The organism is Spirosoma flavus (assembly GCF_054778555.1).
In genome coordinates, this window is sequence record NZ_BAAGZL010000007.1 from 288,358 (window position 1) to 342,949 (window position 54,592).

The 54,592-nt window shown below is 47.2% G+C and carries 49 protein-coding genes and 1 pseudogene (1 of these 50 cut by a window edge); 30 read left to right on the plus strand and 20 right to left on the minus strand.

The window, feature by feature from the left end; genetic code table 11:
• Together ACYVF1_RS28270 and ACYVF1_RS28275 are read left to right on the plus strand one after the other, a co-directional pair.
• A protein-coding gene (locus ACYVF1_RS28270) for a DUF2264 domain-containing protein (protein WP_461085327.1) crosses the window boundary here: on the plus strand, positions 1-412 show its 3' portion. The gene continues 827 nt to the left of window position 1, outside the view; 412 of the gene's 1,239 nt are visible here — the last part of the coding sequence; its start codon lies off the left edge, out of view; it ends in the stop codon at positions 410-412.
• A 73-nt stretch (positions 413-485) separates the two neighbouring features.
• Positions 486-944, plus strand: a complete 459-nt coding sequence (locus ACYVF1_RS28275) for a hypothetical protein (RefSeq protein ID WP_461085329.1) — start codon at positions 486-488, stop codon at positions 942-944.
• Positions 945-980: 36 nt separating this feature from the next.
• Here ACYVF1_RS28275 and metG read toward each other — a convergent pair whose 3' ends face one another.
• Complete coding sequence (gene metG / locus ACYVF1_RS28280; RefSeq protein WP_461085435.1) at positions 981-3,044, minus strand: methionine--tRNA ligase; 2,064 nt, start codon at positions 3,042-3,044, stop codon at positions 981-983.
• Between the two features lie 49 nt (positions 3,045-3,093).
• On the opposite strand from metG, the gene ACYVF1_RS28285 reads away from it, so the two are divergent.
• The 4 genes from ACYVF1_RS28285 (at position 3,094) to ACYVF1_RS28300 (ending at position 7,244) form a co-directional block, all read left to right on the plus strand.
• The gene (locus ACYVF1_RS28285) at positions 3,094-4,230 is read left to right on the plus strand and encodes an AAA family ATPase (protein ID WP_461085330.1); all 1,137 of its coding nucleotides are present in this window, start codon (positions 3,094-3,096) and stop codon (positions 4,228-4,230) included.
• Positions 4,223-4,723, plus strand: a complete 501-nt coding sequence (locus ACYVF1_RS28290; RefSeq protein ID WP_461085332.1) for a hypothetical protein — start codon at positions 4,223-4,225, stop codon at positions 4,721-4,723. The genes ACYVF1_RS28285 and ACYVF1_RS28290 overlap by 8 nt, the downstream gene beginning before the upstream one ends.
• On the plus strand, positions 4,704-5,723 hold the full coding sequence (locus tag ACYVF1_RS28295; RefSeq protein WP_461085334.1) for an NAD-dependent epimerase/dehydratase family protein: 1,020 nt from the start codon (positions 4,704-4,706) through the stop codon (positions 5,721-5,723). Before ACYVF1_RS28290 ends, ACYVF1_RS28295 begins: the two co-directional genes overlap by 20 nt.
• Positions 5,724-5,837: 114 nt before the next feature.
• On the plus strand, positions 5,838-7,244 hold the full coding sequence (locus tag ACYVF1_RS28300; RefSeq protein WP_461085336.1) for a tetratricopeptide repeat protein: 1,407 nt from the start codon (positions 5,838-5,840) through the stop codon (positions 7,242-7,244).
• Between the two features lie 66 nt (positions 7,245-7,310).
• On the opposite strand, the gene ACYVF1_RS28305 is transcribed toward ACYVF1_RS28300, so the two are convergent.
• A complete protein-coding gene (locus tag ACYVF1_RS28305; RefSeq protein WP_461085338.1) occupies positions 7,311-7,907 on the minus strand; it encodes a hypothetical protein in 597 nt (198 codons plus the stop codon).
• Between the two features lie 104 nt (positions 7,908-8,011).
• Positions 8,012-9,340, minus strand: a complete 1,329-nt coding sequence (gene mtaB / locus ACYVF1_RS28310; RefSeq protein WP_461085340.1) for a tRNA (N(6)-L-threonylcarbamoyladenosine(37)-C(2))-methylthiotransferase MtaB — start codon at positions 9,338-9,340, stop codon at positions 8,012-8,014.
• A gap of 567 nt (positions 9,341-9,907) precedes the next feature.
• Here mtaB and ACYVF1_RS28315 point away from each other — a divergent pair.
• Together ACYVF1_RS28315 and ACYVF1_RS28320 are read left to right on the plus strand one after the other, a co-directional pair.
• Positions 9,908-10,942: a glutamine synthetase beta-grasp domain-containing protein gene (locus ACYVF1_RS28315; protein ID WP_461085342.1), complete on the plus strand. Its 1,035-nt coding sequence runs from the start codon at positions 9,908-9,910 to the stop codon at positions 10,940-10,942.
• 155 nt (positions 10,943-11,097) lie between these two features.
• Positions 11,098-11,418 carry a hypothetical protein gene (locus ACYVF1_RS28320; protein WP_461085344.1) on the plus strand — a complete coding sequence of 107 codons (321 nt, stop codon included), beginning with the start codon at positions 11,098-11,100 and terminating at the stop codon, positions 11,416-11,418.
• 4 nt (positions 11,419-11,422) lie between these two features.
• On the opposite strand, the gene ACYVF1_RS28325 is transcribed toward ACYVF1_RS28320, so the two are convergent.
• Positions 11,423-12,430, minus strand: a complete 1,008-nt coding sequence (locus ACYVF1_RS28325) for a hypothetical protein (protein WP_461085346.1) — start codon at positions 12,428-12,430, stop codon at positions 11,423-11,425.
• Between the two features lie 380 nt (positions 12,431-12,810).
• Between ACYVF1_RS28325 and ACYVF1_RS28330 the strand changes: the two genes are divergently transcribed.
• From ACYVF1_RS28330 to ACYVF1_RS28355, 6 genes are all read left to right on the plus strand, one after another.
• Positions 12,811-15,000, plus strand: coding sequence for a glutamine synthetase III family protein (locus tag ACYVF1_RS28330; RefSeq protein WP_461085349.1), 2,190 nt, complete (start codon positions 12,811-12,813; stop codon positions 14,998-15,000).
• 175 nt (positions 15,001-15,175) lie between these two features.
• A complete protein-coding gene (locus ACYVF1_RS28335; protein WP_461085351.1) occupies positions 15,176-15,736 on the plus strand; it encodes a hypothetical protein in 561 nt (186 codons plus the stop codon).
• A gap of 89 nt (positions 15,737-15,825) precedes the next feature.
• Positions 15,826-16,299: a pyrophosphohydrolase domain-containing protein gene (locus ACYVF1_RS28340; RefSeq protein WP_461085353.1), complete on the plus strand. Its 474-nt coding sequence runs from the start codon at positions 15,826-15,828 to the stop codon at positions 16,297-16,299.
• A 6-nt stretch (positions 16,300-16,305) separates the two neighbouring features.
• Positions 16,306-16,758, plus strand: coding sequence for a GNAT family N-acetyltransferase (locus tag ACYVF1_RS28345; RefSeq protein ID WP_461085355.1), 453 nt, complete (start codon positions 16,306-16,308; stop codon positions 16,756-16,758).
• A gap of 6 nt (positions 16,759-16,764) precedes the next feature.
• A complete protein-coding gene (pepT, locus tag ACYVF1_RS28350; protein ID WP_461085357.1) occupies positions 16,765-18,012 on the plus strand; it encodes a peptidase T in 1,248 nt (415 codons plus the stop codon).
• 77 nt (positions 18,013-18,089) lie between these two features.
• Positions 18,090-19,058 carry an MBL fold metallo-hydrolase gene (locus ACYVF1_RS28355; RefSeq protein ID WP_461085359.1) on the plus strand — a complete coding sequence of 323 codons (969 nt, stop codon included), beginning with the start codon at positions 18,090-18,092 and terminating at the stop codon, positions 19,056-19,058.
• Between the two features lie 8 nt (positions 19,059-19,066).
• On the opposite strand, the gene ACYVF1_RS28360 is transcribed toward ACYVF1_RS28355, so the two are convergent.
• Positions 19,067-19,579 (minus strand): hypothetical protein, encoded by a 513-nt coding sequence (locus ACYVF1_RS28360; RefSeq protein ID WP_461085361.1) that lies wholly within the window; start codon positions 19,577-19,579, stop codon positions 19,067-19,069.
• A 161-nt stretch (positions 19,580-19,740) separates the two neighbouring features.
• Here ACYVF1_RS28360 and ACYVF1_RS28365 point away from each other — a divergent pair, with 161 nt between their 5' ends.
• From ACYVF1_RS28365 to bioB, 10 genes are all read left to right on the plus strand, one after another.
• Positions 19,741-20,379 carry a ribonuclease H1 domain-containing protein gene (locus tag ACYVF1_RS28365; RefSeq protein WP_461085363.1) on the plus strand — a complete coding sequence of 213 codons (639 nt, stop codon included), beginning with the start codon at positions 19,741-19,743 and terminating at the stop codon, positions 20,377-20,379.
• Between the two features lie 126 nt (positions 20,380-20,505).
• Positions 20,506-21,222, plus strand: a complete 717-nt coding sequence (locus ACYVF1_RS28370; protein WP_461085437.1) for a tRNA1(Val) (adenine(37)-N6)-methyltransferase — start codon at positions 20,506-20,508, stop codon at positions 21,220-21,222.
• A 52-nt stretch (positions 21,223-21,274) separates the two neighbouring features.
• Positions 21,275-22,270 carry a glycosyltransferase family 2 protein gene (locus ACYVF1_RS28375; RefSeq protein WP_461085365.1) on the plus strand — a complete coding sequence of 332 codons (996 nt, stop codon included), beginning with the start codon at positions 21,275-21,277 and terminating at the stop codon, positions 22,268-22,270.
• A 104-nt stretch (positions 22,271-22,374) separates the two neighbouring features.
• A complete protein-coding gene (locus ACYVF1_RS28380) occupies positions 22,375-22,977 on the plus strand; it encodes an inorganic pyrophosphatase (protein ID WP_461085367.1) in 603 nt (200 codons plus the stop codon).
• A gap of 172 nt (positions 22,978-23,149) precedes the next feature.
• Complete coding sequence (locus ACYVF1_RS28385; RefSeq protein WP_461085369.1) at positions 23,150-24,439, plus strand: alpha/beta hydrolase family protein; 1,290 nt, start codon at positions 23,150-23,152, stop codon at positions 24,437-24,439.
• Positions 24,440-24,745: 306 nt separating this feature from the next.
• Complete coding sequence (sppA, locus tag ACYVF1_RS28390) at positions 24,746-26,515, plus strand: signal peptide peptidase SppA (RefSeq protein ID WP_461085371.1); 1,770 nt, start codon at positions 24,746-24,748, stop codon at positions 26,513-26,515.
• A 97-nt stretch (positions 26,516-26,612) separates the two neighbouring features.
• A complete protein-coding gene (locus ACYVF1_RS28395) occupies positions 26,613-27,818 on the plus strand; it encodes a helix-turn-helix domain-containing protein (protein WP_461085373.1) in 1,206 nt (401 codons plus the stop codon).
• 108 nt (positions 27,819-27,926) lie between these two features.
• The gene (locus tag ACYVF1_RS28400) at positions 27,927-29,918 is read left to right on the plus strand and encodes a pyrroloquinoline quinone-dependent dehydrogenase (protein WP_461085375.1); all 1,992 of its coding nucleotides are present in this window, start codon (positions 27,927-27,929) and stop codon (positions 29,916-29,918) included.
• A 30-nt stretch (positions 29,919-29,948) separates the two neighbouring features.
• Positions 29,949-31,139: an acyltransferase family protein gene (locus ACYVF1_RS28405; RefSeq protein ID WP_461085377.1), complete on the plus strand. Its 1,191-nt coding sequence runs from the start codon at positions 29,949-29,951 to the stop codon at positions 31,137-31,139.
• A 90-nt stretch (positions 31,140-31,229) separates the two neighbouring features.
• Entirely contained in the window at positions 31,230-32,222 is a 993-nt protein-coding gene (gene bioB, locus ACYVF1_RS28410; RefSeq protein WP_461085379.1) for a biotin synthase BioB, read from the plus strand.
• Between the two features lie 79 nt (positions 32,223-32,301).
• On the opposite strand, the gene ACYVF1_RS28415 is transcribed toward bioB, so the two are convergent.
• Together ACYVF1_RS28415 and ACYVF1_RS28420 are read right to left on the minus strand one after the other, a co-directional pair.
• Positions 32,302-33,063 carry a hypothetical protein gene (locus ACYVF1_RS28415; RefSeq protein ID WP_461085381.1) on the minus strand — a complete coding sequence of 254 codons (762 nt, stop codon included), beginning with the start codon at positions 33,061-33,063 and terminating at the stop codon, positions 32,302-32,304.
• Positions 33,064-33,138: 75 nt separating this feature from the next.
• Positions 33,139-34,524: an OmpA family protein gene (locus tag ACYVF1_RS28420; RefSeq protein WP_461085383.1), complete on the minus strand. Its 1,386-nt coding sequence runs from the start codon at positions 34,522-34,524 to the stop codon at positions 33,139-33,141.
• 215 nt (positions 34,525-34,739) lie between these two features.
• On the opposite strand from ACYVF1_RS28420, the gene ACYVF1_RS28425 reads away from it, so the two are divergent.
• Entirely contained in the window at positions 34,740-35,513 is a 774-nt protein-coding gene (locus ACYVF1_RS28425; RefSeq protein WP_461085385.1) for a UDP-2,3-diacylglucosamine diphosphatase, read from the plus strand.
• Positions 35,514-35,622: 109 nt separating this feature from the next.
• On the opposite strand, the gene ACYVF1_RS28430 is transcribed toward ACYVF1_RS28425, so the two are convergent.
• Positions 35,623-37,476: a beta strand repeat-containing protein gene (locus ACYVF1_RS28430; RefSeq protein WP_461085387.1), complete on the minus strand. Its 1,854-nt coding sequence runs from the start codon at positions 37,474-37,476 to the stop codon at positions 35,623-35,625.
• 415 nt (positions 37,477-37,891) lie between these two features.
• Between ACYVF1_RS28430 and ACYVF1_RS28435 the strand changes: the two genes are divergently transcribed.
• Complete coding sequence (locus ACYVF1_RS28435) at positions 37,892-38,698, plus strand: response regulator transcription factor (RefSeq protein WP_461085389.1); 807 nt, start codon at positions 37,892-37,894, stop codon at positions 38,696-38,698.
• A 64-nt stretch (positions 38,699-38,762) separates the two neighbouring features.
• Positions 38,763-39,593, plus strand: a complete 831-nt coding sequence (locus ACYVF1_RS28440) for an alpha/beta hydrolase (RefSeq protein WP_461085391.1) — start codon at positions 38,763-38,765, stop codon at positions 39,591-39,593.
• Between the two features lie 56 nt (positions 39,594-39,649).
• Here ACYVF1_RS28440 and ACYVF1_RS28445 read toward each other — a convergent pair whose 3' ends face one another.
• The 4 genes from ACYVF1_RS28445 to ACYVF1_RS28460 all read right to left on the minus strand — a co-directional run bounded on the left by ACYVF1_RS28445 (position 39,650) and on the right by ACYVF1_RS28460 (position 42,589).
• Positions 39,650-40,378 (minus strand): carboxypeptidase-like regulatory domain-containing protein, encoded by a 729-nt coding sequence (locus tag ACYVF1_RS28445; RefSeq protein ID WP_461085393.1) that lies wholly within the window; start codon positions 40,376-40,378, stop codon positions 39,650-39,652.
• 123 nt (positions 40,379-40,501) lie between these two features.
• Positions 40,502-41,335: a phosphatidate cytidylyltransferase gene (locus ACYVF1_RS28450; protein ID WP_461085395.1), complete on the minus strand. Its 834-nt coding sequence runs from the start codon at positions 41,333-41,335 to the stop codon at positions 40,502-40,504.
• Complete coding sequence (locus tag ACYVF1_RS28455) at positions 41,316-41,534, minus strand: putative signal transducing protein (RefSeq protein WP_461085397.1); 219 nt, start codon at positions 41,532-41,534, stop codon at positions 41,316-41,318. Before ACYVF1_RS28455 ends, ACYVF1_RS28450 begins: the two co-directional genes overlap by 20 nt.
• Positions 41,535-41,641: 107 nt before the next feature.
• Positions 41,642-42,589: a lysostaphin resistance A-like protein gene (locus ACYVF1_RS28460; RefSeq protein WP_461085399.1), complete on the minus strand. Its 948-nt coding sequence runs from the start codon at positions 42,587-42,589 to the stop codon at positions 41,642-41,644.
• 154 nt (positions 42,590-42,743) lie between these two features.
• Between ACYVF1_RS28460 and dusB the strand changes: the two genes are divergently transcribed.
• Positions 42,744-43,742 (plus strand): tRNA dihydrouridine synthase DusB, encoded by a 999-nt coding sequence (gene dusB / locus ACYVF1_RS28465; protein WP_461085401.1) that lies wholly within the window; start codon positions 42,744-42,746, stop codon positions 43,740-43,742.
• Between the two features lie 315 nt (positions 43,743-44,057).
• Here the strand turns inward: dusB and ACYVF1_RS28470 are convergent, their stop codons facing one another.
• Positions 44,058-45,404: a sensor histidine kinase gene (locus tag ACYVF1_RS28470; protein ID WP_461085403.1), complete on the minus strand. Its 1,347-nt coding sequence runs from the start codon at positions 45,402-45,404 to the stop codon at positions 44,058-44,060.
• A 226-nt stretch (positions 45,405-45,630) separates the two neighbouring features.
• On the opposite strand from ACYVF1_RS28470, the gene ACYVF1_RS28475 reads away from it, so the two are divergent.
• A complete protein-coding gene (locus tag ACYVF1_RS28475; RefSeq protein WP_461085405.1) occupies positions 45,631-46,539 on the plus strand; it encodes a DMT family transporter in 909 nt (302 codons plus the stop codon).
• Between the two features lie 46 nt (positions 46,540-46,585).
• A complete protein-coding gene (locus ACYVF1_RS28480) occupies positions 46,586-48,094 on the plus strand; it encodes a glycoside hydrolase family 32 protein (protein ID WP_461085407.1) in 1,509 nt (502 codons plus the stop codon).
• A 195-nt stretch (positions 48,095-48,289) separates the two neighbouring features.
• On the opposite strand, the pseudogene ACYVF1_RS28485 reads toward ACYVF1_RS28480, so the two are convergent.
• The 7 genes and pseudogenes from ACYVF1_RS28485 to ACYVF1_RS28515 all read right to left on the minus strand — a co-directional run.
• Positions 48,290-48,594 (minus strand): annotated as a pseudogene (locus ACYVF1_RS28485) (transposase); the annotation flags it as partial.
• A gap of 105 nt (positions 48,595-48,699) precedes the next feature.
• Positions 48,700-49,212, minus strand: a complete 513-nt coding sequence (locus ACYVF1_RS28490) for a hypothetical protein (protein WP_461085409.1) — start codon at positions 49,210-49,212, stop codon at positions 48,700-48,702.
• Entirely contained in the window at positions 49,213-49,932 is a 720-nt protein-coding gene (locus ACYVF1_RS28495; protein ID WP_461085411.1) for an immunity 49 family protein, read from the minus strand.
• 269 nt (positions 49,933-50,201) lie between these two features.
• On the minus strand, positions 50,202-51,518 hold the full coding sequence (locus ACYVF1_RS28500; protein ID WP_461085413.1) for a hypothetical protein: 1,317 nt from the start codon (positions 51,516-51,518) through the stop codon (positions 50,202-50,204).
• 18 nt (positions 51,519-51,536) lie between these two features.
• The gene (locus tag ACYVF1_RS28505) at positions 51,537-52,187 is read right to left on the minus strand and encodes a hypothetical protein (protein ID WP_461085415.1); all 651 of its coding nucleotides are present in this window, start codon (positions 52,185-52,187) and stop codon (positions 51,537-51,539) included.
• Between the two features lie 63 nt (positions 52,188-52,250).
• Positions 52,251-53,333 (minus strand): hypothetical protein, encoded by a 1,083-nt coding sequence (locus tag ACYVF1_RS28510; RefSeq protein WP_461085417.1) that lies wholly within the window; start codon positions 53,331-53,333, stop codon positions 52,251-52,253.
• A gap of 6 nt (positions 53,334-53,339) precedes the next feature.
• On the minus strand, positions 53,340-54,592 hold a 1,253-nt coding region (locus ACYVF1_RS28515; protein ID WP_461085419.1), incomplete at its 5' end, for a hypothetical protein.

The following is a 54,592-nucleotide window of genomic DNA, read 5'->3' on the forward strand; positions in this document are numbered from 1 at the left end:
TCAAGAGCGATTGATTGGCCCCGACGGTACGTTTGCCGCCTTCGGGCGCTCGCTGGCGTATCGATGCGGTGCGTTTCAGTTGCTGGCTCAGATGTCTTTGCAACGTAGTTTACCTTCCGAGTTATCGCCTGCACAGGCTCGGTCGGCGCTGACAGCCGTGATACGTCGCACAATGGACGCCCCCGGTACGTTCGACGGAAAAGGCTGGCTGCAAATCGGTTTATGTGGACACCAACCTGCCATTGGCGAAACCTATATTTCGACAGGGAGTTTGTACCTGTGTTCGGTAGCGTTTCTGCCGCTGGGACTGCCTGAAAGTGATCCATTCTGGTCTTCGCCAGCAACAGATTGGACGGCGAAAAAAATATGGTCAGGTCAGAACGTTCCAACCGACCACGCAATAAAAGGATGAGAGTGAAAATGTGAATGAGTTAGTGTAACTTTAAGTAAATAGATTCTGCTGTTTTACATTTATTTGATTGGTTATGAAAAAGTTAATTTTCTTATCTCTCGTTATTCTGGCCGGCTGTTCGCCAAAAATGGGTTCGAGATTTACGGCCCAACCGAACCGGGTTTTGTACAGCAGTAGCGAAATCGATCAGGTTAGTGCATCCGATTCGATTACACGAATAAGACCCGGTAGTTTTTTGGGAAATAATTTGAGAATCACCTTACGTAACGGCGAGCGCAAATCAATTCCGAAAAAAACAGTTTGGGGGTATTCGGATGAAAAAGGAAGAGTTTGGCGCCGTTTTAAAAGCACGTATTACCAAATACTCCGAGTTAGCGACGTAGTGGAATATGAAATCATAGAGCAGCGGGCAGCAGGACCAAACATGGTGGTTAATGAGCCCGTCAGAATGTACAGTAAAACGCTGGATAGCAGAATCGTTGGTAGCCGGAAAAGAGCGTTACGTATCGGAGATGAACCTAAGGTATATTAAAAAGTAAAGCCAGCTCGCGAGCTGGCTTTACTTTTTCTAGGAAACCGTTCCCCCGTTCCAGACGGATTCGCCGGGGGTAATAAGTGAGAGCTTACCGTCGCGGTCTTCGGCCATCAGAATCATGCCCTGAGACTCCAGACCCATCATTTTTCGGGGAGCCAGATTCGCCAGGAACGTAACCTGTTTACCGATTACTTCTTCGGGCGTAAAATGCTTGGCAATACCACTCAGAATCTGACGCCCGCCCAGGCCATCGTCAACTTTCAGTTTCAGGAGTTTATCGCTTTTTGGAACGCGTTCAGCTTCGGTAATCGTGCCGATACGAATATCCATTTTGGCAAAATCATCATACGTAATCTCCGATCGTATTGCTGGTACGTTCTTGGTTTCTAATTCATTCATTCGTTTGGCATTCAGTAATTTCTGAATCTGTTTGTTTATCTCGTCGTCTTCGATTTTGGCAAAAAGCAAATCGGCTGGTCCGGCCGGAGCCTGACCTAAGGCATGGCCTTCTACCAGCAAATCAGCCCGGCCCGCGTTGGTCCAGTTGAAATGCTCCGTAATGGCCAGTTGCGTCCGGATTTTTTCGGCGGTGAACGGCAGGAACGGCTCGCAGACGATGCTCAGGTTGGCTGTAATTTGAAGTGCAATATTCAGAATCGTGTGCGCCCGTTGCGGATCGGTTTTGATGGCTTTCCAGGGCTCGGTTTCGGCCAGGTATTTATTGCCTAGTCGTGCCAGATCCATTAACTGATTCAAGGCTTCCCGAAACCGATACGTACCAATTGATTGCCCAATTCGGTCAGGAAATTGCGCGAGTTCGTCCAAAACCTGTTGATCGTAATCGGTTAGCTGACCCAACATTGGTACGTGTCCATCAGCCATTTTATGCGTCAGAACAACCGCCCGATTAACGAAATTGCCCAGAATACCAACCAGTTCGGAGTTGTTACGTGCCTGAAAATCTTTCCAGGTAAATTCCGAATCTTTCGTTTCGGGCGCATTGGCTGCCAGCACGTAACGTAGTACGTCCTGCTTGCCCGGCAGTTCCTCCAGATACTCGTGCAGCCAGACAGCCCAGTTACGCGACGTACTGATTTTGTCGCCTTCGAGATTCATGAACTCGTTGGCCGGTACGTTATCGGCCAGAATATAGCTGCCATCAGCCATCAACATAGCTGGGAAAATGATGCAGTGAAAGACAATATTGTCCTTACCGATGAAATGCACCAGTTTGGTATCCTTGTCGCGCCAGTACAGTTCCCAGTCACGGCCCTGTTGTTCAGCCCATTCTTTGGTCATGGAGATGTAGCCAATGGGCGCATCGAACCAGACGTAGAGCACTTTCCCTTCGGCATCGGGCAGCGGCACTTTAATGCCCCAATCGAGGTCGCGGGTCATGGCGCGCGGACGTAGCCCTTCTTTTAACCACGACTGGCATTGGCCGAATACGTTCGTTTTCCATTCAGTGTGGCTATTGACATACTCTTCAATCTGCGGCTGCATCCGGTCCAGCGGCAGGAACCAGTTTTTGGTGGAACGTAGCATCGGTTTAGAACCTGACAACGTAGAGTGGGGCTCGATCAACTCCGTGGGACTGAGGGCCGTACCACAACGTTCGCACTGGTCGCCATACGCATTTGGATTGCCGCAGACCGGGCACGTACCGACAATGTAACGGTCGGCCAGAAATTGTCCGGCAATCTCATCGTAATACTGCTCCGTAACTTCCTCATCGAAATCGCCTTTTTCGTAAATCTTCAGGAAAATTTCCTGCGACGTTTCATGGTGAATCTGATTCGATGTACGTGAGTAGATATCGAACGAGATGCCGAAGTCGCTGAACGCCTGTTTAATCTGAACGTAGTATTTATCAACAACCTGTTGGGGAGTTAGTCCCTCTTTTTTTGCCCGGATAGTAATAGGAACGCCGTGCTCGTCGGTGCCGCTGATAAAGGCGACATCTTTACCCGTTGAGCGCAGGTAACGTACGTAAATATCGGCGGGGAGGTAGCAACCGGCAATGTGGCCGATGTGAATCGGACCGTTGGCATAAATAAGAGCCGCCGTAACGGTGTATCGTTGTGGGTTTTCTAGCATCAGTGAGTCGATAGTCATCAGTCGATAGACTATAGGCTACCGACTAATTTTGGCAAAATTAGCAATTCAGGCGCGAACGTTGTTATGTTTACACAAAGAGTGCAGCCGAGCTATTATGGAGAACAACGCGCCGAATACGAATAATTTCCTCAACTGGGTCGAAATCAAAAACTTCAAGTCCATCAAAGACCTGCGGCTCGATTGCAAGCGCGTAAACGTATTCATCGGCAAGCCAAACGTAGGGAAATCGAATATTTTGGAGGGGTTGGGGTTGTTGGGAGGAAGTTATGATGATAGTAAGTATTTAAACGGCGCAGTTCGATATTATGAATTAAAGGACTTGTTTAAGGATATTGATACAAGTCATAAAATAGAAGTATCATCCGAACGAATAAGCTGTGCTTTAAATATTGAATCGCCTTTGCAGGGATCACATGAAGACATGTTTAGCTTACTATGGAAGCATGGTCCATTTTTCCAGAGAGATTTTCACCTGAATAGTAAAGGTAAGTTAATGGGAGCTGGTGCCGGAGTATTCGATAGTGAAGACAATAATGATATCAATTCAGACTATGATAAGTATCGTACTAGTCCTGTAAGGAAATATGATTTTGGCAATTTGACTGATTTTAGGAGTACGTTTAATTCGTATTTATTACCTCCTTATGGGTGGAATCTATTTTCTGTCATCGACAAACGAGAGGATTTGAAAAACGAATTTGCCGCATTGTTTAGTGATCAAAACTTAGAATTTATTCTATCTAGAGGTGATCAGACATTTGTGTTGCAGAAGAGAGAAGGGAAATATGTAGATCAATTTCCATTTGCTTCCATCGCCGATACGTTCCGTCGGTTCATGTTCTATATTACGGCCATTGAATCCAATAAGAACTCAGTTATTGTTTTTGAGGAGCCTGAAGTGCATTCGTTTCCGCCCTATACCCAAGAAATGGCATATCGGATGATTTACGATGAAGATAATCAGTACTTTATTTCGACCCATAGTCCTTACATGCTGCATCCGTTTATTGAGAAAATGGATTATAAGGATTTGAATGTATTTATTACGTATTATAAGGATTATCAGACACATGTAAGGGTATTGACTGAAGACGAACTAACCGATATATTGGACTACAGCACGAACGTATTTTTTAATCTGAGAAAGTTCGAGCCCAATGCCTGACCATATTCGGCTGTATCCCGAATGCCATGCTGATACAGCATTAATCACTTACTTTGTTTCCAATCAACAGATTATTGAGCATGCTGCCGGGATAAACGAAGTGTCGAAATCACTTGAAACCGTTCGTTCAGATGCTACAGTTTTGATTGGCATTGTTGATAACGATAAACACAAACCCAGGTATTTACGGCAGTTTGAGCCGATTGATGAACAGAATAAAGTTAGTTTCCTGCATAAGCCAAACTCAAATCAATACCTGATTATCATTGATAAGGCTATAGAAACATTTCTATTATGGAATGCCTTACAAGTAAATTTAAACGTGGCAAATTACGGTTTTAATACAGATGTTCGGCAATTGGGGGCTAAGCTGAAAAGCCAAGCTATCGAAACCGATCCCAACTACCTCCAACTCCTTACCGACCTCCACGCTTGTCGGGCTCCAGGTTTCGTCACGCTTCAACGTATTTTGAATGACCTCCTCACTACGTAATACCGTATTTATTACCGGCGCTACTGGCTTCATTGGCTCGCACGTTGCCCGGCGTTATCTGGCAGACGGGTATAACGTAGCAGCATTATATCGCTCGGAACGAGGCTACGGGATGCTGGCCGACGTAGCAGGCCAGATTCGCTGGCATGAAGGCGATGTACTGGATATTGCTTCGCTTGAATCTGTTGTAGAGAAGGGTATGGATGTAATTCATGCGGCTGCTATTGTCTCGTTCGTGCCCAAGGATCGCGACCTTATGGAACGTATCAACGTAGAGGGTACCGCTAACGTAGTAAATGTCTGCCTGAAAGCGGGCGTACGGAAATTGGGGTACGTTAGTTCGGTGGCTGCCCTTGGTCGACCAGCCGCCAAAACGGAGGGGAACCCTATAAGTATTGATGAAAGCCAGAAATGGGAAGACTCGCCCAATAATTCTGTCTATGCCAAAACCAAATACCGCGCTGAACTGGAAGTCTGGCGGGGTGTGGCCGAGGGGTTGGATGCGGTGATGGTAAACCCGTCGATTGTGCTCGGAGCTGGCGATTGGCAACGTAGCAGTCTACAGCTTATTAAATACGTTTACGACGAACGCCCGTTTTATCCGGCCGGCCTGATTAATTACGTAGATGTGCTTGACGTAACGGATGCACTGGTCGAGCTGATGCAGTCGGACGTAGCAAACCGGCGGTTCATTCTCAACGGGGGCACCATTCCGTACCGAACATTGTTAGAACAGGTAGCAGCTGCTCTGGGAAAACGTCCGCCAACCATACGGATTCCGCCCGCGCTGACAAAACTGCTCTGGCCACTTGAAGCCGTTCGTGCATGGATACTAGGAAAATCTCCTCTGATAACTCGCGAAACAGCCCGGTCGGCGAGTGCGTTATATCAGTACGACGGGCGGCAGATTGGGCAGGTGCTTGATTTTCAATACCGACCATTGAGTGAGACAATACATCGGATAAGTGAGGCCATAAAAACGTCTCCACCGTCGGTGTAAATTTTGCCAATAGGGTGTTGGATTTTCAAAATTTTGGTTTAAATTTCACTGCCAAAGGATAAACCGAGCCAATGGCTTCGGCCCCTATCCGCCCTACATTTATAAGGCAACAATATGGAGCAAGAGTTCGAAGAACGAGCAGGTGATATTAAAGAATCTATCCGGCGTTTTGAGCAGATGCTGGACCAGCAACAAAGCCAGTTTTTCGATTTGGATGTCTATGAACAAATGGTTGAGCATTACCTCAATCAGGGCGATTTAGACAAGGCGTTGAAAGCCGCCGAATCCGGTCTGGAAAATTTCCCTTACGCGCTGGAGTTGATGCTCGATAAAGCCCAGATTCTGGCTAATTTTCAACGGTTCGATGAATCGCTGGAGTTACTGGAACGGGCTTCTTTGTTTAACCCCGGCGATCTCGACGTGCCGTTTATGCAGGGGTCCGTTCTGAATATGGCGGGTCGGTACGAAGAGTCGATTCAGGTGCTGGAAGAGTTGCTCGACCGCGCCGAAGATAAAGATGATATTCTGTTTCAGCTGGGGCAGAGTTATCAGAATTGGGGCAAATACGATGAAGCCATTACGCAGTATAAAAAGTCGATTGCGCTGAATATCAACAACGAAAATGCCCTATACGAACTGGCGTTTTGCCTCGACGTAACGGGTGAGTTGGAAAATAGCCTTTCGTATTACCAGCAACTCATTGACACCGACCCGTATTCGTATAATGCGTGGTATAACATGGGCATTGCCTATAGCAAGCTGGCGCGTTATGCCGAAGCGGCTGAAGCGTACGATTATGCGGTGCTGATCAAGGAAGATTTTGCGTCGGCGCATTTCAATCTTGGTAATACGTACATGAATCTGGGTTTGTTCGAGAAAGCTGAGCACTGTTACCGCGAAACGCTTAAATACGAAGAGCCAACTGCCGATACGTACTGCCATTTAGGGGCTAGCATTGAAAAGCAGGATCGCCTACCTGAAGCCATAAAAGAGTATCGCGAAGCTATCCGGCTGGATTCCATGTGGGACGAAGCCTGGTATGGGATTGGAGTTTGTTTGAGCGAAACGGGTAAGTGGTATGAATCGCTGCCATTTTTGCAAAAAGCCATCAAACTGAACGATCAGAACGGTGATTATTACATTGCGCTGGCCGAAACAGAATACAAAGTTGGCAACGTGTTGTCGAGCGTAGAAGCGTTTGAAAAAGCGGCCGAAGTCGATTCTGAAAACCCGGATGTGTACCTGACGTGGTCGCTGGTTCCGTTTGATCAGGGTGATTTTCTGCGGGCGAACGATATTATTCAGTCAGGTATCAGTGATATGCCGACCGAAGCCGATCTATACTATCGATCAGCGATTTACTTAATTCATGCCGGTCATTACCGCGAAGCCTTGATTCAACTGGAAGCCGCTCTCTCGCTCGATTATGATGCTCACGTGCAGTTATTCGAGTTTTTTCCAGAACTGGAAAAGCAGAAAGCGCTCTATAAAATCATTCAGCAGTATAAGAAGGACAGTTAGTGTTATCACTACGTAACAAAAAAGCCGTTTCTATAATAGAAACGGCTTTTTTGTTACGTATCTTTATTATTTCTGATTAAGCTGTGCTACGGCTTTAACGATCTCATTTTCATTCAGATAAGCATCAGATACCTTCCTGCCCGATTTCTCCTGAAAATCGTAGAACCACTTATTCAGTTTATTCAACGACTTAAATTTATGTAAATCATCGTTCTCATCCAGAACGTACAATTGACGGTCTATTTTTCCTCGTTCTTCGTCAACGACAAAACGACGATCCATGACCATCGTAGTGCCACTCGTCAACTGACGATAAATTCGATTGCCAAACCGGAAGAAAACAGTTGAATCTTTACGATCCGACACCAACGTATCAGCCCCCGCCAGCGCTAACCGCTTAATCATCGACGCACCAATTTTTTGCCGCGTCGCCTGACTGTTAGCACGATACGTAAAAGTTGACCTGCCATTCGACTGAAAGCGGCCTTTCAGCAACGTACCATCTCGCAATAGAGCCACACCATCGTGGTACTTGTAATCGATAAGCGGGACGGTGGTTGTTGGAATAAATACGGTGGTGGGCGCAGGATGCTTGACCGTTTGTGCCCAGGTAAACGTAGTAGCGCAAATCAACGCTAGGCTGGTAAGTAAGACATATTTCATAACGCATTTGTTTTATTGTCCAATTGAACGTCAGCAATACGTCTGCCGAATATTGGCTAAAGTAAAGAACAAATGAGAATATTGCAATACTTTGTTCAACTTAATTAATGAGATTCCAGAACGGACTCTAGCTCAATTACTTCCATTAGCCCGTCTGTATTAATCGCGCTCAAATGTACCGGCAATGTCTCATTAATAAGCAACGGATCGTACTTAGCGACGACACGTACGTAATTCTCCGTAAAGCCCTGCATCATACCATTTTCAACATCTTCCTCGAACAGTACCGTTGCATCACGACCAACCTGTGATTCATAAAAAGCCCGACGCTTTTTGTCCGACAAAATATGCAGCATTTTTGACCGCTCTGCCCGAACATGCGCGGGTACAACGGGCGTAATGCCGAGTGCCGTGGTATTGGGGCGTTCGGAATAGGTGAATACGTGCAGATAAGAAACCGGTAACTCGTTCAAAAACTGATACGTTTCCTTGAACGCTTCGTTTGTTTCGCCGGGATGTCCCACGATCACGTCAACGCCAATGCAGGCGTGCGGCATCAACTCCTTGATTTTCTGTACACGATCGACGTAGAGTTCGCGCTTGTAACGACGGCGCATAAGGCCAAGTACCTTATTACTTCCTGATTGCAGCGGTACGTGAAAATGCGGTACAAATCGCTTCGACTGTGCTACAAACTGAATAACCTCATCGGTCAGTAGATTCGGTTCGATGCTCGAAATTCGGAAACGTTCTATACCTGCTACGTTGTCAAGCGCTTTGATCAGATCAAGAAACGTTGCTTTTCGTTCTCCATCAATCAAACCAAAATCGCCAATGTTAACGCCTGTCAGCACGATTTCTTTAACGCCACGTTCGGCGATTTCTTGAGCTGCCTGTACTACGTTCTCAACTGTGTCTGAGCGGCTTTTGCCCCTCGCTAAAGGAATAGTGCAGTAAGCACAGGGGTAATCGCAGCCGTCCTGCACTTTTAGGAAGGTACGTGTGCGGTCGTTGAGCGAGTACGAGGCATGGTACTCAATGGCATTTTCAATAGGCGAGTTAAATACCTGAGCTGGTTGCCCCGTAGGTACTTTCTCGAACGTCGACATGAGTTCATGCAGGCGGAATTTTTCCGATGCACCCAACACAGCATCTACCCCCGGAATTTCCGAAATTTCTTTTGGCTTGAGCTGCGCATAACAACCGAGGACCGCTACGTATCCATCGGGGTTTATTTTCTGCGCTTCACGGACGATTTTCCGGCATTTTTTATCAGCATTATCCGTAACAGAGCAGGTATTGATAATAAAAATATCGGGTTGCTGATTGAACTCTACCCGAGCGTACCCATGCTGTTCCATCAGGCGGGCCAGCGTTGACGTTTCGGAAAAGTTCAGCTTGCAGCCGAGTGTATAAAAAGCAACTTTTTTCACGGTATCAATTGATAAAAAGTTTACCAATTTTAGGTTTCATTAGCATATAGAAATCAGGTAGTTACCTGCATCTATACGTTACGTTCGGTAAACTCATTGGACTGAGGAACTTATAGTCAGCAAAATTACGAAAAATAGCGGTCCGTCGAGACTGGTTATACTATTTAGAGCTAAAGGCTACTACGTACTACTTGCTACGTTGTCTATAGAACGTAAGGCTTTGGAGTTTTCAAAACCTAGAGGAAATGAATTGCACGTAATGAATTAAGACAAAGCTGTTTTTAATTAAAACAAAGCTTTTGGGAGTTAATCTGTCTAATTTTTAAGGGGTTATCGAATAATTCACCATTTTTTGAACAAAATGACCTAGTTATCAGTAGACGAGGATTTTTTTAGATATCTAACGTGATTTACTGTACTGAACGAATTTTAATTATAATATTTCCATAAAAACAGTAAAAAATACGGCTAAACCACAGAATGGCATTTATTTTTTATGGTAATGCCACATTATATTTGCTGAAAGTATTGAGACAAAACCCCTTTTAATAAATTCACTTGTACATCATGGCAAAGGCGAAGTTAGAATACATTTGGCTCGATGGTTATAAGCCCACCCAAAGCTTACGTTCGAAAACAAAAATTGAAAGCGATTTTTCGGGTAATCTGGAAGACTGCCCTATGTGGTCGTTCGATGGTTCGTCGACCGAACAGGCTCCCGGTGGTTCGTCTGACTGTTTGTTGAAACCCGTTTTCGTTTGTCCTGATCCGCAGCGTAAAAATGGCTACCTCGTTATGTGTGAGGTGCTTAACGCCGACGGGACAGCCCACGAGTCGAATGGCCGCGCCACGATTGAAGATGACGACAACGATTTCTGGTTCGGTTTCGAGCAGGAGTACTTCCTATGGGATGAATCAATTGATAAGCCACTTGGATTCCCGGCTGAAGGTTTCCCAAAACGTGGTCAGGGGCCGTATTACTGCTCAGTAGGCGCAAAAAATGCCTATGGCCGGTACATTGTTGAAGAACATCTGGATGCCTGCCTGGAAGCTGGTTTGAACGTAGAGGGTATCAACGCTGAGGTAGCAACAGGTCAGTGGGAATTCCAGATTTTTGCCAAAGGTGCTAAAGATGCAGGTGACCAGATTTGGGTGGCTCGGTACATTCTGGAGCGTATTGGTGAGAAATACGGTATCTCGATCAACTGGCACTGCAAACCACTGGGCGATACTGACTGGAATGGCTCGGGAATGCACGCAAACTTCTCGAACTCTACGTTGCGCACGGCCGGCAGCAAAGAAGTTTACGACAAAATATGTAGTGGATTCGGCCGTACGCCAGAAATAATCAAAGCGTGTATCGATGTATACGGTGCTGATAACGAGATGCGTTTGACGGGTAAACACGAAACACAATCGATTACTCAGTTTTCGTACGGTGTATCTGACCGTGGCGCTTCGATCCGTATCCCCATCGCTACGGTAGAACGCGGCTGGAAAGGTTGGTTGGAAGACCGTCGTCCGAACTCGGCTGCTGATCCTTACAAAGTAGCCGCTGTGATTATTAAAACCGTTAAATCGGCTGAAGCAGTAGAAGCATAAGCTAAGTGATAACGTTTCTCAAAGCCCGACTGCGAAAGTGGTCGGGTTTTTTTATGTATTTGACACTAAGGCCATTTAATCGAATCAATCAGTTCTGTGCGTAGTTTTATTTACCTTTAACTATTAGTTTTCCTGAATCATATAACAGCAATACTATGGACGCAAAAGAATACGATTTCGAAGAGAAGTGGAAGCAGATTGAAGCATCGAGCAAGGAGATATCCGGGACAGTCGGCGCAGTAGCAGGTGCACTCGTTGGAATTACTGTATTGGGTCTCAGTGCTCCGGTAATGTATCTTTCCCGAAAAGCGGCTGGAAAAGAAACCCCCGACGCCTTGAAAGAAGTCGGGGATAAAGTATTGGCAAAGACTAAATGGATGAGTGAATTTGGTCGATTTACAGGAAAAAAATTTGGTCCCAAAGTTTTAGGAACGATCGTTTTTGGGGTAACGGGTTTACTTTCCAGTGATGAGTAGCAACCTAAATGTTTGTGAGCTGGGCTGTTAAATCGAGTAAATACTTCGCGGTTTCAGGCGGACGACGTCCTAATCCACAAGAACTTGCCACATCGACAGCCTGTCCACGGGCTGATTCGATACTGGTTAGAATCGCTACGTTCTCAGCTACGCTACGTTTCTCGTGCACAAAACCGGCAACAAACCGAGTTGCTGTTGGTAGCTGAATATCCTTTAACGGAGCGTAGTAAGCGGCATTTGTCGAAGGTGGTGTCCCTGCCTCCGCGAATGGATAATGGATGTAAGCCAACGTATGCTGCGATGGCCATTCTTCAACCAGCCGGTTTGAAAACTGCACCATTTTGTTCAGTGTTTTGGGATGCACCAGCGCTTCATTGTGGAAATCACCTAAGCACAAATGCATACCAATCTGAGCCCCAGGATTGATTTTTGCCAGTAAATCTTTGATCGGAATCAACGACAAACCGATGAAGGGAGTCGGCAGCATGTACGCAGCATATAATTCGGGCGGCACTTCAAGCTGAATCAGTACGTCGGGACCAAGTTCGGCAAGAATGGCATTCACTTCACGAGCAATAACAGTATTAAATGCTTTCGTATACCGTAACCATTGAATCTGGCTGGCAAAGGCAAAGCCCATCGCAAACCCCGTTGGTACCCCCATCTGAAATTTTAGATTCGGCAAATTATGCTCAGTACGTAGCTGCTGGAAGATGGGAAAACTACGTCGGGCAAAATCATCGTATCCGAGCTGAACGTGGTGTGGCATGTCAGCCGGAGAGTATCTGGGTTTAAGTTTTTGAAACCTTTCATAGTCAATCGCCATGCCGTCTTCTCCCCGAACGGGCTGCTTAACGACTTCCCAACTTTCCGGATCACTCGTTAATTTTTCTATGGCGTAGACCACCCACGCAATGCGATTTCCTTTCGGAAAAGCAGGTGTTTTATCGCCAATTTCGCCATCAGGTAAGCAGAATAAGGCAGGGCCAAGCGTATCTAATGCTCGACTCATGCACGTTTTTTCATCACTGAAAGGCATACTGCCAACCAGTAAAGCAGAACGCTTCGGTGGCTGTTTTTCAGAAGATTTATTTGAGGTAGTTTCCTGTTGAGGGAGCATATCGGAGTTGGGTGAGTTTTAGAAACAGTTTGGTCATTACATATATACGAAAAATACCTTTACACACTGACTAAGGCCTTTTTATCTGGCCAAATAAATGCAGTTGTCGTTCTAAATCGGCTTCGGATACGACTAGTACGTTTTACATTCTATTTCTGCTCTGATACATTGATTTGCGTATGAATGAAGAAAGTCGGATTGGCGTGTTTCGGAACTGACAGAAGGGATGTATGTTTGACTAAATTTTATCTTCTAAAACCCCGACCGCATCAATGTCTAATTTTCGGTTCAAAGCTCTTGAAATTGCGCAAAACCGCCAGGCTATGGCCGTAGCCGCTCCCTCAGAACGAGTTGGCGATTTTTTCGGAAGTAATACGTTTAGTAATGAAGTCATGCGGGGGCTGCTGTCGCCCGAAGCGTATCTAAAAGTAACAGAAGCCATTAACACCAACGGGCAAATCGACCGCGCCATCGCCGATGAAGTTGCCGGGGCAATGAAGTCATGGGCTACCTCGAAAGGAGCCACTCACTATACGCACTGGTTTCAGCCGCTGACGGGTGAAACGGCCGAAAAACATGATGCCTTTTTCGACGTAGGAGCGGATGGTAAGGCAATGGAGAAATTCAAAGGCAGCGCGTTGGTACAGCAGGAACCCGATGCATCGTCGTTCCCGAATGGCGGACTACGTAATACGTTCGAAGCGCGTGGGTATACAGGCTGGGATCCCAGTTCGCCCGCTTTTCTGATGGACAATGGAGCCGGTGGGAAAACGTTGTGTATCCCATCCGTTTTTATTAGCTACACCGGCGAAGCGCTGGACTACAAGACGCCCCTGCTAAAAGCGCTGAATGCACTAGACAAGGCAGCAACGGCCGTTTGCCAGTATTTCGACCGGAATATCACGAAAGTGACGCCAACCCTCGGCCCTGAACAGGAATACTTCGTAGTAGACCGCGCCCTGTTCTACGCCCGCCCTGATCTGGTGCTTGCCGGACGTACCGTTTTTGGGCATCAACCCGCCCGCGGGCAGCAGTTGGAAGATCACTACTTTGGCTCAATTCCGCCCCGTGTCAATGCGTTCATGGTTGATTTTGAGTTTGAGTCGATGAAACTGGGTATGCCGGTACGTACCCGCCATAACGAGGTTGCACCCGGTCAGTTTGAGGTGGCTCCAACATTCGAAGAAGTCAATCTCGCCATCGACCACAACGCGTTGCTGATGGATTTGATGGAAAAAATCGCCGAGAAGCATAATTTGAAGGTCCTTTTCCATGAAAAACCTTTCGCAGGTGTTAACGGCTCTGGCAAACACAATAACTGGTCGATGGGCACCAATACGGGTGTTAATCTATTGGCGCCCAGCACTCGCCCAAAAGAAAGCCTCCGTTTTCTGACGTTTCTGGTCAACGTAATAAAAGCCGTTCACGACAATGCCGATTTGCTACGTGCCAGCATTGCCTCGGCGGGGAACGAACACCGGCTAGGTGCCAACGAAGCACCGCCCGCCATCGTGTCAGTATTTCTGGGCGAAACGCTGACGCAGGCGCTTAATGATCTGGAAACCAAGTCGGAAGTGACCATCAACAAAGGCGATAATGTGTATTACAAACTCGGTCTAAATCGCATTCCGAGCCTGATGCGCGACAATACCGACCGCAATCGCACGTCGCCGTTTGCCTTTACAGGAAATAAGTTTGAGTTCAGAGCTGTCGGTAGTTCGGCCAATTCGGCCTCGACTATGACCGTGCTAAACGCTATCGTAGCCGACCAGTTGACTAAGTTCAAAACGGATCTTGATGCTCGGTTGAGTAGGGGAGAGAAGAAAGAACTGGCAATTGTCGATATTCTGAAAGAATACTACGCGAATACCAAACGGATTCTCTTCGAAGGAAACGGCTATTCGGACGAGTGGGTCGAAGAAGCCGCTGCGCGAGGTCTGTCGAACATCAAATCCTCGCCTGATGCGCTGGGTGTATACGTACTACCCGAATCGCTGGCTCTGTTCGAACGGACAGGCATCATGAACCACGCCGAAGTGGAGTCGCGCTATGAAATTGAACTCGAAAAATACATTAAGAATGTACAGATCGAATCGCGGGTAATGGGCGATTTAGCCATGAACCACGTAGTATCGACAGCGCTCAAATACCAGAATAAACTCGCCGAGACCGCCCGAAACTTGGTCGAGTTGGGTATGACTGCCGAAGCTGAACCGATCAAGGACATTCTCCGGGAAATATCAACGCGGGTGATGGTGATCAAGAAAGGCGTAGAAGCCATGACAGAATCGCGTAAAAAGGCGAACAACGTAATGGACACCACCGAACGGGCGCGACTTTACGCTACCGAAGTGAAAGACCATTTCGAAATTATCCGTTACGAAGTCGATAAACTCGAACAGGTTGTGGATGACGAGGATTGGCCGTTGGTGAAATATCGGGAGTTATTGTTTGTGAAGTAATTATGAATCAGAATATTAACAAGATTCAAAAGATTTTCAGGATAATCTGAACCGGAATTTTCAGGATTCAAAAGATTTGCAGGATTTGTCCTCGTTTCGAGAAGTAGCGCAGAAAACAAAATCTTATAAATCCTTAAATCTGTGTAATCCCGGTTCAGACTGTTAGCTTTGTCGTATGGCAAATTACAAAAATGATGGGTATGACCCTGAAGAAATAAACGCGCTCGCCGAGGAGTGCCGACAGGAAGGCAAATCGTTCGTATACGTAGAAGATGACGATCTGGACGTACTGGAAGAGGGCGAATGTGTGCATATTCAGTTTCCGGGCAAGTACCAGGGGACCGAAGTGATTTTTGATACGTTAGTTTATACGCTTCGGCTTCATCATAGCAGCCTGGTCTATGAAATGGCTGTCGAGCAGGTCCGCAAAACGTATCCGGAATACGTACCGCCGGAAGATCGCCAACTCAGTTATAAAATTGCTCCCGAGCTGGAAGAAGAGGCTGAAACAGCCCTCACAGAGCTCATCGACGAACTCGAAGAAACCGAAGCTGTGAAAGTGCAGGAGCACGTAGAGGTCGATTTGCAGTCTGATTATGGCATCGCGCTTGATGTCTGCCTGAACGTAGATGAGATCAACGACGAAGTGATTGAAAACTTCATCCGAAACTTTAAAGCCAACACGTTAACCCTCGATAATACGCTGTATTCCTTCACCAGCGAGGACGAAAATTAATGAGTGCAAGTGGGAAAGCGTGAAAGGACGAGTGCTATTCGGCCGCTTTTTTCACGCTTTCCCACTTGCACTCTTTCACTCATCAGATTATGCAACAACCTGATTCCCTGAACCAGGTAGCGGAATTTCACCGCACCTTTCACGCCCCTGTTTTAGAAACCCCCCAGATTCCATCTGAAGCGCGTAGCCAGCTGCGGGTAGCGTTGCTAGCTGAAGAACTTGATGAGCTGCGCGACGCTATCGCAGACAATGACATTGTTGCCGTAGCAGATGCGCTCTGTGATTTGCAGTACGTATTGTCGGGAGCGGTGCTGGAGTTTGGCCTTGGTGACCAGTTCAAAGCTCTGTTCGATGAAGTGCAGCGGTCTAATATGAGTAAGGCTTGCCTAACTATAGAGGAGGCCGAAGCGACTGTAGCGACGTATCAAAACAAGGGCGTACCCTGTCATTTTATTGAGTCGGAGGGTAAATATCTGGTCTTCCGTGATGCCGACCGCAAAACGCTCAAGAGTGTCAATTATTCGCCCGCCGATCTGGAGGGAATTTTAGCGAAAAGTGCTTAGCCTGCTATGCTGTTTAGAAAAGCGACCCGGCAGGACGTAGCATCTATCGTGCAATTACTAGCGAATGACCAGCTCGGCCAGCTCCGGGAACGCTACGCTGATCCGTTGCCTGAAACGTATTACGATGCCTTTGACAAACTAAATGCAGACAGCAATCAGGAATTGATTGTTGTCGAGGATGAAAAAGGTGAGTTGATCGGTACGTTGCAGCTAAGTTTTATTCAGCACCTAACGTATCAGGGTGGTATCCGGGCGCAAATCGAAGCCGTTCGAATTCGCGAAGATGGGCGAGGGAAGGGGATTGGTCAGCAAATGATGGAATGGGCGATCAATCGTGCTCGCGAACGTAACGCCCATTTGCTGCAACTTACTACCGACAAACAACGCCCCGACGCCCTTCGCTTTTATGAAAAACTTGGTTTCAAAGCCTCACATGAGGGGATGAAACTGTCGTTATGAATTCCTATGCAAAACTATCAATTCACCGCCGTTGACCGTTTTCTGCGCTACGTTCAGGTAGACACCCAATCTGACCCACAATCGACAACCAATCCGAGCACCGAAAAGCAGAAAGACCTCAGCCGGATTTTGGTACAGGAACTGCACGATATGGGTGTTACAGATGCCGAGCTGGACGAGTGGGGATACGTCTACGCAACAATCCCGGCCAATACGGATAAAACGAACGTACCGGTTATCTGTTTCTGCTCACACGTTGATACGTCGCCGGACGTAACGGGAGCAGGTGTGAAACCGATTATTCATCGGAATTGGAACGGCTCAGATATCCTGTTGCCTGATGACGTCAATCAAGTGATACGTGTGGCCGATCATCCGGATTTGAACCATCAACTTGGAAATGACATCATTACGGCTAGCGGTACTACGTTGCTGGGGGCCGATAACAAGGCGGGTGTAGCCGAAATTATGGATGCGGCTCACTACCTGATGACTCATCCGGATGTAAAACACGGTCGTCTCCGACTGCTGTTCACGCCTGATGAAGAAGTTGGCCGTGGTACCGAGAAAGTGGATATGCAAAAGCTGGGAGCCGATTTCGGTTACACTATTGACGGAGAAGCGTTGGGTACGCTCGAAGATGAAACGTTCTCGGCGGATGGTGTTACCATTACGATTCAGGGTGTGAGTACGCATCCGGGTTTTGCCAAAGGTAAGCTGGAAAACGCGCTGAAAATTGCCGCTGATTTATTGGCTTCATTCCCCAAAGACACCCTTTCGCCCGAAACCACCGACGAAAAAGAAGGATTTGTTCATCCAACCCATCTCGAAGGAAACCAGGATGAAGCGGTGCTTGACTTTATCATCCGCGATTTTTCGGAAGCTGGTTTGCACGAAAAAGAAACGTATCTGCAAAACCAACTGAACAACGTATTGGCGCATTATCCCGGATCATCAGCGCAGTTTGTTGTCCGGGAGCAGTACCGCAATATGAAAGAGGTTCTGAATCAGTATCCGGCCGTGGTCGATAATGCCTTGGAAGCCATCCGCAGAGCTGGTTTGTCTGCCGAGCAACGTAGCATCCGGGGCGGCACCGATGGCTCGCGGTTGTCATTTATGGGTTTGCCCTGCCCGAATATTTTTGCGGGTGAACACGCTTTTCATTCGCGCTTAGAATGGGTTTCGGTGCAGGATATGCAAAAAGCAGTGGAGGTCATTGTGAACGTAGCGCAGGTCTGGGAAGAGCGTAGCTAGAAGGTGAAACCCATAGCCTTATTTTGCCAAACAATGTCAGGGTTCAGGAGGTTGAGCAGCTACAAAACTCAACTGATATGGAAGACGAACTCGAACTGGATGTGCCTATTGATACGTCCACAAAAGCACCTTATGACGTAACAGACGACGTAGCAGGTATAAAAACGCTATTTGTCAACGTTTTTTTTATCGGAACGCCCGGCCCTGGCAATGATTGGGTCTTAGTCGATGCCGGTTTCATGGGCTATGCCGATTCCATAAAAAAACGGGCTGAAGAACTGTTCGGTCCCGGCACAGCACCCAAAGCAATTATTCTTACGCATGGTCATGCCGACCATACGGGCACGCTCAAAACGCTTCTAAAAGATTGGGACGTACCCGTTTACGCGCATCGCCTGGAGTTGCCCTATCTACAGGGAAAATCGAGCTACCCACCACCCGATCCGGCAATTGGCGGAGGAGGTATGTCATATATGTCATGGGTATTTCCGATCGGGCCAATGGATTTTGGCGACCGCATCCAAGCCATTCCCGACAATGGCCAAATTCCGGAGTTGCCCGACTGGCGCGCTATTCATACGCCCGGCCACTCGCCCGGCCACATTTCCCTTTTTAGGGATAAAGACCGTACGCTGCTCGCCGGTGATGCCTTTGTGACGACCAATCAGAACGCTATTTCGGCCGTAGCTACCCAGCGTGAGGAGTTTCACGGACCACCCGCTTATTTTACCTGCGATTGGGAGGCCGCTAAGCAGTCTGTCCTGAAATTGAACAATCTGAATCCGCATGCTGCCGGTACAGGCCACGGTGTTTCTGTACGGGGGCTTGATTTGGCGCTGGGTCTAAACAAATTAGCGCACGAATTTGAAGAGCGGTCGATACCCTCAGAAGGACGCTACGTAAAACAACCAGCCCAAACCGATGAAAACGGAATTGTAGATATGCCAACTGCTATTTCCTTCCACGTCGCACGAACGCTGGGCTTTGGTTTACTGGCCGGACTGGTGTTGTATGCAGGCTGGTCTGTTTACCGTAAATCTCAGTAGATCAGTATTTAATTCCAGTCGCGTGTATACACGTACCAGTGCGCATCCAACTTTTTAACGGACAGGTAATCGTGATCCTGATGAAGCTGAAACGTAGTGGTACGTGTGTAAAATAAACCGTGCAAATCCTTCTCGAACGTAACGCAGTCAACGCATTCGGCCGCGCGGTCAATGCTGGTCAGGCTATGCATTTTTAGGAAATTGACGTAGCCAGCATACGTAGCCAGACTAATTTTTTCGTGGGCCAATACAGCCGTTAGAGAAGGCAAGAAGATCTTATGCTTCTTCTGAATATCCCAGTTTTCCCAGGGAGCCGATGGCTGGCAGCGTCGCCAGCCATTTATCATTTCGCAGGGATTGCCGAGCGTTAACCCACGGAAATTCTTTTCGTTGATAAGCTGATTGGCAATACGTTCCAAGTCGACTGCTTGAGATTGTTGCAGATTAGTAAGCTGCTCAGAACTATTCGTACAGGAAGCAACTCCAATCAAAAACAGACCAATTCGAATGCGTAATTGCATAAGTACTAAAGACTTCGTTACGTGTTGTGTAAAGTTGCAAAAGCCTTGGGAAACAACGTAGTATTGGTAACTGAAAACGACCCTTCGCCGATCTTCTTTTGTGAACTGCTACGTCATTGTGTACTTTTGGGCGCTGGTTTTATACCGGTACTATTAAGTATATGGCGCAGAAAAAGCCTAAATATTACGTTGTCTGGCAGGGACGTAAGCCGGGCGTTTACGACAGTTGGGACGAAGCCAAAGCCCAAACCGACGGTTTTGCCAAACCCCTTTTTAAATCGTTCGATACTAAACCGGCGGCCTTGAAGGCGTTTCAGGAAAAGCCGCATCTGCATGTTGGGCAAGCCCCAAAAACGTCGGCTAAACAAGGGAAACTCGACGGACTCGTTGGGCCACCCCGGCAGGATAGTCTGGTCGTAGATGCCGCCTGGAACACAGCAACCGGCGATATGGAATACCAGGGTATTTATTTAGCCACAAAGCAGCGTTTATTTCTAATGGGTCCTTACGCCGACGGAACCAATAACATCGGCGAATTTCTGGCAATTGTCCACGCACTGGCCCTGCTTCACCAGAAAGGTAGCAACATCCCGGTTTATTCCGATTCGCGGACGGCCATTGGTTGGGTGCAAAAGAAAAAAGCGAATACCAAACTTGAAGAAACCCCTCGAAACGCTCAGCTTTTCGAATTGCTCGACCGCGCCGAAATCTGGCTCAAGACACACAAATTTGCAAACCCTGTTCTCAAGTGGGAAACCACTGTCTGGGGCGAAAATCCCGCTGATTTTGGAAGGAAGTGAGAACCAGTATTTTAATAGGATTGTAACGATTAGACATAATTGTTTACGGCGTTATTTATCTTAAAAATCTTGTTTAATCCTTCCAATCCGGTTAAAATCCCGGCCGCGTCGGCGGTCCGATCAGAAATGTTCAGATTCAAGCAATTCACCATTCATCAGGAACGTACCGCGATGAAAGTCTGCACAGACGCCTGTGTGTTAGGCGCGTATGCTGATGTGGGTACGGGTGGGCGGATACTGGACATTGGAACAGGAACGGGGTTATTGGCGCTTATGGCTGCCCAACGGAACGTAAATGCAGCTATCGACGCCGTCGAAATTGATGATTTGGCAACTGAGCAGGCTCGCGAGAACGTAGCAAACAGCCCGTTTGCCGAACGCGTGATCCTGATACAGACGCGAATTCAGGAATTTTCAGCTACGTATCAATATGATCGTATTCTAACGAATCCGCCATTCTATACCAATCACCTACGTTCGCCGGATGCGGCTGTGAATCGGGCACTCCACACCGATGATTTGCCGTTTGGGGAATTGATTGACGCGGTTCGTCGTTTACTAAAATCCGATGGACAGTGGTGGGTGCTTTTGCCGCCATACGAGGCTGGAAAATTGGTTGAAATGGCGAAAGATAGTGGCCTGCATCCGTTTCATCAGCTTTCACTACGTCATCGGGCGCAGAAGCCCGTATTTCGGGTAATTTCCGGATTTTCATTTCACGAATCTGTTACGTTAGAGGAAACGACGCTGGATATTTACACATTTCAGGAACCAGATCGTTCTAAAGAAGTGTACACACCAGAATTTCATACGTTGCTACGTGATTTTTACCTGATTTTCTGAAAACTCTGCGACCTTTGCGAGAATCTTTGCGTGCTTTGCGTTTAGAAAATATATGCCCGAATCGCTTCAACTGACTATTCTGATCCCGCTTTACAACGAAGAAGAATCGTTGCCCGAACTGCACGACTGGATTGTGCGGGTGGCAACCGAACGTCAGTATACTTATGAAATTCTTTTTGTCGACGACGGCAGCACTGATGACTCGTGGCTGATCATCGACCAGTTAGCGAATCAGAATAGCCATGTGCGCGGGATTCGTTTCAATCGCAATTATGGTAAGACAGCTGCCCTGCAAACCGGTTTCCAAGCCGCTCGTGGACAGGTTATTATCACGATGGATGCCGATTTGCAGGATAGTCCCGACGAAATACCGGAACTGTACAATATGATAATGCAGGAGAAATTCGACCTGGTTTCGGGCTGGAAGCAAAAGCGGTATGATCCGATCACGAAAACCCTGCCAACCAAACTGTTCAATGCCGTTTCGCGCTGGATTTCGGGCGTACAACTGCATGATTTCAACTGTGGTCTAAAAGCGTATCGGCAGAAAGTTGTGAAAACCATTGCTCCCTCACTCTATGGCGATATGCACCGGAATCTGCCCATCGTAGCCAATTGGAACGGATTTAAACGTATCGGCGAGAAAGTAGTGCAGCACCGCGCCCGTAAGTACGGAACCACTAAATTTGGGCTCGAACGATTTGTGAACGGCTTTCTGGACGTACTGGTTATTGCATTCGTACATCGATTCAGCAAGCGGCCGATGCACTTTTTTGGTACGTTAGGTACGTTGTCGTTCTTTGTTGGTTCGGTGATGGCAATCTGGCTCATTATTGAAAAACTGGTCAATATTTCGCGTGGAGTGCGGTTCCGGAACGTAACGGATAATCCAATGTTTTTCTTTGGCTTGGTCGCCATCATTCTGGGCGTACAGCTATTTTTGGCGGGTTTTCTGGGCGAAATGCTGGTACGTCAAAGTTTGAATCGGTCGGGTGAACAGTTGGTGGCCGAACGCGTCGGTTTTATCGAACAGAACGCGTCCGTATAATCTGATTAATAATTTGTTAATGATTCAGGGAGAATTTGAAGTTTAATTTTCCATTTTCATGAGTCATTTGCCCAAAATCAATTTGTAATTCTTATACAAAATCAATGAAGAGTAATTTTAAAGCGCATCCCTGGCATGGCATCCCTATCGGCGATTTAGCCCCTAAACAGGTTACTGTTTTTATCGAAATCGTGCCAACCGATACGGTTAAATATGAAATCGACAAAACGACGGGCTACCTAAAAATTGACCGTCCGCAGCAATATTCGAACGTACTGCCAGCGCTCTACGGATTTATCCCACAGACATACTGTGGCGATCAAATTGCCAAACTGGCGACCGAAAAATCGGGTAAAGTAGTATCTATGGGCGATGGTGACCCACTCGACATCTGCGTACTGACCGAGCGCGAAATCACCCACGGCGACCTGATTCTACAAGCTATCCCAATTGGTGGCTTTCGAATGATCGACAAAGGCGAAGCCGACGATAAAATCATTGCCGTTCTGAAAGGCGATGCCATGTACGGTCAGTACACCGAGCTAGCTCAGTTGCCTGAAGCAGTTGTAAAACGTCTACGTCACTACTTCTTGACTTACAAGACGTTACCTGATGAGCCTGTTGCTATGGAATTGGCAAACGTATATGGACAGGCTGAGGCATGGGAAGTAATTCAAACGTCGATCAGCGATTATAAGTTGATGTAAAAGAGGATAAATATTCTTTATTAATTGGAGTGAGCTTATTACCGTATGGTTTTAGGCTCACTCCAATTTTTATATAAAATCAGGCGATTGGATTTTTTCAACCGGAAAACATACAGGTAGTTAGTAGCCCGAATGTCCTTTAATACTACGTACCATTTGTGCTGCTGAAGTAATGAAAATAGCACTGACAATCAGTTTTTTATTAATCGTAACTTTGCCGAACTGGGCACAGCAGGCCGCCAATCGCCCAACTCTGGTTGCTGGTATTCCGGTCAACTATTCAGAAGATTCTGTTGGTAATTATACGCTTCCCGATTTGCTGACCTGTGCCGATGGGCAGCGTGTTACGGATGCTAAAATGTGGGTGCAAAAACGGCGCCCTGAGTTACTGAAGCTGGTTGAAGACATCCAGTTCGGGAAAATGCCTCAACAAAAACAGAAATTGCGGTATAACGTATTTGATAAAGGAACGCCCGCCTTTAACGGAAAAGCGATCCGGAAACAGGTGAGGATTTACCTGACGGATGACACAACCAGCCATCAGGTGAACGTAGTGATATACCGACCGAGTGCCGTGAAGCAACCTGCACCTATCCTGCTGTCGATTTCGTTTGCGGCTTATAATCAGACTATCGCCGACAGTGGATTGTATGTTGGTAAGATCTGGTCGCGGGACGGGCAACTGATACGTGCCGACAAGCCGACTCCATTTGGAAAAATGAACGTAGAACAGTTTATGGATGCAGGGATTGGCTATGCTACGTTGTATTACGGTGATATTGAGCCCGACTTTAAGGATGGAATCAAGTACGGTATTCGGTCGACGTATCTGAAAGCGGGTCAATCCGACGTAGCGGCTGGTGAATGGGGCGCTATCTCGGCCTGGGCCTGGGGGCTGAGCCGGGTTATGGATTATCTAGAAACCGATAAACAGATTGACGCGAAACGTATTGCCTTGCAGGGAGCATCACGCCTGGGAAAAACGGTGCTTTGGGCAGGGATACATGATCCTCGATTTAAAGTTGTGGTGGCCAGCGTTTCGGGCGAAGGAGGGGCTGCTCTGAGCCGCCGAAATTACGGCGAGACGGTTGCGCATATTACCGACCCAACGCGGTACCTGTATCAGTTTTCCCAAAAATATAACTCATACGCCAAACAATTAGACCGACTGCCTTTTGACGGACATACGCTGGTAGCACTGATGGCTCCTCGACCACTGCTGCTTCAAACGGGCAGCACCGATTACTGGTCGGACCCGAAAGGGGAGTTTCTGTCGGCAGTGGCCGCAGCGCCTGTCTATGCACTTTTTGGCGAAAAAGGCCCCCAAACGACAACTTTGCCAGCTCCCGGCGATACGTCGCAATTACTGAATCACCTCGGTTATTTTATGCACGAAGGTGGCCACGGTGTTCTTCCGACCGATTGGCCACAAATCATTACGTATCTGAAGAAATACCTATAATCTACAATTAATTTGTCATGCTGAGAAACGTAGCATCTTGAGGCTTCTCAACTTGCGAACAAGGAAACTACAAGATGCTACGTTTCTCAGCCTGACAAAATTCAACTTGCCAACTGAACAGCTTCGTAAACCAAGGTGTTATAGATGAAGTGATGGGTTGGGTTAACGCTCTACCCATTGCCCCTTGCTCCCTGCTTTTCCACCACTCATCCGTCGGGTAGTACATTCGACATTTTTTCACGAATATGCCTCAAGTAGGTTGTATTTTTACGTAATGTGTTCGTAGCACACACTTAGTTTACTATTATGCCACAATTTCTGAAATACGTATTGGCCACTATCGTAGGGCTCCTGGTGTTCTCGTTCATTGGCTTCCTGCTCCTCATCGGTGTTGGTGCGGCTTTGTCGTCAAGTGACAGCAAAGCGGTTGTTAACTCAAAATCAGTGTTGAAGATTGATTTAAACGAACCGCTTGAAGAACGAAATCGAAATAATCCTTTCGGAGGGTTTGACCCAACTGGCTCGGCCGGCGACGCTACCGGAATAATTGAGCTTAAACAGGCCCTGAAAGACGCCAAAGAAGACGATAATATCGAAGGTATTTATCTCCAGACCGAAAACCCGATGGCGGGTTGGGCGTCGCTCGAAGAGGTACGTAACGCCTTAATTGACTTCAAACAGTCGAAAAAATTTGTGTATGCCTACGCTGAAGGTATGAACGAAAAAGGATACTACCTCGCGTCGGTTGCCGATAAGATTTACCTCAATCCGGCCGGTGACCTCGAATGGAACGGTCTCAATGCTGAATTGACCTTTTTCAAAGGCACACTCGATAAACTGGGCGTAAAACCCGAAATTTTCCGGGTAGGCGAATATAAAAGCGCGATCGAACCGTTTATTCGCGACAATATGAGTGAACCGAACCGACTTCAGGTAACGTCATTTCTGAATTCAGTGAACAACCACATGCTGGTTCGGGTGGCGCAGAGCCGTAACCTTCAGGTAAACACACTGAAAGAACTGGCCGACAAACTTAGCATTCAAACGCCCGAAGACGCACTACGTGCCAAACTGATTACGAACGTTGGTTACCAGGATGAGGTAGAAGCACTGATTCGGAAGCAGTTAGACCTCGATGAGAAGAAAAAAATCAATTACGTTACGTTGTGCAAATACGAGGATTCTGAAAAAACTACTGACGATGAAAGCGGCAGCGGGTCAAATCGAATTGCGGTTATCGTAGCTTCTGGGGATATTCAGTCGGGGAAAAGTGGCGATGAAAGCATTGGTTCTGAGACCGTTGTTGAAGAACTACGCAAAGCCCGTCTGGATGATAAAGTGAAAGCCATCGTGCTACGTGTTAATTCCGGTGGCGGCAGTGCGCTGGCATCGGACATTATGTACCGCGAGGTGGAGCTGGCGAAAAAAGCAAAACCCGTCATTGGTTCGATGTCCGATTATGCCGCGTCGGGGGGGTATTACATGCTTATGGGTTGCAATAAGATTGTGGCTCAGCCAAACACAATTACCGGTTCGATTGGCGTTTTCGGAATCATGTTTAATGCTGAAACTTTCCTGAAAGACAAACTCGGTATCACGCACGATCGTGTAAAGACGAACGAAAATGCTGATTACCCGTCTGTTACGCACGAAATGACACCATTCCAGAAACAAGTGCTGCAACGCTCAACCGAACGTATCTATAGCCAGTTTACAAGCAAGGCGGCTGCCGGCCGTAAATTGCCAGTCGACAGTATCCGGGCCATTGCGGGCGGTCGCGTCTGGACGGGTGTACAGGGGAAAGCCATTGGATTGGTTGACCAACTCGGTGGCCTCGACGATGCTATCAAACTGGCAGCTCAATCGGCAAAACTGAAAGAAGGCGATTACAAATTGAAATACCAGCCGCGTAAAAAAGAGTTCTTTGAGCAACTAATGAATTCGTTCAACGACAAAGAAGAAAGCAAAATCCAGGAGCATCTGGGCGAATTGGCACCGTATGTAAAGTACCTGAAGAAAATTAAGAAGTTTGAAGGTATTCAGATGCGCCTGCCATTCGAAGTAGATATTCGATAAACGTAGCACAACCGCTTGGCCGAGTTATTATCAGACCTAAAAGGGATGTAAACCTTTTAGGTCTTTTTTTTATCTTGCAGTTGGCAATCGAAACGTAATGCAAACGCTACCACTTCGGCTTGATTTATTTTCACTCCTGATTTTTCTAGGCGTAGCACAGGGACTATTTCTGGGCGTCTTTTTTCTGACGGGTCAACGCCGGGAAAGTCTGGCCAATCGCTGCCTGGGATGCTATTTGCTCAGTGTATCGGCCATTATGCTGGAAATTGGTTTGGAATATTCCAACTATATGTTTCAGACGCTGGCCCTGGTCGATTATGGGGAGTTGTTCAATTTTGTACTAGGCCCACTTTTCTATTTTTTCGTTTTTGCAAAACTGCACCGGCGCTTGCCTTATCGTTGGCGCTGGCATCTGATTCCGGGGGCCATTTGGGCTATTAATGCGATTACGTGGATTATTCAACCGATTGAGTTTAAATACAACAGTTACCTTCACGCCTTTCATCCCGAATTGACCTTTGTTTCCGTACAGCCCTACATGCCTGATGATTTTACGGGACTGCGTGACTATATCAACGAAATGACGTTGGTTAGTTGCCTGATATACACTGTATTGAGCGTTTTAGAAGTATGGAAAGCCTTTCGGAAAGCTAAGTTGCCGCTTTTGGGCAAAGCTCCGGCTGCACTGGCTATGGCACGTAACGTAGCAGCGTTTACCATGGTGTTTCCACTTTTAATTGGCATCATCAAAGCAACGTATCAGGAAGACATGGGCGATCATTTTTTGGCCGCTTACCTCACAGTGACTATTTATGCTACTACGTTGTTGGTTATGCGTGGCTCCAGCGTAGTACAAGAAGATCGGGCGGAGGAAGTTGAAACGGAAGAGCCAATCGCCACGGAACCACGCAAAAAATACGAGAAATCGTCGCTGTCGGATGAGCAGGAAGAAGCCCTGCTGCTCAGACTGAATCAGATAATGGATACCGAAAAGCCGTATCTCGAAAGCGACCTTTCGCTACCAAAGCTGGCCCAGCGGATCAATACGTCGCCCCACCATCTTTCGCAAATTCTGAACGACCGGTTAGGACAGAATTTTTTCGATTGGCTGGCTACACATCGCATTGCCGAAGCGCAGATTTTGCTGAATAATCCAGCTATCAATCATCTGAAAATTGATGAAATCGCCGAGCGGGTCGGCTATAATTCGCCGTCAGCTTTTCATACCGCTTTTAAGCGAATCACCGACCTGACGCCCGCGCAATTTCGGGCAGGGCGAATCGTCAGAAAAGCCTACCGGTAATAAAACGACTTCGCGCCTACCGGGAAGAACTTCGTTTTTATCGGCAGATAGGCCTTTCGTCTGCAAAAACCGGCATTTTTGGGGTATCAAACCAAAAGGACCTCACCAATGCCACTTACGGTCATCACTTGTTTCGCTGTTGCGAAACGCCGATTTTCTAACACGGTTTTACGGCTGGCTTTTTTATCAATAGGAATCTTTCCCGGATTCTTACCGGCAAATGCGCAAGCTCCCAATTCCGTCGAATGGCCTGCGTATGGCAACGACGCGGGTGGAATGCGTTTTTCGCCCCTGAAGCAAATCAATGCCAGTAACGTGAAGCAGCTAACCGTCGCCTGGACGTTTCGCACGGGCGAACTGGATACCTATAAAGGTACTGGTGCCGCCGAAAAAGCCGCTTTCGAAGCCACGCCGGTGATGGTCGATGGTACGTTGTTTTTCAGTACGCCCACCTCCCGCGTTTTTGCGATTGATGCCGCTACCGGTCAAAAAAAATGGGACTACGATCCCGACGTGTATCTACACCAGGAATTGTCGGAAATTACCTCGCGCGGAGTATCTGTCTGGCCGGCGGCCAATGATAAGTCGGCATCGGGCGGCACTGGGAAACGCATTTTTATAGCCACACTCGATGGGCGACTGATTGCGTTGGATGCCAATACAGGTAAACCAATTTCGTCGTTTGGCAAAGAAGGTAGCGTGGATCTACGGCAGGGTGTCGGAAATATCAGCGTTACGTCGCCACCGGCTGTTATTGGAAATACTATCGTTGTTGGTTCGTCGATGGGCGACAATTATCGGTTCAACTATGAGCGTGGCGTTGTGCGGGCTTATGACGTACTGACCGGTGTGCTACGTTGGAGCTGGGACCCGATTCCCCGGAAAAAAGGCGACGTAGGTTTCGATACGTGGAAAGGGGACGTAGCAACGCAGACCGGAGCCGCCAACGCCTGGTCCATTATCTCCGCCGATCCCGAACGCGATCTGGTTTTTATCCCGACCACCAGCCCTAGCCCTGATTATTATGGAGGAGAACGTCTAGGCCAGAATTTGTGCGCCAGTTCTATCGTCGCACTACGAGCTTCGACTGGCAAAATGGTGTGGCATTTTCAGACGGTTCATCATGACTTGTGGGATTACGACAACGCAGCTCAGCCCCTGCTTTTTATGTTTCCGCAGAACGGGAAACAGATACCGGCTGTGGCCGTGGGTACAAAAATGGGACACGTTTTTATCCTGAATCGAGAAACGGGTAAACCACTATTGCCCGTCGAAGAACGTCCCGTCCCAAAATCCGACGTACCGGGTGAGGAAGCTCATCCCACGCAGCCTTTCCCTACTACGTTGCCCGCTCTTGGTCTGCAAAAAGTGGAAGCCTGGGGATTGACGCCCGACGATAAAGCGACTGCTCAAAAACGAATTTCGGCGTTACGTTACGATGGAGCATTTACACCACCATCGCTGCAAGGCAGTATTATCACCCCTGGCAACGTAGGTGGTGTTCACTGGGGTGGTATGTGTTACGATCCCGACTCGGGACTGCTTATTACGAACGTGAACCGGCTGGCAGCTGTAATTCGGCTTCTGGAGCGTGAGAAACTGGCGGCATCCGTTAAAAACGATCAGGAGCTGTTACGTGCCGAAACAGGTATGCAGTCTGGCACACCCTACGTACTGAAACGTAGCTACATGTTTACCAAAGACGAACGCGGTATTCTGATGCAGACACCGCCACCCTGGGGGACGTTGGTAGCGCTGAACTTACAGAAAGGTGCACTAGCCTGGGAAGTACCACTGGGGTTCATGATGGACCCTGCTAAGCATCCCGATGCAAAAAAATGGGGTTCCTTGAATTTTGGTGGGGCCATTGCTACGTCGGGTGGGCTAGTGTTTGTGGCTGCCAGTCTGGATGGACACCTGCGGGCGTTCAAAACGCAGGATGGCAGTTTGCAGTGGGAAGTGCCACTCCCGGTGAGCGCTCAGGCTACCCCGATGACGTATCAGGTCGGTGGAAAACAATACGTAGTGATTGCTGCCGGAGGCCACGGCAAACTCGGTACAAAACTCGGCGACTACGTAGTGGCCTACAAACTGCCCTAACTCTACTTCTTCACAAACGAAACGCTAGTTATGCAACCTCTTGCCCAACACCCTTTGCCCTTTGCCCCAACCTCTCTGCCTTCTTCCCGGCGGTACGACCTCGACTGGCTACGTATTATCGCCATTCTGACGTTGTTTTTTTACCATACCGGCATGATTTACGTATCATGGGGTTGGCATATCAAAAGCGCGGAACATAGTTACCCAATGGAAGTGGTGATGCGCTGGCTTCACCTGTGGCGCATGCCGTTGCTCTTTTTTATATCTGGAGCCGGTACCTTTTTCGCGCTGAAAAAACGGTCGTATGGATTGTATGCCGGTGAGCGCGTTCGTCGACTTTTTGTACCGTTAGTGTTTGGTATGTTCGTTATTGTACCACCCCAGATTTACATCGAATGGTTGTCCCAAGAACGATTTTCGGGCACTTACGCGGATTTTTATCCCGAAGTATTCAAGTTTCAGCCCTATCAGGAAGGGGGAAAAGGAGGAGCATTTAGTTGGCATCACCTGTGGTTCATTTGCTACCTTTTTTTCTATTCGCTGCTCAGTATCCCCGTATTTCGCTGGTTAAAAGGCGAGGGTGGTCAACGGTTTGTTGATCGAATCGGCCGACTCATGGCCCAACCGGGTGGAGCTTTGTGGCTAGTCGGTTTCCTGTTGTTGAACGACGTTGTCTTAGGCGGCTTTTTCCCCGAAGAGACGCACGCGTTAATTAACGACTGGGCGTATTTTATGAAGAATCTAATCTTATTCTGGCTAGGTTATATCCTGATCAGCCGACGTGAATTCTGGCAAATACTTACCGATCAGCGCCGTTATTTTTTGGTTGCTACAGCCATTTTTACCGTTATTCTCTACGTTATGCCTATGGTTTTCGGCTGGGAGAACATACTGGCTACTACATGGCTGAGAACGATCAATAGTTTTAACAGAATTGGACTAATGTGGTCGTCGGTTATCGCCACGGTCGCGTATGGTTATCGATATCTTAATAAGAGCCATCCAATTTTGCCAAAATTAAACGAGGCTGTTTATCCGTTTTACATCCTCCATCAGACCGTCATTGTACTAATTGGCTACTATGTCCTAACCCGAACAGGCTTAGGTGTTTACGACGGTTTTCTGGTCGTTAGCTTTTCTACGTTAGCTGCCTGTATTGCTATTTACCTGCTTTTAATTCGCCCCTTTAAGCTGACAAGGTTTCTATTCGGGCTGAAATAAATGCTCCGATGTTTGATTTACGATAGTGGAGTTACGATTTTTGAGCGATAGGAAATTGTAAGTTGTCATTCACCCATCGCAAATTAGTCTATGCGTACCGACTGGACTCGTGCCGAAATCACTGAAATATATAATTCGCCTGTGCTGGATTTGATCTATCGGGCGGCCACCGTTCATCGTCAACACCACGACCCGCAGGAAGTACAGGTCTGTACGCTGCTTTCGGTAAAGACGGGCGGCTGTCCTGAAGATTGTGCGTACTGCCCGCAGGCGGCTCGTTACCACACCAACGTAAAGGTGCACAAACTGATGGAAGTGGACGAGGTTCTGACAGCCGCGCAACGGGCAAAAGATACCGGGAGTACGCGCTTCTGCATGGGAGCCGCCTGGCGCGAAGTGCGTGACAATCGGGATTTTGACAAAGTGCTGGAAATGGTTCAGGGCGTTAACGAAATGGGCCTGGAAGTGTGCTGTACACTTGGAATGCTCAGTGAAACTCAGGCGCAGAAATTGAAAGATGCTGGTTTGTATGCCTACAACCACAACCTCGATACCAGCGAAGAATACTACGGAGACATCATTACGACACGTACCTACGATGACCGTCTTGATACGCTCGGCCACGCCCGGAAAGCTGGTATTTCGGTTTGCTCGGGTGGTATTATCGGCATGGGCGAATCGGAGCAGGATCGCATTGGTATGTTGCACACGCTCGCTACGTTGCCCGAACACCCGGAATCAGTGCCTGTTAATGCGTTGGTGCCGGTGGAAGGAACACCTCTTGAAGATCAGCCCCGTGTGTCGATTTGGGAAATGCTACGTATGATCGCAACGGCACGTATCATTATGCCGAAAGCAATGGTACGTCTGTCGGCGGGGCGCGTGCGGATGAATACTGAAGAGCAGGCGTTGTGTTTTCTGGCTGGGGCCAATTCCATTTTCGCGGGTGATAAACTCCTCACGACGCCCAACCCAGACGAAGACGCTGACCAGCAACTTTTCCAGACCCTGAACATTCGTCCCCGGAAAGCCTTCAAAAACGGCGACCAACCTGCTGTTGTCTTCGAGCAGATTCCGATGTAAAATTTTCTGCTACGTCGATAGGCACAAAAAAAGGAAGCTAGTTCGACTAGCTTCCTTTTTCATTACGTAACGTACTAGATTAGAGCCGTTTAGCGTATTCGTTCTCAGCGATTTTTTCGATCAGTACTTCCGAAAGCGTTTCTGCCTGATGTTTCTTTTCCTCAGCCTTGCCTTTAGATTCAACTGTTACGTTGATAATGTGATTATTATACAAAACGTGTAACTGTCCGGTGCTGGCATCCCAAACGGCTTTGTCGCCCACACCCGAAACGGGTTCGTAATTGCCGCTTTTTACGGCGTGGTGTGCTGGTGAAGGCATCGCCGATGTTACGCCTGAATGCGTAGGATGGCTATCGGTTGGCTTTTGCTCCGTTGAATCAGTGGCGGGCGTTTCGGAGTTGGTACCTTCGGGTTCCGGACCGCTGGTTGCCGCTTCCTTGGCTTCCTCAACAGGCTCTTCAACAACAGCCTCGGGTTTCCCCTGATACATGCGGTCGAAGTTATACTCTGCTACCTGTACCGATGAAAACGGTTTTACTCCACCAAATGACAAGATAACTTTGTTTCCAGCCCATTCGAAAGCACAACCATCATGCTCGTGGCCTTCTGCAAGTTCAGTTTCCTTGGTCAGATTGAGGGTTTGACGGATCAAATCTTCCTCAAGAATGTGGCAGGGCGCTTCGTAAGAGAAGTCATTTGCAAATGAGTTTACACCGGCCACTCTTCTGGCCAGAATGGGGCTGGCTTCCATCTGGAGAGCCGGGTCAGATACGTCGGTGCTGGAGCTACTGCAGGCGAAACAAAGTGCAGGCAAAGCCAGTAACAGCGATTTGATTTTCATGGTCTATTTTGAGAAAAGCCAAAATTAGCGTTTTCTTCAATACCATCTTCGTTGGAAAGATGTTTTTGCGCTAGCCTACAGTTTTACGAATTCAACCCGTCGATTATTGGCTTTTCCGTCGGCAGTAGTATTAGGGCCAGCCGGTTGCGATTCGCCTTTGCCGTCGGTTTCCATGCGACTGGCATCGATACCGAACACATTGGCCAGTTCATTCTTTACCGCAGCTGCCCGTTTCTTCGACAAGGTCATGTTCGATGAATCATCGCCATCAGAATCAGTATGGCCGATGATACGTACCTTCACGTCAGCATTCTCGAACAGTACGTTGGCGATGTCTTTCAGAGCGCCGTAGGATTCGGGTTTGATCTTTTCGGAATTGGTATCGAACAGAATACCTCGGGTAACAAATTTTCCTTCAGTAATCAGTTTATTGCGCGTATCAGGTGCACCAACGGCCAGCCGAATGTTACTCACGTAGTACCGGTCATTTTCGGTTTCCATGTCGCCGGTTGAAAAGACCACTGAGTTATAGGCAATTCCCGGCTGGAAAGCGCGGGGAAGATCCCAGATTTTTTCTTCGTTTATGTATACCCGCAACCGTTGTCGTTGACGCCATATCGACACATTAACAAAGTTTCGGCCTTTCGAGAATAACTGTCGTACATCAATGTCACTCTGAATAATCTGCGTTCTGTTCGAGTAATTTTCAAACGTACTACGTCCCGACATACCTGCGGCATTCATGGGATGTAACGCCACCCGTACTCCCTCTTGTCCGTAGTTGTTACGTCCCCATTCCGTAAACTCTTTTTCAGGCTTGCCTAACGCCACCAGATTGACATAGAAAGGTGTGGAATAGAAGCTAAAATCTGGATTGCAGGCTAATTCAAATTGTAACGTAGCATTGTCGGGCAGGCTCGTAATGTATTCGGGCAGAAATTCTCCTTTTTTAGGAAACATAAGCCAGTGACCGGTCTTGCCTTCCAACGTAACGACCTCGCCCGTACCGCTGGAATTCCATTTGGCCGGAAAATCACCGATGGCATCCTGCATGAAGTCTTCCGCCACCACAATTTTCTCGCCCGGTACAAAGTCGAATTTGCTGTATGATCTTAACGTAGCGGGTGGGGCATTGTTGGCACTGGGTGCGTTACTTGGGTTGCTGGATGAGCGACTGTTGCGCGAATTTTCTGACGTGTTGCTGTTATTGGTATTTCCGTTGCTGTCTGCACTATCATTTTGCTGATTCGTGGGTTTGGGCTTTTCCTTTTTCTTGAAAATACTCATTACGCCTTCCTCAACTTTATCGATACCTCTGTTGATACCCTGGTCAATTTTACTGTTGGTGCGCGACTCGACACTACGTTCCACCGTACGGGCAGGGTCGTTGACCCGAATCTGAGCCTGTAGGGTTAATGCCGAAAATAGGGTAACAGATAGGAAGAGACTAATCGTTTTCATATGGAGTGGTTACGAGATGATCAAACAAAAATACGCTACGTATTTATGGGTTAATTTAGCTAATAAGCTGTCTTTAAGCGCAATAAAAAGGCAATGGCTACCTTGGCAAAGATGGCCTTTTTCCAGCTAGAACATCCGGTTTAATGAGTTAACGGTCATAAATGCGTGGTTGAACAGTTCCGTTACGTAGCTTTGTTGCTGATTATACTATAGGAATGTCTGCCATCGAAACCATTACGCTTAAACCGGGCCAAAAGGCCTATTTCGCTTCTGATTTTCATTTGGGAACGCCAACTCCCGAACAAAGCCGTACCCGCGAACAGGCCGTAGTGAACTGGCTCGATGGAGTTCGTGCGGATGCCGCTGTCATTTTTCTGGTGGGCGATGTTTTTGATTTCTGGTTCGAATACAAACGTAGCATTCCAAAAGGCTTCATTCGGCTTCAGGGCAAACTGGCTGAACTGACCGACGCTGGTTTGCCCATTATCCTGTTTACGGGTAATCACGACATGTGGATGAATGATTATTTTACGCAGGAAATGGGTATTCCTGTCTACCGCGAACCCCGTCGGTACGACATTGGCAATAAGCGGTTTCTGATCGGCCACGGCGACGGCCTCGGCCCCGGCGATTTTGTTTATAAGCGATTAAAAACGCTGTTTGAAAGTGGTCTCGCTCGCCAGTTGTTTCGCTGGGTGCATCCTGACGTAGGCATTCGGCTGGCTCATGCATGGTCGCGCCGGAGCCGGATCACTAATCAGAAAAAAGGAGAAGAGGAGTTTAAAGGCGAAGATCGGGAGTGGCTTTGGCAGTACTGCCGGGAAATAGAAGCCACTACGCACCACGATTATTACGTATTTGGTCACCGGCACTTACCTCTCGATTTAGCTGTTACCGAACACAGTCGCTACGTTAATCTGGGCGAATGGGTAAGTGCTAAAACGTATGGTGTTTTTGATGGAGAAATACTAAAACTAGCGACGTGGTAGAATTTACGAGCGGTACTTTAGTTAGCTGAGTTCCTTTGCTTCAAAGCACTAACCGGGTCCGCTACGTATGGTGGCAGCGAACCCGGTTCATTGCTGAATAAGAAATCAGTTAATTCTTTTTAAGTACCTGCTGCATCAGTTGCTTGATTTCAGCCATTTCTTTTTCCAGGCGTTGGCTGTTCTGCTTTTCGCTCTTGATCTCCTTCTCCAACTGGATCGTGTACAACGTAAGCTCTTCAATCTTGGCCAGCAGCTTTGCATCCATTTTCGCTACGTCGATCCCCTGGCTGACGACTTCATGGGCCGAGGGAATACCCGGCAGGTGAGCATGTTGTTGAACGTACTGTTCTACCTCAGCTAATGGCTTGAGCTGATACGTAGGAGTAAATACATAATCGCTCCAGTCGGCGGTGTTTCGCACAGCCACTTTTACTTTTTCGGTCAGAATACCCTTGCTCACAAACAGGTTGTAATCAGCAGGAGTTTTGTTCACTCCCTCCCCAATGATAACCGCATCATTCTGCGTGCTTTGCAGAAACGATCCCTTCCGTTGCCACAGTGATTCGCTTATACCTTCCCGACCTGAGCCATTTATACTAGCCAGTACTACGTCGCCCTGTTCATTTACGCTCAAAAATTTTGTTTGATTGAGGGCCGTGGCGGGAGAGCTGTTCGTAAGATTAGTTAAGCGAAGACCCGACTGATTAGCCGTTCCTTTGGTGATTTCCAGAGTATTATTGGGCGCTGCGTTGCCAATGCCCACTTTAGCGCCGGGTGCTCCCAAAATGACTGAGTTATCCTGAGCGACAACAGCCGCCACACCGATAGCGGTAGAGTTCTGTACGGTCATACCCTCTTTACTTCCTGCATTGAAGCCAATAAAGGTGTTTTGATTACCGACTCCGTTGCCCGCAAAATTAGCCCCACGGCCAATATATGTATTATTGCTACCGGTAGCGTTGCCGTAGCCGGACCCATCGCCAATGAACGTATTGCCTAAGCCTGATGTGTTATTATAACCAGAACCATTACCAATGAAGAGGTTATAGCTACCATTACTGCTGTACCCAGCCAATTGGCCCATAAAAAGGTTACCTATACCAGTGGTATTATTATAGCCAGTTTGACTACCAATAAAGACGTTGGCACTGGCAGTTGAATTCCAGTAACCGGCCTGGAAGCCTACAAAGACATTATTGCCACCACTCGTGTTAAAGTTTCCAGACTGAACACCCAGTATAGTATTTGCTGCACCGGTTGTATTGCGATTTCCTGAATTAAAACCTATAAAAGCATTGCCGCTGCCCGTTGTATTGAAGTGACCGGAGTAATAGCCTACAAACAAATTTTTAGATCCTGATGTGTTAAAGGAGCCCGATTCGTTGCCCAGGAAGGTGTTCTGAGCGCCGTCTTTATTAAACGCACCTGCATAAGTGCCTACAAAAACATTCTCTTGTCCCGTCGTATTGTCTTTGCCTGCATAATTCCCGATAAATGTATTTGCAAAACCATTCGTGTTAGAATAGCCAGCCGATCTACCCAGAAACGTATTCGCAAACCCTGTTGTATTCGAAAAGCCCGCCTGAGAACCAATAAACGTCCCATCATTAGCTGTTGTATTGTTAAGGCCCGCGTAAAAGCCCATAAAAACATTGTTTTGGCCCGACGTATTATTGTAGCCTGAGCCAGGGCCTACGAACGCATTCTGGAAACCTGTTGTATTCGAGTAGCCTGAAAATGATCCTAAGAACGTATTGTCGTATCCGGACGCATTTAAGAAGCCCGCTGAGACCCCGAAATACGTATTACGTTCGCCTGTCATGGATGTATTACCTGTACCGGGGCCGACAATTGTGTTGTTGTTACTGGGTGAAGCTGAATTAGCCGTTCGGGCTACGTAATTGTTCTGGGCCAGCACTGAAGTGCTGATTAAAAGTGTGGATAGAAAGTAAAGCGTTTTCATACATCGGATCTGGTTAGAAAATTGTTGATTTTCGTTTGAAAATTATTCTGCCTGCTGTGGAAGTCTGTGTACTAGTGCTGAAGCAGGAAGAGTGCCTGGTTTTGATTCTGTTCCTTTTAGCAAACTCAGTACTGCTCCCACGCTCTTTGTAGTGGATGGGTTAATAAAAGATTGTTGTTGTAGGGGATTAAGATTGGGTTGGGACCTATACCTTTTATGCAGAAACCTAGAGAAAACAGGGCTGGAATGGTCAGAAATTGATTACAAATGGTGTGGATAGAAGCTATAATTCAAGTAGCATGAAGTCTACTGCTACAAATTTACTGTTGATACTATGTTCAAAAAATAGCAAGAACTTGGTATTTTCATCGGCTTTAGGCTATATTTCAAGTGATTAGTGATAGCCACAACTGTGATGAAATCAAGAAAAAACTCAACCTGGCTTGGCTATATAGAAGCTACCAACAATCGTGCTTTCGAGCCGGAGCAGTTGCATGTAGAAGGGATGGAACGTATTTTGACAATTAACCAGCGTTTCCATTCTTTTTTTCATCACAGTATTCCAGCAGTCTATTTACTTGATTATTCTACCGGACAATACATGATTATGGGCAAGTCAATTAAATTGATACTTGGCTATGACATGGGTGATTTTATGCGGGAAGGCGTATGGCTGTTAGTTGAAAATTATCATAAAGATGATCTTAAGCTTTATAACGACCAGATTTTCCCTGACCGCCTAGCCTTTCTAAAAACCATTCCTCCCCAAGAGCATCCAAATCACATATTTTCGTATAACTTCCGAATTAGAACAACCCAGGGTGATTATATAAACCTGTTGCAGCGAAACTGCTTTCTGAAATCCGACAAACAGGGGAAGCCGCTTATTACTTTTGGCATGGTACTCAATATTGAGCATTATAAAACGACTAATGCAGTAGTTCAGGTCGTCGATAAAATCAATGATGAGAGCGGTGTTGATATGCCAGAAACTGTCAGTAAAAAGCATTATTATTTGCGAGAAGAAGACAAGCTTTTCACAAAGCGTGAACGCGAAATTCTCCTATGGATGGCAGAAGGGTTATCTTCTAAAGAAATTGGCGAAAAATTGTCGATTAGCGAACATACGATTATTGCCCATCGACGAAACATGCATGAAAAAACGAATATTCAGAATGCTACAGCTTTAATTAGTTATGCGATTAGGCAAGGCATAATTTAAGCGACTCAGCTAAGGTGCGACTCAGAACCTACATTTTGTCAATCGACATAATAAATCAATTACTATGAAAATGCTTTACTTTCCCGGCGGTCCGGGAATGAACGCTTATCCCGAGTCGCAACTACTAACAAAACCATATGCAGATACGGGCATTGAGCTTGTATATTGGAATGAACCTTCTGTACTCAGGCCCGATGGCGATACGTACTCTGCTACAAATACCTTTCAGAATTCTCTCGATAGCGCGGAACGATTTTTTCTGAAGCATTATGAAGGTGCTCCGCTGCCTGTGTTTGCGTTTTGCTGGGGAGGGCAACCACTTAGTTACCTACTCAAAAAACATCCAGAGAAAATAAGTAAAGTGCTGATTGTCACCCCTGACTATTGTTTTAAAGAGGCAAATAGTAATATGTTTAGCTTCACGGCAAGTGATTACCGTAAACACGGTTTTGAAGCCGAAGCACGTAGGCTAGAAGAAATAATACGCCACAATAGTACTGAAGAGTTCACGCCACTTGTCGAAGAAGGTTTCCATCTGTTTGCTCAAAACCCTAGAGTATTTGACTACTATTGGACGAATAAAGAAGCCATGAATCGGTACATGGTTCATTATAACGCTAATGGCTATCAACTTGATTTTGATGGTTTTTTCGATTGTCGTAGAAGCCGATTCGATATCGAATTAGAAGCCAGCCCAGTCCCCGCTGTAGTCGTGTTGGGTAAATATGACAGGATAATTTCAGTACCTGACGAATTGGATAATATAAAAAGGATGTTCAAGAATTTTACAATTCTAGAAATGGAATGTGATCATTATCCACATATTGAGCTTCTGGAAGAATTTCTGGCAATAGTTGTTCGCGAGTTTCAATTTGTAGAAGCCCACGAAGTCTGACTACTGATCAATTGTGTTCGGAGACGCTTTACGGTAAAAGGCAGCGATGTAGAAGATTAATTTCCGTCCTGGAGAATATCCTTTCGGGATACGTTTTCGCGCGGGGCTTTGTTGATTTCACTACGCCATTCTTTGCTCTTTAAGTCGCCCCGTTTGACAGAACGAATAAAATTGGCCCAGGCGAAAGGATTGGTGAAAGCGAATGTAGGCGTAGCACTACGTCCGATTAAGGATTCCCGCCCAAAAAATTGCTGATTGACAAAATTCTGGTGGTTGGCAGCTGCGCTCATGGGCATCGTAGCGGCCTGACGCATAATAGCTTCCGGGCTGGTGTTACGTGCCAAGTTCTCTCGTTCTTTTTCGTCCGGAAGTTTCAGATTTACGAAAGCTTCCTTGAAAAGTTCTTCGGTGGCATAGGGATAAACTTTTACTTCGGCCAGCGTTTTAACGTCTTCCTGCAACGCTACCACCGCCGAATACGTAAGGTCAGTTAAGCGCCGGGGAATGATATGATACTGTGTTCTAAAACCAACGTAGCTAAAAATGACACTATCGCCCGGGAAAACGGGTAACGCAAAATAGCCGTTGGGCGCAGCCAGCACACCCCGACCAGCTTTGGGTATGTAAATATAAGCGCCCGGTAATGCTTCGTTGGTCTTGCCGCCGGTGATGAAACCTGTGAACGTTACCTGGCGATCTTGCCCCTGCGCCCACGCGGTCGAGAATTGCCCCGCCAGCGCAAACAACACTAGTATGGACACCAATAACGTCAACAATTTCTTCATATCTCTCAAATAGAATCTACAAAGTAAACGAGGAAAAGGCAGGATATGGTTTCGATTACCCGAATTTTAAGAAATTTAACAGAAATTAATAGACCGTTGTTTTCCCGTATACATCTTATAAAATTAAGCAAATAATTTCAGAAAGGTGATAATAAATGGGGCTGCCAGCAGTAAACCATCGAACCGATCCAGAAACCCACCATGCCCCGGAATGCTGCTGCCAGAGTCTTTAATGGCGATGCTACGTTTGAATAATGATTCCACTAAATCGCCATACGTACCGGTCACGACGATGATCGCGCCTACGCAATACCACTGCCAGGGGCGCAGTTCGTTGTCAACATAAGCCAGTACACCGGCAATGATAGCAGCAGCAGCCGCTCCGCCCAGAGCACCTTCCCACGATTTTTTGGGTGATACCCGCTCGAATAATTTTCGTCGGCCAAATTTGGTGCCGGCGAAGTAAGCGCCAATATCACTGGCCCAGAGCAACAGTAGACAGCCCGTAATAATCATGGGATGAAAGGTGCCTCCACGGAGCGCCAGTATAATCAGCAACGCGAAGGGCATCGCTACGTAGATGATGCCCAGAAACGTAAAGCCAATGTTCGTGAATGGCTTCATGTCGCGCTTTTTATAAAGCTTAATCAGGAAAACCATCGACGAAGCAGGACAAATCAGAAAATAATTGCCCATGCCAATTCGGTCGGTTTCGATGAAATAGGCCAGAATACAGATGAGACAGCCGACAACCGTACCGTAAGCGGTTAAAGGCTCGAAGCCATCAAGGCCAAGGAGCCGGTAAAACTCGCGCTGGGTAAGGGCGCTAATGACGCAGAACAACAGGGCAAATGTCCAGTCCCTGTACCAGATCATGAATAGAATAAACGGAACCGCAACCACCGCAGCAATTACTCGCTGCTGGAGGTTGGACATACTAGCTAAACGTTGCTTCATTCTCTAAAATCACTTTGGCCAGCGTTGCGTCTTTGGCTGGTACATGAACCTCACTTTTGCCCCATCCGATGCTCGGATAGCTGCTGCTCTGCGAATTGACAACCACCGCCGGAATTTCATGTTCCAATAACAGCGCCTTGGCCAGTTCGGCCCGGTGCGGAAGCGGTGTCGCGTAAATTGATTCCCACTGTTCTGCCATAACTTTCAAAAGGCTCCGACAAGCTTCGGCTGTCGGCTACGTAAGTTGCTTTTGTATAAATAGTTAGTTGCTATGCAACGCCAACAGCCGGAGCCTGTTGGGGTCTTTTACGCGTAATCTTTCTGATTTAACCGTCTAAAATAAACGAGTAATCCGGCTGTGACAAGCCCCGCCACCAGCGACCCTACTAAAGGGACCGATTCGGTACTTTCGATATCGACAGACGTCATTCGTTGCTGGTACAGGAATACCATCAGCACCGTAAAGCCATTGTTGACAAAATGGGCGAGAATAGGCACCCAAAGGTTTCCTGTCCATAAGTATAGGTAACCAAATAAAACGCCCAGGAACATCCGTGGAAAAAAGCCCAGAAACTGCACGTGAATCGCACTAAACAAAGCCGCGGCCAGCCAGATACCAACGTGAACGTTCTTAGTCCAGAAGATAAGGTTACGCTGTAAAATGCCCCGGAATAAAACCTCTTCGCCAATAGCCGCAATAACGCCAATGACCAGCAGTGCGACCAGTAGCTGCCCCGCTGTCTGGAACGTAGTGAGGTACTTAGTAACCCCTTCAAGCCCCTTTTCTTTGTCTCGGATCCATTGCTCAATTGGGGCGAGAGTTTCAGGTAGATGCAGGCTGCGGTTCCATTCGATAATCAGCCCATCGAAGGGCATGAAGGCGATGACAATCAACGTAACAAGGCTGAAACCGGCCACCGATGATAATGACTGGGCATTGAAGTCACCCCACTGTCGATGCTCAATAAAATACCAGTAGGCCAGGGCAGGCAGCAGGAACGTACCGAGGTGATTGATGGCCTGTAAGAGCATCAATACGTACCAGTTGTCGGGAGAAGTAGCCGGATTTGTAGCCAGTTGTGTCAGGAAATTTTGCGCTTCTTCCAGCCCCATGCCTTTACTGATCGCCAGAATCACAAACAGTACCAACGTACTGACAACGCCCCCCAATAATATAAAACCAACCAATACCATGAGTCCGCCTAGGGTAGGGGGGCGGCTGGTAGAATTTTGAGCGGGTGTATAAACTTGCATAATTTACCGTAAATATACGGATGAACCAGGGTTGACGAAGTACGTTGCCGGAATAATAACCTAGTGGTCGGAATGGATCCGTCCCGCTGGACTGGGAACCAAACCAATCGGTAAATCGTAATTCGTACAATAAAGTTTATAAACGCTTATTCGCTTGGTCACGATAGGTAACATACAACTCCCTGATTTTCCGCTACTTCTGGCTCCAATGGAAGACGTCAGCGATCCACCATTTCGTGCCGTTTGCAAAGCCAATGGGGCCGATTTGATGTATACAGAGTTCATCTCGTCGGAGGGTTTGATACGTGACGCGGCTAAAAGTGTGCAAAAGCTCGATATTTTCGAATATGAGCGTCCGATTGGTATTCAGCTTTTCGGCTCCGACGTAGAGACAATGGGCGAGTGTGCCCGAATCGCTAGCCGGGTTGAACCCGATTTAATTGATATTAACTACGGTTGTCCGGTTAAGAACGTAGCATGTCGGGGGGCGGGGGCTGCTTTGTTGCAGGACATTCCGAAGATGGTACGTATGACCGAAGCCGTCGTAAAAGCAACTCATCTGCCTGTTACGGTAAAGACCCGTCTCGGCTGGGACGACAATACCAAAAACATCGGCGAAGTGGCTGAACGATTGCAAGATATTGGTATCAAAGCGCTGACTGTGCACGGCCGAACGCGGGTGCAGATGTACAAAGGCGACGCCGACTGGACGCTGATTGGCAAGATTAAAGAGAACTCACGCATCACGATCCCCATTTTTGGTAACGGTGATATCGACTCACCCGAAAAGGCACTGGACTATAAAAATCGCTACGGTGTCGATGGGGTAATGATTGGCCGGGCGAGTATCGGTTATCCGTGGGTTTTCAACGAGATCAAGCACTTTTTACGTACTGGCGAGCAACTCGCTCCGCCAACCATTGCCGATCGGGTAGCCGTATGCCGTCAGCACCTCGATTTTTCGATACGTTGGAAAAGTGAAATTGTGGGCCTTTTCGAAATGCGACGCCATTACGCCAACTACTTCAAAGGACTGCCCGATTTTAAGCCGTATCGGATGCGTCTCGTTACGTCCGATTCATATAGCGAGGTGAGCGCTATTCTGAATGAAATTCAGGAGAATTATAGTGCCGTTTTCGAAGAGGTAGCTTAATGTAATGCTACGTTCCCTAGGCTTCAATTGATTTCTTAGAAAAAGCTTGGTTTGGCTAAATTTCTCTTTATCAGTCGTTTTGGAGTTTAATGTTACTGATAAAATGACCAACGCTATTAGTCGCTCGAAAACCCCTGTTTTCTCTTTTTACTACTTGCAGCAGTTCCTGCAATTGCTCAGCCGAACGTATCATTTCCACTACGTCTCAGCGACAACAAGCCGTATCTCGTAAGCTGTAGCTTGGCCGGGCTGGCATATCAGCGGCTACGTTCTGGCGACTTTTACGGATAACGTAGCGTTTGAGAAAATGCTACGTTACACAACTTCGCTTATGGCCTGAATGAGCGGTAATCTAACCATAAAGTAAGTTTCACTTTCAATAATATCGGGGATTGGATGTTCGAGTTTTTGGTACTGCGTAAAAATGGTTGACAGGCCAATTCCATTTGACAATACCAGCGACCGCTTGCGTTGAAGATTGTTACGAATTGTTAAGTATTTCATTTCATCTACCGAAATGTCGATACGTAGCGGTTTACTCGCCAGAACAATATTATGCTTCACCGCATTTTCTACCAGCAATTGAAGCGTTAACGGGGGCAACAGCCAAGACTGGTATTTAGGTTCGACCGCTACGTTCAATTGCAACCCATTACCATGACGGGTTTTGAGCAGGTGATAATACGCTTCAATGAAAGCAAGTTCGCTGGCTAGAGTCGTCATCGGTTGGTCGCTTGTTTTGAGTAGGTAGCGGTAAACCTGACTTAATTGGTCGACAAATTCGCTAGCCCGTTGCTGATCGTCGTCGATTAACGCAGAAAGCGAGTTGAGGCTGTTGAAGAGAAAATGCGGATTAATCTGCGATTGTAAAGCTCGCAACTGAACATTGGTTTTTTCCTGCTCGAGTCGTTGCATCGATAGCTCAGCCTTTAACCGTTCCTGCTTGTGCTGCTCGGTCAGCTGTGTTTGTTCGACAGCCTTTACTACGGCCAGATACCGTTGGTAAAGCACCAGACAAAGCGAAAACCAAAGCAATTCAAGAATTCGAACTCCCCAAAGTACCTGTCGTTGAACATCAACCGACACTACGTTCTCTGGAAACGGCCAGCCATGCAACTGCGAGTAAATCAATACGTAGACTTCGCTGATCAGCATAAATAAACTGCCCAGCATAAACGCCTTTCCTACCTTATCCTTACGTCTGGCTGCAATCCACATGCCCATCGCACTGATACAAATCAGCAGAAGCCAGAACACACCTGAGACGAAATGGCCCATTGGTAAACGATACCATTCTTCATCAGACCATAGAAATAAACCTGAAACGAGAAGCACAAATGCTGTCAGGACAAGTTGCGCCCGGCGCCATTGCTGTCTTGATGGTGACCAGTTGACTCCGTTGAAAAGCAGGTAAATTAACTCCAGAAAAATGATTTTTGTCAGCCCCCGGTGAAGCATATGAAGGACCAGATAGCCAGCTTTCGATAACGGAACAGTTTCGCCAAAGAGAGCGAAGTAGATTGACTGCGCAAATGAGATAAATACGAATAACGTGAACAGACCATCAATCCAGCTCTGGGAAAAACTCCACCGAAAAGCCGTTGATACCCAGATGACGCTAACCGCGCCAAAATAAAAAAACAACACTTCCTCGCCAGACATAGGTAAGCTGATGGAGTTTCGCTAGTTTCCACGAATATACGTAGGCAAGGTAAGAAAGATAATTTCAAATGAAATAAGCTTTGTATGTCAACCAACGTAGCAAAACAATTGATTTTATGAACTCCATGCTTACGTTACCATTTTTCACGTACTACGTTGGTTGCTAATCCTTTCCGGAAATCATAGGCATTTTGTATTTTGCCCTTTCTCCCGTTTCATTTTACGTATGACCACCGAAGAACCCATTGTGATTCAGCAACAACGCCCCGTGCTGGCGTGGGTGCTCCTGACTTGTCTGGCTCTCGTTTGGGGCAGCTCATTTATCCTCATTAAACGTAGCCTGGATGTTTTTCCACCTGATCAGGTAGCTGGAGGGCGGCTTGTGTTTGCGCTTCTTTTTTTCTCGCCATTGCTGGCCAGACAGAGTCAACAACCCGATATCCGGGCTGCGGTTCGGCATCGATGGGTAGCTTTACTGGCGTCGGGCGTGGTTGGGTTTGTGATTCCGGCGTTCATTTTTGCCGAAGCCGGTGCGCATCTGAACAGTTCGCTGGCGGGCGCACTGAATTCACTAAGTCCGTTGTTTACGCTGGTGCTGGGCGGTCTTTTTTTCGGGCAAACGTTGAGAATTAGACAGGTAACGGGCATTTTACTCGGGTTATCAGGATCGTTGTTACTGGTGTTTTTTAGCGCAACTGGCTCTTTTCAGATAAATATGTATGCCTTGTTGGTTGTATTGGCAACACTCTGTTATGGGCTGAATACCAATCTAATAGGTCGTTACCTGAGTCACCTGCCGGCATTAGTGTCAACGGCCTGGCTGTTTGCTTTTGCGGGTCCGATTGCACTACTTACGCTCATGCCGACGGATTTTCTGAACCGCCTACTTGACATGAAAAATGGCTGGTCAATTGGGGCATTAGCTACGTTGGGTGTATTTGGTTCGGGGCTAATGTCTATTTTCTTCAACCGTGTCATGCAGTTAGCATCGCCCCTGTTTGCGGCTTCTGTTACGTATCTTATCCCGATTGTGGCGCTAATGTGGGGCTTTCTGGATGGTGAAACCATTTACGCCGTACAATTTGCGGGAATGGGTATTTGCCTGATGGGTGTCTGGCTGGTGAACAAATCGTAAAGTTTCGTGTATTTTACGTCACTGATGATTGAATAAATGACGTAACATGAAAAAACTACTATCACTCCTTACCCTGCTGATTGCGATCAAAATGCAGTCGCCAGGACAGGCAAACAAGCCAGAACAACACCGACCGCAATTCCATTTTTCCCCAAAAGCCCACTGGATGAACGACCCGAACGGGATGGTTTACTATAAGGGCACGTATCACCTGTTTTTTCAGTACTTCCCCGGCGACACGAAGTGGGGTCCCATGCACTGGGGACACGCCACCAGCAAAGATATGATACGTTGGCAGGAGCAACCCGTCGCGCTTTACCCCGATAGCTTGGGCTGGATTTTTTCGGGAAGTGCGGTCGTCGATGTCAATAATACCAGCGGATTTGGTAAAAATGGGCAGGTGCCTTTGGTGGCGATTTTTACGCATCACAACTCAAAGCTGGAGAAGCTGAAATCCACTAAATTTCAGTACCAAAGTATCGCGTACAGTCTGGATGAGGGTAAAACGTGGACTAAATACAAGGGTAATCCTGTAGTAGCAAATCCCGGTATCGTCGATTTTCGTGACCCGAAAGTTCGTTGGTACGAGCCGCAGAAAAAGTGGATTATGACACTGGCCACCAAAGATCGCGTTACGTTCTATTCATCGGCCAACCTGAAAAACTGGAAGAAAGAAAGTGAATTTGGACGTAACGTAGGTGCGCATGGGGGCGTATGGGAATGCCCGGATTTGTTCCCGCTGACGCACAATGGTAAACAGTCGTGGGTGCTGTTGGTAAGTATCAATCCGGGCGGTCCAAACGGTGGTTCGGCTACGCAGTATTTTGTGGGTGATTTCGACGGAAAGCAGTTCAAGCCGTATTCTATAAAAACGAAATGGATGGATTACGGGACTGATAATTACGCCGGTGTTACATTCGCCAATACGGGAAACCGGGTGGTCCTGATGGGCTGGATGAGCAACTGGCAATATGCGCAGCAAGTACCGACCGTAGCCTGGCGCAGCGCAACTACCGTTCCGCGCGATCTTGGATTGACTGCCATTAATGGGGATTTATTTTTAACGTCGATACCAGCGAAAGAACTCAATACACTGGATAACAAATCCATTACGTTGTCAAACCTGAACGTAAAAGGAGTGTATGATCTAACTGCCAAAACGGGAGGCAAGCATGATACGTACAAAATCACCCTAGTGGCACCAGCAAACGATTTCTCGCTAGTACTCGCCAACGACCAGGGTAATGAGCTGGTGATTGGTTATGACAAACAGGCAAATACGTATTACATCGACCGGACCAAATCTGGAAAAACAGATTTTGAGAAAGGCTTCGCCAAACGGATCACGGCTCCACGTTTGTCGACTGATAAAACGCTGTCTGTTACGTTGCTGGTCGACGTAGCATCCGTCGAATTGTTTGCGGATAAAGGATTGGACGTGATGACGAGTATTTTCTTCCCGAATCAGAACCTGAATAAGTTATTCATTAAATCGGCTTCGGGTATTGTCCTGCCAACGTTGACGTATTCGGGGTTGCGTTCGGCCTTGCAATAAAAGGTAAGACGCGATAAAAGCAGACAAAATACTGTTGGGTGAAATAAACAAGCCGTTACTTTCAGCATATAGTTACATCTGACAAGTTGATTAGCTCATAGAGTGGACTTGAGCCTGCATTTCCTTCAGAAAATACATTGATTAGGTAAGTCTTAAGCTTGTTGGGGAGTGCTCGCTGACACAGTTTAGCGAGGCTTATTCGAAGCTATATACTTTAATACGTTCTTCAAAGATGATACTAAATTGGTTAATCATTTCCTTCCAGTCCTAGGTCGTCGTCTCCCATTTGATTTGTAGGTTTTGGATTGTCAGGTAAACCAACTTCTGTAGGGCAGCGTCCGAACTAAAAGCCCTTTTCGTTTTCGTCACTTTCCAGAGCTGACGGTGATAGCCTTCGACGGTGTTTGTCGTATACATTACCCGACGAATAGGGGCTGGTTAGTCGAAAAAGGGGATAATAGCTCCCACTTCTCTAACCAAGGCTGCACTGCTTCGGGGTAAGGACATCACCACCGCCGGTAACTGGTAAACCCCACCCGCTTCAAACGTCTGACTGCCCGCATCGTAGTTCTGGGCAAACTTGATCACCACATAGTCCAGTGCATTCACTCCGCCCCGCTGGTAAACTCGCTGGGGTACCGAGGCATTGACTGTGATTGTGAAATTGAAAAAGCGGGGGGTAGTCCCAGGGGCAAACGGACAGCCCGACCATCGGGGGCGATGAAGAGCCGGTTTGGGTCGATGGTGTAGGCCGTTAAGCGTCTCCCCGGGTTGGCTTCTTCGACCGGGGTTGGGGGCGCTTCGGTGGTGCATTGACCCAGGGGCGCCAGTTGGTTGAGCACCTGGTTGACCAGTTGGTCGGCCAGTGCATGGTTAATGAGCTTCTCTAAAGTATCGACCGGGTCGGTACCGGTGATGGGCTGGGTCAGGGCCGTCACCACCTGGGCGCATTGACCGGCGGCCAGATCAGCCACCATCGCATCGGTGATCTCGGCCAGGTTGATGCCCTGCTGGCTCAGCAGGGTTTTGAGCGTAGCTAGTTTTTGGGCTTCCTGGCCGGGCAGGGCACTCAATTTCTCACACAGGACGTTGGTCAGGAGGGCTTTAACGGTTAACAATCAGGCATTACCCTTCACCAGCAACTCGAACTCGTCAAATCGCCCTTCAATCATCCAGTTGGGAATGTAGTCGGATTGTACGGTTTCTAGCTTCATACCTTTGTCAAAAGCATACGCACAGGTAGCCGCGATGGGAAGGGCTAGAAAGCCCTGTGGCTGAGTGGAGTGGTCCTGCTCATTCCCCTGATCGTCGGTGTACTTCAGCGTATAGTATTCCTTCCATTTCACCAAAGCTTTATAAACGGCTTGTTCAAAGCCAGCCTGATTCTGATACAGGATGTAGTGGTAAATATTAATGGTGGGCAATAAGAGATATTCAGCTATGGGCTTACGCATGGCGAAGACGTCTTTCCAGATTTGGACGGAGTTGTAGCCTTCCACCTTAATGTACTTTTTGTATTCGTCCCAGTCCAACAGACGGCTGATGTGGTGAAAAGCCCCAGCGGCTTCGTCTTTAGTTCCTTTGTGTTGGATGATGGTTTGCAGGAAGTGCAGCATGATTTCCCAGATGAGGTCTTCCTGGTTGGCCTGTTCGGTAAAACTGACTGGGATGTAGCTGTATAAATCCAGCGCTTGCTGATCCCGCAGAATTTGCGCTGCATAGATTCCCTGAATTACATATCCTGATCCGATTTCACTGTTTTTAAACTCGCCGATGGTGTTAATAATCTTGTCAGCAATTTGGAACTGAACAGGTTTGCCAGGATTGAGACGAATCAAAAAGTTCGCATAGCTCAGTTGGTTAAAATAAAAAAGTAAGCTGTATATCTGACTGGAATTACCATAAAGATTTGCATAGCCTAAGCCTTGTTGTCTTAAGCCAAAACTTCCACCAAGGTTATATTTTTCACTATAGTTCCCTTTCACATATTCCACTTCCTTAATTCCAAATCCGATCTGCTTTAGAGCATGTTGAATATACTGAGTTTCATTTTCTGAGGTCCAGAATGAATAGTGATGCTTTGTTATTATTCTTGTCTCCATCTCACTTAGAATATTGTAGATAATCTCGTTTGTTTCAAGGCTCCAGTTGCATCATCAAAAGGTTGTCGCAATAGATAAGACTTAGCTTTCCCACCGTTAAGAGCAAGAATTAGTTCATCAAGAAGATCTGTTTGATTTGGCGAAATTGCACTGTTTGCTCTTAAATCCTCAATAATACTCCGAATATAATCCTCTGTGCCCTGCTCATTGGTCGTTGGCGGAACGACACTATTTCGTCTCCTTCCACCCGGCTGACTGGTACCACCTTTGCATTCGACTACCTTCCACTCTCCAGTGCTCGAGTTGCGATATAAGCGGTCAAACTTACCCGATTGGCCTCCGCCAGGTAAGGCAGTGGCTAACAAGTCATCCACCCGCTCAAAGCCATCGCTGATGAAATAGGCATCAGCCGCCGTTTCTGCAATCTTTTCGCTAAAACCACCAATCTCCGTGATTTTGGCCTGACGGGCCGTTTTATAAGCATCGCCCGTTGACGTTAGATCCTGAATAGCTTGACGAGCAGCCTGCCGTTGCGTCACGAAATTATCAATATCCGTGTTCCGAATAGTGCCGACTTCTGTATAAGGCAACGGTTTAGGCAAAGCCGAGGTGTACGAGACTCCTTTCTCGACTAACTTTTTCGCTTCGTCCAGTTTACCCTCTTTGAGGTATCCCTCCAAATCATTTAACGTACTCTGTTTACTATCTGATTTGGTCAGGACCGCTTTCACATCCTCCAAGGTGATACTACCATCCGAGGGAAGGAAACCTTTAATATTGGTCAAACCCGTCAGGTTGTCGGCATTCCGACGCAGAATCTTGTTTTCATCAAAGGCTTTGGAGGCATCAAAGTCAAACTCGCCTGAATCAAACCGTTTGAGAATATCTTCTACCGTCTGAAAATCATACCTAAAACGGTCGATGTCAGCCTGACTCCAGTTTAAATCCTGCATCTTCTTCACCAGCCGAGTCCACAGGGCTAGTAGGTCGGGCGTCTTTTTGACCAAAGTCAGGAGCTTAGTCGCCCCCCCTGTGGCGGCAAGTTTAACGATGGTCACCCCAACTCGTCCTGTTCCATAGCGTTGGTACTCAGCTTGAGGATTGGTCAGATTGTCATATTGAATCGTGCTTTTAGCGGCTTCAATAGCGAATTCTTTGGCTTTGTCCCAACTCATGGATTGAGCAAAGCTGCTCAACTGGTCATAAGCCCCCTGGGGGTCAGAGACCAGCGTTAAGCCCAGACCCACTAACCCGGGAATATCCTTAATCTCCTCGATGCTCTGATCCAAGGCCCCCGAAATCACCCCTGTGCCGTCACGCACAAAGAAATCCTTCTGGGGTTACCAGACCTCCTCGGGCACCTTGGCCTTGTCGACCAGGCTGTTGTAGCTCTTCGATAGATTCGCCAGAAGGTCCATCAGCGTCATGGGCTGATAGACTACATCACCCGCATCGCCATAGCTCATGGTGGTGGCCGAGACCACCATGGTGGTCAGACTCAGCACCCCAGCGTTGGCGGCCCGGGCTTTACTCAGTGCCGCCTGCAAAGCCGCTTCAGCCTGGGCCGGACAGCTGGCACACTTGCCAAAGTCCTGCCAGGTGCCCCTTACCCTCAGATTACCATTAACCACCTCAAGCACGAACACATTGCCCGCAATGGTCACTACGCTGCTACAGGAGGCAAACCGCGTCTGGTTGGCATGAGGCCAGTTGGCAGCCGGCAGAGGCAGGCTAACCGGCTGGTGGTTGGCATCGGGTGCCAGGGTGAAGGAACCTTCCAGCCACGCCACTCCGCACTCCTCATCCCGGCTGTAGTCCTGCAGATAATACATCTGGGCGACTTGGCCGGTCGGTAGCGTGGGGTAGAGGCTGGGGTCGGTGATGTGATAATACTCGGCCTGGCAGAGGGGCGTTTTGATGCGCCGGTAGCCCACAAAGCGTAGGGGACTGTTGGTAATTTCGGCAAAGTAGCTGACCCCGCTGGCCGTCACAAAGCCGGGCAGGGTGCCCGCAGGCGGCTGGGCTCGTCGGCGTGAAGCAGTAGTATTTGGGCGTTATTGCCGTTCAAAAATGTGCAACGAATTATTATGATCTAAAACGTATAGCCGTTTATCAACGTACTCCACTTTACGGATAGCAGGAAATTTCCCGACCACCTCCTCAATAGTAGTGCTCCAAATTACCTGTTTAGTAGCCCGGTTGAATATCCCTACTTTATTATTAATACTGCCCTCCCAAAAATAAATCTCATCTTGATCCCATACACCCAAAAAATTCATCAGAATTTGATGTTGTTGACAACTTTCTTTAGCATCATAAAGGAAGTAATTTGCCGTAGGGTTTTTTAAATCAAGCTCCCAATAGTAGTGATTATAAACGCCGAATAATTTTCCTTTTTCATTGTCTAAATATGTATTTTGTGCAATCCAGAACGGTGTTTCTGCTTCTGGTAAGTAATTAGAGAGGTTAATAGGCGTAGGTAAGTCTAATTTGAGACTTCCTGTTTGTTCATCAAGCCCCAAAAGACGTCCACTGTTCAGGCTTATCCAAACAGTACCCTGATAGGACCCAATAACTCGTTTTATTTCGGCTTTGATTAACCTTGGAACCTGATACTCATAAGGACTTTTTTGATGCCAATCATATTTTCCTTCAGGAATAGTATATTCCCAAATCTGAAAACTATTCTCAATATAAAAAGACTCAATCTGATTAAATCTAAAAGCATATGTTATATTATTTGCTATAAATAAATCTTTACGATCTTCTATCTTCCAAAGATATTCTTCTTTTTGAATATCATATACGCTAATATATTCCTTTGAATAATCACTATTGTATGTTAATGAAATTATGTATGGGTATTTAAAAATACAATTAGCGTCTTTTTCTGTAGAAAATGATTTAATGTATTCATTAGAATAGAATTGCTTACCTCCTTTTTTATTTATTGTCAATAGAATAAAACTATTATCAGAAAACAATTGAATACTATCTTCAACTACCTCCTCACTTAAGTGAAGAGATAGTTGAAGGTTATCCGATAGGTTTTTTAAAATATTTTTTTCAAGCTGAAAAATTCCTGCTTTTGAAAAAAACAATCGTGGATTTCTTAAAATTTCTACAGTTTTAAACATGTTGTGTTATCTTGATTCAACAAAACTTGTGTACTGATTGAAATAACTGGGGTCATCAAGTCTAGCTTTGAAAACATCGGCATCATCTATACCAAAAAGTTGACGAAATTTAGTGTCACCTATTCCACCTTGTGAAATAGGCTTAATTATCTCATCTGCATTTGCTTTCAAGAACGCCTTCATTCCTTCCCTAGCCTGCTGAGTAGTCAACTTAGTTACGTTGAAAACATACTCCAACTCATCCAACGAATTGATGGCTGCCAGATAATTCTTGAACTGATTGAGCTGGATACCCGAGGCATTCTGATAGCTCTTGTATTCGAAGAAACGGGGCTTGCTGCCCGTCTCCATCTCCACATCGAAGCGGCAATCGCTGCAAGGCAGACCCTCTTCTTCAAAACGCATGTCAAACCGTTTAACCTGGCTGGCATCTAACCCATTCATTTGTGTGAGTGTGTGTTGTAATCCATCCTGCACACTTTCATTCCCATTCTTCATGGCATTGATGACTTCAGCCATGTCTGGTTTGCCCTCAAATTTAGTAAAGAATGTCTTTACGTCATCTAGATGGGCAATTAGTGACTTGGGCGAGTAGCCTCCATGGGGAGTAAAACCCTGAGCTTTACAGATTTTGGCCAATTCATCGGCATAGTTGGGGCCTAAAGCAGCCTGTACCCTGCTATCCTGTAAAAGCTCTTTTACTTTTCTTAAAGCTGTCTCTGAAAGTTTTAGCGTACTACGTTCGGCTTTCTGCAAGACTTCCCAGCTTTCTACTAACGTGTTATCACCATCCAGTAATTGATAGAGGGCATCGTTGCGCAAATCTTTTTCCAGCACATCAGCCAAACTAATATCACGAAGCCGGGGCTTTAACTTGGTCAGCAAAGCCACTACGTCATCAAGTCGTTTCTTGAGCTGGTTAGGAGCATCCTTGACCATGGCCACCAAACCGCCCGTCGCTAGGGCCAGACCCAACGTAACGCCCACCCGACCTGTGGCATAGCGGGCATACTGGCCGCCCCTGGCAAAGTTGTCGTACTGAATGGCTTCCTTGGCCAAGCCTTCGGCTAACTCCTGTGCCTTGTCCCAGCTCATGCTCTGAGCAAAGCTGACCAGTTGGTCTTTGGCCCCCTGCGGGTCGGAGACCACTGACAAACCCAAACCCACCAACTCGGGCAGGTCTTTGGCTTCTTCCAGGGCCTGATCCAGGGCCCCCGAAATCACCCCTGTGCCGTCACGCACAAAGAAATCCTTCTGGG

Excerpts from the sequence above, each read along its gene's own strand:
- ACYVF1_RS28330 (WP_461085349.1), top strand. The coding sequence starts at position 12,811 with ATGTCTAATTTTCGGTTCAAAGCTCTTGAAATTGCGCAAAACCGCCAG.
- ACYVF1_RS28440 (WP_461085391.1), top strand. The coding sequence starts at position 38,763 with ATGAAAATGCTTTACTTTCCCGGCGGTCCGGGAATGAACGCTTATCCC.
- ACYVF1_RS28345 (WP_461085355.1), top strand. The coding sequence starts at position 16,306 with ATGCTGTTTAGAAAAGCGACCCGGCAGGACGTAGCATCTATCGTGCAA.
- ACYVF1_RS28375 (WP_461085365.1), top strand. The coding sequence starts at position 21,275 with ATGCCCGAATCGCTTCAACTGACTATTCTGATCCCGCTTTACAACGAA.
- pepT (WP_461085357.1), top strand. The coding sequence starts at position 16,765 with ATGCAAAACTATCAATTCACCGCCGTTGACCGTTTTCTGCGCTACGTT.
- ACYVF1_RS28400 (WP_461085375.1), top strand. The coding sequence starts at position 27,927 with ATGCCACTTACGGTCATCACTTGTTTCGCTGTTGCGAAACGCCGATTT.
- ACYVF1_RS28435 (WP_461085389.1), top strand. The coding sequence starts at position 37,892 with ATGAAATCAAGAAAAAACTCAACCTGGCTTGGCTATATAGAAGCTACC.
- ACYVF1_RS28510 (WP_461085417.1), bottom strand. The coding sequence starts at position 53,333 with ATGTTTAAAACTGTAGAAATTTTAAGAAATCCACGATTGTTTTTTTCA.
- ACYVF1_RS28425 (WP_461085385.1), top strand. The coding sequence starts at position 34,740 with ATGTCTGCCATCGAAACCATTACGCTTAAACCGGGCCAAAAGGCCTAT.
- ACYVF1_RS28335 (WP_461085351.1), top strand. The coding sequence starts at position 15,176 with ATGGCAAATTACAAAAATGATGGGTATGACCCTGAAGAAATAAACGCG.
- ACYVF1_RS28450 (WP_461085395.1), bottom strand. The coding sequence starts at position 41,335 with ATGAAGCAACGTTTAGCTAGTATGTCCAACCTCCAGCAGCGAGTAATT.
- ACYVF1_RS28395 (WP_461085373.1), top strand. The coding sequence starts at position 26,613 with ATGCAAACGCTACCACTTCGGCTTGATTTATTTTCACTCCTGATTTTT.
- ACYVF1_RS28405 (WP_461085377.1), top strand. The coding sequence starts at position 29,949 with ATGCAACCTCTTGCCCAACACCCTTTGCCCTTTGCCCCAACCTCTCTG.
- metG (WP_461085435.1), bottom strand. The coding sequence starts at position 3,044 with ATGCTAGAAAACCCACAACGATACACCGTTACGGCGGCTCTTATTTAT.
- ACYVF1_RS28320 (WP_461085344.1), top strand. The coding sequence starts at position 11,098 with ATGGACGCAAAAGAATACGATTTCGAAGAGAAGTGGAAGCAGATTGAA.
- ACYVF1_RS28420 (WP_461085383.1), bottom strand. The coding sequence starts at position 34,524 with ATGAAAACGATTAGTCTCTTCCTATCTGTTACCCTATTTTCGGCATTA.
- ACYVF1_RS28455 (WP_461085397.1), bottom strand. The coding sequence starts at position 41,534 with ATGGCAGAACAGTGGGAATCAATTTACGCGACACCGCTTCCGCACCGG.
- ACYVF1_RS28315 (WP_461085342.1), top strand. The coding sequence starts at position 9,908 with ATGGCAAAGGCGAAGTTAGAATACATTTGGCTCGATGGTTATAAGCCC.
- ACYVF1_RS28370 (WP_461085437.1), top strand. The coding sequence starts at position 20,506 with ATGTTCAGATTCAAGCAATTCACCATTCATCAGGAACGTACCGCGATG.
- ACYVF1_RS28325 (WP_461085346.1), bottom strand. The coding sequence starts at position 12,430 with ATGAGTCGAGCATTAGATACGCTTGGCCCTGCCTTATTCTGCTTACCT.
- ACYVF1_RS28460 (WP_461085399.1), bottom strand. The coding sequence starts at position 42,589 with ATGCAAGTTTATACACCCGCTCAAAATTCTACCAGCCGCCCCCCTACC.
- ACYVF1_RS28305 (WP_461085338.1), bottom strand. The coding sequence starts at position 7,907 with ATGAAATATGTCTTACTTACCAGCCTAGCGTTGATTTGCGCTACTACG.
- ACYVF1_RS28470 (WP_461085403.1), bottom strand. The coding sequence starts at position 45,404 with ATGTCTGGCGAGGAAGTGTTGTTTTTTTATTTTGGCGCGGTTAGCGTC.
- ACYVF1_RS28475 (WP_461085405.1), top strand. The coding sequence starts at position 45,631 with ATGACCACCGAAGAACCCATTGTGATTCAGCAACAACGCCCCGTGCTG.
- ACYVF1_RS28480 (WP_461085407.1), top strand. The coding sequence starts at position 46,586 with ATGAAAAAACTACTATCACTCCTTACCCTGCTGATTGCGATCAAAATG.
- ACYVF1_RS28360 (WP_461085361.1), bottom strand. The coding sequence starts at position 19,579 with ATGCAATTACGCATTCGAATTGGTCTGTTTTTGATTGGAGTTGCTTCC.
- ACYVF1_RS28340 (WP_461085353.1), top strand. The coding sequence starts at position 15,826 with ATGCAACAACCTGATTCCCTGAACCAGGTAGCGGAATTTCACCGCACC.
- ACYVF1_RS28415 (WP_461085381.1), bottom strand. The coding sequence starts at position 33,063 with ATGAAAATCAAATCGCTGTTACTGGCTTTGCCTGCACTTTGTTTCGCC.
- ACYVF1_RS28365 (WP_461085363.1), top strand. The coding sequence starts at position 19,741 with ATGGCGCAGAAAAAGCCTAAATATTACGTTGTCTGGCAGGGACGTAAG.
- ACYVF1_RS28300 (WP_461085336.1), top strand. The coding sequence starts at position 5,838 with ATGGAGCAAGAGTTCGAAGAACGAGCAGGTGATATTAAAGAATCTATC.
- ACYVF1_RS28385 (WP_461085369.1), top strand. The coding sequence starts at position 23,150 with ATGAAAATAGCACTGACAATCAGTTTTTTATTAATCGTAACTTTGCCG.
- ACYVF1_RS28290 (WP_461085332.1), top strand. The coding sequence starts at position 4,223 with ATGCCTGACCATATTCGGCTGTATCCCGAATGCCATGCTGATACAGCA.
- ACYVF1_RS28445 (WP_461085393.1), bottom strand. The coding sequence starts at position 40,378 with ATGAAGAAATTGTTGACGTTATTGGTGTCCATACTAGTGTTGTTTGCG.
- ACYVF1_RS28380 (WP_461085367.1), top strand. The coding sequence starts at position 22,375 with ATGAAGAGTAATTTTAAAGCGCATCCCTGGCATGGCATCCCTATCGGC.
- ACYVF1_RS28275 (WP_461085329.1), top strand. The coding sequence starts at position 486 with ATGAAAAAGTTAATTTTCTTATCTCTCGTTATTCTGGCCGGCTGTTCG.
- sppA (WP_461085371.1), top strand. The coding sequence starts at position 24,746 with ATGCCACAATTTCTGAAATACGTATTGGCCACTATCGTAGGGCTCCTG.
- ACYVF1_RS28430 (WP_461085387.1), bottom strand. The coding sequence starts at position 37,476 with ATGAAAACGCTTTACTTTCTATCCACACTTTTAATCAGCACTTCAGTG.
- bioB (WP_461085379.1), top strand. The coding sequence starts at position 31,230 with ATGCGTACCGACTGGACTCGTGCCGAAATCACTGAAATATATAATTCG.
- ACYVF1_RS28355 (WP_461085359.1), top strand. The coding sequence starts at position 18,090 with ATGGAAGACGAACTCGAACTGGATGTGCCTATTGATACGTCCACAAAA.
- ACYVF1_RS28295 (WP_461085334.1), top strand. The coding sequence starts at position 4,704 with ATGACCTCCTCACTACGTAATACCGTATTTATTACCGGCGCTACTGGC.